General features: G+C 66.1%; 42 protein-coding genes and 1 pseudogene (1 of these 43 running past the window's edge). 19 read left to right on the top strand and 24 right to left on the bottom strand.

The annotated features are described in order from the left end of the window. The coding region (locus AWB81_RS22025; RefSeq protein ID WP_445344336.1) for an ATP-binding protein at positions 1–1,002 on the top strand (1,002 nt) is incomplete at its 5' end. Here the strand turns inward: AWB81_RS22025 and AWB81_RS22030 are convergent. The 5 genes from AWB81_RS22030 to AWB81_RS22050 all read right to left on the bottom strand — a co-directional run bounded on the left by AWB81_RS22030 (position 990) and on the right by AWB81_RS22050 (position 6,150). Further along, positions 990–2,063 (bottom strand): ABC transporter ATP-binding protein, encoded by a 1,074-nt coding sequence (locus AWB81_RS22030; RefSeq protein ID WP_062638678.1) that lies wholly within the window; start codon positions 2,061–2,063, stop codon positions 990–992. The two genes, AWB81_RS22025 and AWB81_RS22030, sit on opposite strands and share 13 nt — an antisense overlap. Positions 2,064–2,099: 36 nt before the next feature. Next, positions 2,100–2,969, bottom strand: coding sequence for an ABC transporter permease (locus tag AWB81_RS22035; protein WP_062638679.1), 870 nt, complete (start codon positions 2,967–2,969; stop codon positions 2,100–2,102). Then, entirely contained in the window at positions 2,966–3,892 is a 927-nt protein-coding gene (locus AWB81_RS22040) for an ABC transporter permease (protein ID WP_062638680.1), read from the bottom strand. Before AWB81_RS22040 ends, AWB81_RS22035 begins: the two co-directional genes overlap by 4 nt. Continuing rightward, the gene (locus AWB81_RS22045; RefSeq protein WP_062638681.1) at positions 3,889–4,983 is read right to left on the bottom strand and encodes an ABC transporter substrate-binding protein; all 1,095 of its coding nucleotides are present in this window, start codon (positions 4,981–4,983) and stop codon (positions 3,889–3,891) included. Before AWB81_RS22045 ends, AWB81_RS22040 begins: the two co-directional genes overlap by 4 nt. A gap of 279 nt (positions 4,984–5,262) precedes the next feature. Then, on the bottom strand, positions 5,263–6,150 hold the full coding sequence (locus tag AWB81_RS22050) for an NmrA family NAD(P)-binding protein (protein ID WP_062638682.1): 888 nt from the start codon (positions 6,148–6,150) through the stop codon (positions 5,263–5,265). A 126-nt stretch (positions 6,151–6,276) separates the two neighbouring features. On the opposite strand from AWB81_RS22050, the pseudogene AWB81_RS22055 reads away from it, so the two are divergent. Then, positions 6,277–7,193, top strand: a pseudogene (locus AWB81_RS22055) (LysR family transcriptional regulator). A 27-nt stretch (positions 7,194–7,220) separates the two neighbouring features. Here the strand turns inward: AWB81_RS22055 and AWB81_RS22060 are convergent. The 3 genes from AWB81_RS22060 to AWB81_RS22070 are packed head-to-tail and all read right to left on the bottom strand — an operon-like array spanning position 7,221 to position 10,262. Beyond that, positions 7,221–7,565, bottom strand: a complete 345-nt coding sequence (locus AWB81_RS22060; RefSeq protein ID WP_062638683.1) for an AtuA-related protein — start codon at positions 7,563–7,565, stop codon at positions 7,221–7,223. A gap of 1 nt (position 7,566) precedes the next feature. Next, a complete protein-coding gene (locus AWB81_RS22065; protein WP_062638717.1) occupies positions 7,567–8,925 on the bottom strand; it encodes an acyclic terpene utilization AtuA family protein in 1,359 nt (452 codons plus the stop codon). 32 nt (positions 8,926–8,957) lie between these two features. Beyond that, positions 8,958–10,262 (bottom strand): CitMHS family transporter, encoded by a 1,305-nt coding sequence (locus AWB81_RS22070; RefSeq protein ID WP_062638684.1) that lies wholly within the window; start codon positions 10,260–10,262, stop codon positions 8,958–8,960. Positions 10,263–10,361: 99 nt separating this feature from the next. Between AWB81_RS22070 and AWB81_RS22075 the strand changes: the two genes are divergently transcribed. After that, the gene (locus AWB81_RS22075; RefSeq protein ID WP_062638685.1) at positions 10,362–11,261 is read left to right on the top strand and encodes a LysR family transcriptional regulator; all 900 of its coding nucleotides are present in this window, start codon (positions 10,362–10,364) and stop codon (positions 11,259–11,261) included. 119 nt (positions 11,262–11,380) lie between these two features. On the opposite strand, the gene metE is transcribed toward AWB81_RS22075, so the two are convergent. Further along, positions 11,381–13,678 (bottom strand): 5-methyltetrahydropteroyltriglutamate--homocysteine S-methyltransferase, encoded by a 2,298-nt coding sequence (gene metE / locus AWB81_RS22080; RefSeq protein ID WP_062638686.1) that lies wholly within the window; start codon positions 13,676–13,678, stop codon positions 11,381–11,383. A gap of 108 nt (positions 13,679–13,786) precedes the next feature. On the opposite strand from metE, the gene AWB81_RS22085 reads away from it, so the two are divergent. Continuing rightward, complete coding sequence (locus AWB81_RS22085; RefSeq protein ID WP_062638687.1) at positions 13,787–14,695, top strand: LysR family transcriptional regulator; 909 nt, start codon at positions 13,787–13,789, stop codon at positions 14,693–14,695. 45 nt (positions 14,696–14,740) lie between these two features. On the opposite strand, the gene AWB81_RS22090 is transcribed toward AWB81_RS22085, so the two are convergent. Next, positions 14,741–16,954, bottom strand: a complete 2,214-nt coding sequence (locus tag AWB81_RS22090) for a hybrid sensor histidine kinase/response regulator family protein (RefSeq protein WP_062638688.1) — start codon at positions 16,952–16,954, stop codon at positions 14,741–14,743. A 348-nt stretch (positions 16,955–17,302) separates the two neighbouring features. Here AWB81_RS22090 and AWB81_RS22095 point away from each other — a divergent pair, with 348 nt between their 5' ends. From AWB81_RS22095 to AWB81_RS22110, 4 genes are all read left to right on the top strand, one after another. Beyond that, the gene (locus AWB81_RS22095; protein ID WP_062638718.1) at positions 17,303–18,562 is read left to right on the top strand and encodes a multidrug effflux MFS transporter; all 1,260 of its coding nucleotides are present in this window, start codon (positions 17,303–17,305) and stop codon (positions 18,560–18,562) included. 194 nt (positions 18,563–18,756) lie between these two features. Then, positions 18,757–19,737, top strand: coding sequence for a ketopantoate/pantoate/pantothenate transporter PanS (panS, locus tag AWB81_RS22100; RefSeq protein ID WP_062638689.1), 981 nt, complete (start codon positions 18,757–18,759; stop codon positions 19,735–19,737). Positions 19,738–19,833: 96 nt separating this feature from the next. Beyond that, on the top strand, positions 19,834–20,892 hold the full coding sequence (locus AWB81_RS22105; RefSeq protein ID WP_062638690.1) for a catalase family peroxidase: 1,059 nt from the start codon (positions 19,834–19,836) through the stop codon (positions 20,890–20,892). Beyond that, positions 20,892–21,425, top strand: a complete 534-nt coding sequence (locus AWB81_RS22110) for a cytochrome b (protein WP_062638691.1) — start codon at positions 20,892–20,894, stop codon at positions 21,423–21,425. The genes AWB81_RS22105 and AWB81_RS22110 overlap by 1 nt, the downstream gene beginning before the upstream one ends. 72 nt (positions 21,426–21,497) lie before the next feature. On the opposite strand, the gene AWB81_RS22115 is transcribed toward AWB81_RS22110, so the two are convergent. Next, positions 21,498–21,761 carry a hypothetical protein gene (locus AWB81_RS22115; protein ID WP_144444162.1) on the bottom strand — a complete coding sequence of 88 codons (264 nt, stop codon included), beginning with the start codon at positions 21,759–21,761 and terminating at the stop codon, positions 21,498–21,500. A gap of 48 nt (positions 21,762–21,809) precedes the next feature. Here AWB81_RS22115 and AWB81_RS22120 point away from each other — a divergent pair, with 48 nt between their 5' ends. Both AWB81_RS22120 and AWB81_RS22125 read left to right on the top strand, forming a co-directional pair. Beyond that, the gene (locus AWB81_RS22120) at positions 21,810–22,454 is read left to right on the top strand and encodes a DsbA family oxidoreductase (RefSeq protein ID WP_062638693.1); all 645 of its coding nucleotides are present in this window, start codon (positions 21,810–21,812) and stop codon (positions 22,452–22,454) included. A 29-nt stretch (positions 22,455–22,483) separates the two neighbouring features. Beyond that, positions 22,484–23,314, top strand: coding sequence for a glycosyltransferase family protein (locus AWB81_RS22125; protein ID WP_062638694.1), 831 nt, complete (start codon positions 22,484–22,486; stop codon positions 23,312–23,314). 24 nt (positions 23,315–23,338) lie between these two features. On the opposite strand, the gene AWB81_RS22130 is transcribed toward AWB81_RS22125, so the two are convergent. Further along, positions 23,339–24,115 carry a hypothetical protein gene (locus AWB81_RS22130; RefSeq protein WP_062638695.1) on the bottom strand — a complete coding sequence of 259 codons (777 nt, stop codon included), beginning with the start codon at positions 24,113–24,115 and terminating at the stop codon, positions 23,339–23,341. A gap of 222 nt (positions 24,116–24,337) precedes the next feature. Between AWB81_RS22130 and AWB81_RS22135 the strand changes: the two genes are divergently transcribed. Beyond that, the gene (locus AWB81_RS22135; RefSeq protein ID WP_062638696.1) at positions 24,338–26,113 is read left to right on the top strand and encodes an ATP-binding response regulator; all 1,776 of its coding nucleotides are present in this window, start codon (positions 24,338–24,340) and stop codon (positions 26,111–26,113) included. 24 nt (positions 26,114–26,137) lie between these two features. On the opposite strand, the gene AWB81_RS22140 is transcribed toward AWB81_RS22135, so the two are convergent. The 9 genes from AWB81_RS22140 to tssJ all read right to left on the bottom strand — a co-directional run bounded on the left by AWB81_RS22140 (position 26,138) and on the right by tssJ (position 39,351). Next, on the bottom strand, positions 26,138–26,893 hold the full coding sequence (locus AWB81_RS22140) for a hypothetical protein (RefSeq protein ID WP_062638697.1): 756 nt from the start codon (positions 26,891–26,893) through the stop codon (positions 26,138–26,140). A 16-nt stretch (positions 26,894–26,909) separates the two neighbouring features. After that, positions 26,910–27,617 carry a response regulator transcription factor gene (locus tag AWB81_RS22145; RefSeq protein ID WP_062638698.1) on the bottom strand — a complete coding sequence of 236 codons (708 nt, stop codon included), beginning with the start codon at positions 27,615–27,617 and terminating at the stop codon, positions 26,910–26,912. Positions 27,618–27,653: 36 nt separating this feature from the next. Continuing rightward, positions 27,654–29,531 carry a murein transglycosylase A gene (gene mltA, locus AWB81_RS22150; protein ID WP_062638699.1) on the bottom strand — a complete coding sequence of 626 codons (1,878 nt, stop codon included), beginning with the start codon at positions 29,529–29,531 and terminating at the stop codon, positions 27,654–27,656. Between the two features lie 81 nt (positions 29,532–29,612). Further along, complete coding sequence (locus AWB81_RS22155) at positions 29,613–31,532, bottom strand: serine/threonine-protein kinase (RefSeq protein ID WP_062638700.1); 1,920 nt, start codon at positions 31,530–31,532, stop codon at positions 29,613–29,615. Beyond that, entirely contained in the window at positions 31,529–32,281 is a 753-nt protein-coding gene (gene tagF, locus AWB81_RS22160; protein ID WP_062638701.1) for a type VI secretion system-associated protein TagF, read from the bottom strand. The genes AWB81_RS22155 and tagF overlap by 4 nt, the downstream gene beginning before the upstream one ends. Next, positions 32,278–35,904: a type VI secretion system membrane subunit TssM gene (gene tssM / locus AWB81_RS22165; RefSeq protein ID WP_062638702.1), complete on the bottom strand. Its 3,627-nt coding sequence runs from the start codon at positions 35,902–35,904 to the stop codon at positions 32,278–32,280. Before tssM ends, tagF begins: the two co-directional genes overlap by 4 nt. 13 nt (positions 35,905–35,917) lie before the next feature. Next, positions 35,918–37,234: a DotU family type VI secretion system protein gene (locus AWB81_RS22170; RefSeq protein ID WP_062638703.1), complete on the bottom strand. Its 1,317-nt coding sequence runs from the start codon at positions 37,232–37,234 to the stop codon at positions 35,918–35,920. A gap of 23 nt (positions 37,235–37,257) precedes the next feature. Further along, positions 37,258–38,631 (bottom strand): type VI secretion system baseplate subunit TssK, encoded by a 1,374-nt coding sequence (gene tssK / locus AWB81_RS22175; RefSeq protein ID WP_062638704.1) that lies wholly within the window; start codon positions 38,629–38,631, stop codon positions 37,258–37,260. Positions 38,632–38,787: 156 nt separating this feature from the next. Next, the gene (tssJ, locus tag AWB81_RS22180) at positions 38,788–39,351 is read right to left on the bottom strand and encodes a type VI secretion system lipoprotein TssJ (RefSeq protein ID WP_087135107.1); all 564 of its coding nucleotides are present in this window, start codon (positions 39,349–39,351) and stop codon (positions 38,788–38,790) included. 150 nt (positions 39,352–39,501) lie between these two features. Here tssJ and AWB81_RS22185 point away from each other — a divergent pair, with 150 nt between their 5' ends. The 8 genes from AWB81_RS22185 (at position 39,502) to tssC (ending at position 53,524) form a co-directional block, all read left to right on the top strand. After that, positions 39,502–41,757: a CHAT domain-containing protein gene (locus tag AWB81_RS22185; RefSeq protein ID WP_235025867.1), complete on the top strand. Its 2,256-nt coding sequence runs from the start codon at positions 39,502–39,504 to the stop codon at positions 41,755–41,757. Between the two features lie 81 nt (positions 41,758–41,838). Continuing rightward, positions 41,839–43,626, top strand: coding sequence for a ShlB/FhaC/HecB family hemolysin secretion/activation protein (locus AWB81_RS22190; protein ID WP_087135110.1), 1,788 nt, complete (start codon positions 41,839–41,841; stop codon positions 43,624–43,626). 31 nt (positions 43,627–43,657) lie between these two features. Beyond that, positions 43,658–49,504, top strand: coding sequence for a two-partner secretion domain-containing protein (locus AWB81_RS22195; protein WP_062638705.1), 5,847 nt, complete (start codon positions 43,658–43,660; stop codon positions 49,502–49,504). A gap of 11 nt (positions 49,505–49,515) precedes the next feature. Then, complete coding sequence (tssA, locus tag AWB81_RS22200) at positions 49,516–50,526, top strand: type VI secretion system protein TssA (RefSeq protein ID WP_062638706.1); 1,011 nt, start codon at positions 49,516–49,518, stop codon at positions 50,524–50,526. Between the two features lie 58 nt (positions 50,527–50,584). Next, on the top strand, positions 50,585–51,052 hold the full coding sequence (locus tag AWB81_RS22205) for a DUF6484 domain-containing protein (protein WP_062638707.1): 468 nt from the start codon (positions 50,585–50,587) through the stop codon (positions 51,050–51,052). A 13-nt stretch (positions 51,053–51,065) separates the two neighbouring features. Further along, positions 51,066–51,371, top strand: coding sequence for a DUF2169 domain-containing protein (locus AWB81_RS22210; protein WP_062638708.1), 306 nt, complete (start codon positions 51,066–51,068; stop codon positions 51,369–51,371). Positions 51,372–51,439: 68 nt separating this feature from the next. Beyond that, positions 51,440–51,961 carry a type VI secretion system contractile sheath small subunit gene (gene tssB, locus AWB81_RS22215; RefSeq protein WP_062638709.1) on the top strand — a complete coding sequence of 174 codons (522 nt, stop codon included), beginning with the start codon at positions 51,440–51,442 and terminating at the stop codon, positions 51,959–51,961. A gap of 57 nt (positions 51,962–52,018) precedes the next feature. Continuing rightward, the gene (tssC, locus tag AWB81_RS22220) at positions 52,019–53,524 is read left to right on the top strand and encodes a type VI secretion system contractile sheath large subunit (protein ID WP_062638710.1); all 1,506 of its coding nucleotides are present in this window, start codon (positions 52,019–52,021) and stop codon (positions 53,522–53,524) included. Positions 53,525–53,554: 30 nt separating this feature from the next. Here the strand turns inward: tssC and AWB81_RS22225 are convergent, their stop codons facing one another. The 3 genes in view from AWB81_RS22225 to tssH are tightly spaced (at most 28 nt apart) and all read right to left on the bottom strand, a layout consistent with a single transcriptional unit that may run on beyond the window. After that, positions 53,555–54,340, bottom strand: coding sequence for a PP2C family protein-serine/threonine phosphatase (locus AWB81_RS22225; RefSeq protein WP_062638711.1), 786 nt, complete (start codon positions 54,338–54,340; stop codon positions 53,555–53,557). A 23-nt stretch (positions 54,341–54,363) separates the two neighbouring features. Next, positions 54,364–55,773 carry a type VI secretion system-associated FHA domain protein TagH gene (gene tagH, locus AWB81_RS22230; RefSeq protein WP_062638712.1) on the bottom strand — a complete coding sequence of 470 codons (1,410 nt, stop codon included), beginning with the start codon at positions 55,771–55,773 and terminating at the stop codon, positions 54,364–54,366. Between the two features lie 28 nt (positions 55,774–55,801). Beyond that, a protein-coding gene (gene tssH, locus AWB81_RS22235; RefSeq protein WP_062638713.1) for a type VI secretion system ATPase TssH crosses the window boundary here: on the bottom strand, positions 55,802–57,671 show its 3' portion. Its footprint extends 818 nt past the window's final position; only the last 1,870 of its 2,688 coding nucleotides appear in the window; the start codon falls outside the window, past its right edge; its stop codon occupies positions 55,802–55,804.

Genomic DNA, 57,671 nt, shown 5'->3' on the forward strand with positions numbered 1-57,671 from the left:
CGCCCACGCGTGGATGATATGGATAACGAACGAGTACCTCATCTGCATGATCATGGGCAGTGTGTCGCTGGTTCGAGAGGCATCGGCAAGACGCAGCTCGGCATCGCAGCGGCGGGCGCGTTCGCTGAGGCCCCGGATATCGAAGTGTGCTTCGTCGCGCTGGCTTCGGTCGATCACGCACAGAGCGTCGTGAGCGCGCTGGCCGAGGCGCTCGGCGTCGAATATGTCGACGAAGACGTCTCGCTGAACGCGCTCGTTGCAGCGGTCGAAGGCCGCAAGCTCCTGGTCATGCTCGACAATTGCGAGCATGTGATCGAGTCGGCGGCGCGCGTCTCCGAGCGGCTCGCGCAGGCGGGCGCGCATATCCGCGTGCTGGCGACGAGCCGCGAGCCGCTGCGCACGCGGCACGAAAAGCTCTATTGGGTTGCGCCGCTCGAAACGCCGGATGTGAATGCCAGTTCGCAATCCATCCTCGCGTGCAGCTCGGTCAGGATGCTGCTCGCGCAGATGGACGCACTCGATGCCGCGGGTGCGGGCGAGCGCGGCAGCATCGAAATGATTGCGACCGTCTGCCGGCGGCTGGACGGCGTGCCGCTCGCGCTGGAACTGGCGGCGGCGCGCGCGAGCGTCTTCGGCATGCGCAGGCTCGTGTCCGAATTGGACGACCGTTTTCGCACGCTGACCGGTGGACACCGTACCGCGCCGCCGCGTCATCAGACACTCGAAGCCGCGCTCGACTGGAGCTATCGGCTGCTGAGCGATGTGGAGAGGCTCGTCCTGCGGCGCTTGAGCGTATTGCCAGCGCGCTTTGCACTTGACGACGCCTGTGCCGTCGCAACCTGCGAGCGGCTATCGGCAGGAGAGGTGACCGAAGCCATCGTCGGGCTGGCGTCGAAGCGCCTCGTCATGTCGACGTCGAACAGCCGGACCAGGGAGTATTTTCTGCTCGAAACCACGCGCGAGTACGCGTTGCAAAAGCAGTCCGAACCTCAATGTGCCTGACGTGCCGCCACGAGCTTGCAGGCCTGGGCGGGTAATTCCGCCAGGACCGGCATGCCGGGCGTCAGCCCCGGTGTTTCGCGCGACGTGGTGGCGACAGTCAGCGTAAAGCCCGCGCAGTCGATCGTCGCTTCGACTGACGCGCCCACATCGCGTATGAACGTCACCGTGCCGCTCAGCCGGTTCGGACCGGCGCCCGTCGAAAGAGGCTTCACGCAGACGTCCTCGGGGCGGATCAGGAGCCGGATGTCCCCGGTCGAATCGGGCGCACGCGTTGGCCGCGTGACGACGATCTGCTGGCCGCCCGGCAGGCTCACGCTGTCTTTTCCGTCGTAAGTCACCGGCAGGATATTGCCGAGGCCGATGAAGTCCGCAACGAACTCGCTGACGGGTTCACGATAGATGTCGAGCGGCTTGCCGACCTGCGCAATGCGGCCCTTTTCCATCACGACGATCTCGTCGGCCATCGTCATGGCTTCGCGCTGGTCGTGCGTGACCATGATCGTCGTGATGCCGAGGCGCTGTTGCAGCAGGCGGATCTCGACCTGCATCGCTTCGCGCAGTTTGGCGTCGAGCGCAGACAGCGGTTCGTCGAGCAGCAGCAGTTTCGGCGAAGACGCAATCGCGCGCGCGATCGCGACACGCTGACGCTGCCCGCCGGACAGTTGCGTCACCGGCCGGTTCGCCATGTGCGGCAGTTGAATCAGTTCGAGCAACTCGGCGATACGGCGTGTCCGCGCGGCCTTGTCGGTCTTGCGCAGCCGCAGCGGGTACGCGATGTTCTCGGCCACCGTCATGTGCGGAAAGAGCGCGAGCGACTGGAACACCATGCCGAAGTCGCGCCGGCTGGCCGGCACGTGCGTGATGTCGCGGCCCGCGAATGTCACGCTGCCCGAAGTCGGCGTCTCCAGCCCGGCGATCATGCGCAGCAGCGTGGTCTTGCCGCAGCCGGACGGACCCAGAAACGAGACGAGCTTGCCGTCAGGGACGCTCAGGTCGACGTGATCGACGGCGTACGCCGCGTTGAAACGCTTGGTGACGGCCTGCAATGTCAGATGAGTCATCGGAATGCCCCTGGAAATACGAATGCGGATGCGAAGTCAGAGTGCCACGCCCGCATCGCCGACGAGCTTTTCGAGCATCCAGATCAGCGCGAAGTCGATGACGACGATGAAGACCGCGAAGGAAAATACGGTCGGGTCCAGCGACGAAACCGTGCGGCTGTAAAGCCATACCGGCAAGGTCATCGTGTCGATGCCGTACAGGAAGAAGGTCACGGTGAATTCGTTGAAGGACACGATGAATGCGAACAGCATGCCCGCGAGAATGCCGGGGCGCATCAGCGGCAGCACCACGTCGATGAGCGCGCGCCCCGGGCTTGCGCCCATCACGCAGGCGGCTTCCTCGAATTCCGGGCCGATCGAAGCCACCGATGCCGCGCAGTTCTTCACGGTGAACGGCAACGCCAGGATCACGTGCGCGATGATCAATCGAAACAGGCCGAGTTCGACCGGCAGCACGTTGAACACCAGCAGCAGCGACAGCCCGAGCATCACGAGCGGATAGACGAGCGGCAGCGCGACCAGTTGCTCGACCGCCGACTTGCCGCGGAACCGGTAACGCGAGAGCGCATAGGCAGCGGGTACCGAGACGAGCGTGGCAATGAACATCGTCGATACCGCGACGATCATGCTGTTCGCGAGCGCATCGCCCATTGAGAGTGCGCCGTTCGCATCGGGCGCGATGAAGGTGTGCCAGGCTGCCCGATACCACTGCAGGCTGTAGCTTGGCGGCGGGAATTCGAGTGTGCCCGCGGCGCTGAACGACATCGTGATCATCGTCAGGATCGGCAGCGCGGCGAGGAACAGTACGATCGCGGCAAGCAATGCCGTGGGCTTGCCGAGCTGGCCGGGCATCGATGCCGGCAGGCGCCACGCGCGCTCGCGCAGGATGGTTGCGGGCGTGCTCATGCGGATGGCTCCTCGATACGGCGCGTGCGGCGAACCAGACGCTGTGAAATCGCCATGACGGCAAGCGTCGCCGCCATCAGCACGACGCCCGATGCCGACGCGGCGGGCCAGTTCAACAGCGGCGCCACCTGATCGTGGACCAGTACGGCAAGCATCGGCACGCGGCGTCCGCCGAGCAGCAGCGGGACCGCGAAGGCGCTGGCGTTGTAGGCGAACACGAGCAGCGCGCCCGAGACGAGACCCGGCATCGCGAGCGGCAGCATCACGTCGCGCAGGATTTGCCAGCGGCTCGCACCGAGCGTCGCGGCGGCTTCCTCATACGAACGCGAGACGGCTCGCATCGCGCTCGACAACGGCAGCACCGCGAGCGGAAAAGCCGTCTGGATCAGGCCGAGCAACACGCCATGCTCGCGATACAGCCACATCACCGGCCGCTCTACGAGGCCGCTCGCGAGCAGGCCGTGATTGAGCAGGCCTGCCGGCCCGAGAATGATGAGCCATCCATATCCCTGCAACAGCAGATTGACGAGGAGCGGCAACAGCACGCCTGCCAGCAACAGCCGCCGCGCGACGCGCGATTCGGTGCGCGCCATCGCGAGCGCGACGGGAATCGCGAGCAACACCGCGCAGATCATGCTCTGGAACGCGAGCCGCAGCGTCAGCCACAGCGACTTCAGGAAATAGCCGTCGCCAAGTTCGACGTAGTTGTGCAGCGTAAAGCCGCGCCATTCGGCGCCCGGTGTGCCGAAGCTCATGCGCAGCACGACCAGCGCGGCTGCGGCGAGTATCAGCAGGAACAGCAGGATCGGGGCGAGCAACAGCCACGGCCGCGCCTTCGCCAGCGCCGCGCCCGGTGGCGCGGACGCAAGTTCGTCGAGCGTGCCGGAAGGGGGCCGCGAAAAGCGCGTCCGCATCGTGGTCATGCCGAGAAGATCTCGGTGTAGCGCTTGATCCATGCCGGCTGCACCGCAGCGAGCGCCTTGTCGTCGTGCAGCACGGCCTTCTCGGCGATCTGTTGCGGGCTCGGCACGAATGCGCGGCTTTCCGCCGGGATCACCGCTTTCGAATTGACCGGCCCGTTCAGCACATCGGCGGCCATGCGGCCCTGCACGCCTGCATCGAGCGAATGATTGATGAAGGCATGGATCAGGTCGCTGTCCCCGGGATGCGACTTCGGGATCACCGTGAACATCAGTTGCGTGGCGAAGCCTTCCTTCATCCCGTAGGTGACGCCCATCTTGTACTCGGGCTTGCGAATCTGGTCCGGGAAGAACGCGGGCGAATAGATGCCGCCGATATCGAGCGAATTGGTCCGGAACAGATCGGCAACCTGGTTCGGATTTTCGCCCAGCGTCATCACGTGGTCTTTCAGTTGCATCAGCTTCTTGAAGCCGGGTTCGATGTTCTGCTGCGAGCCGCCCGCCATTTTCGCGGCGATGATCGCGAGGTCGACCGCTTCGGCCCACTCGGGCGGCGGCAGGAACAGGCGCCCCGCGTATTTCGGATCCCACAATGCTTCGTACGACGAGGGCGGCGTCTTGACGGTCGACGTGTTGTAGATCAGCCCGTCGGACCACAGCAGATAACCCACGCCGAAGCCGTTGGCGCCCGTGCGGTACTGCGGCGCGACTTCCTTGAGGTTCGGCAGCTTGTCGAGATCGGGCTTGACGAGGAGACCCGCGTCGGCGAGGCCTGCAGCGCCGACGCCCGCCAGCGTGATGACATCGTAAGTCGGGCGGTCGCCCGCCGCCTTCAGCTTCGCGACCATGCCGGAGGTGCCGTCGGCGCGGTCGGCGATCACCTTGGCGCCGGTCTTCGCGGAGAAGGTCCCCGCGATATTGCGCAGCGCGGCGGCGCCCGTATCGTCGGACCAGGTCAGAAGGCGCAGCGTCTTGCCCGAGAAGTTCTGTTCCTGTGCCCTCAAGTTGACGAAGGGCATCGGGAGGGCAGAGGCCGCGAGCGCCGTACCGATTGCCTTGATGGCCTGCCTTCTACCTTTCTTGATGTCCTGCATGGCGGTCTCCCGTGTTGATCGAAGGAACTTTGACTGATGCGCGTGAATGAACTGTAGGCGCGTCAAAATACCGTCACCAACGAAATCTCTGCATGGGAGGCATGTGTGGCGCTCATACGAGAGCGCGGCGCCGGCACTCGCTGAACGAAGCCTGCGCCTTCTGTCCGGGAGCGCACGATGCCGCCGTCGGCGACCGGATCGATGCGCGGGCTGCAACTGCTGTCAACGGACGGCGGCGCCGCGCACCGCCGCGATCGCCCATCCGCCTTCGGCCTGCGTTCACGACGCCGGCTGGTCCGCCCACTCGGCCGCCATCGACGCCGCGAACTCACGATACGACCGCAACGGCCGGCCGAGCAGCGCCGCAAGCCGGTCGAGGTCCGCCGCCGTCGCCACCGCGCCGTCCTGCTGGTAGCGGCGCATCATGAGGCGCATGTCGTACGCGAGCCAGGCGGGCGCGGCGTGCCTCAAGCCGTCTTCGAGCGCGTCGAGATCGTTGCCTGCGTAATGAATGGGCCGCTTCAGGGCTTCGCTCCAGATTGCGCTCATGGTCGTGGCGTCGAGCGCGTCGGGTCCGACCAGTTCGTAGTGCTCGACGGGCAGCGGCCCGGCCGCATCCTCGCGGCGCAGCAGTTCCCGTGCGGCCGCATCGCCGATATCGCGCACGTCGACCATCGAAATGCCCTTGTCGCCGATCGGCATCCCGTAGACGCCTTTTGCCAGCAGCGCCTGCTTCTGCCGGACGTCGTTCTGGATGAAGTAGGCGGGGCGCAGGATCGTTGCGGGCAGATTGCACTGTTCGATCATCCGTTCCACCGTGTGCTTGCTGGTGAAATGCGGCACGTCGGCGTACTCCGCACCCTTGAAGACCGACAGGTAGACGATTCCCTTCACGCCCTCGTCGCGCGCGATGTTGAGTGCCTGCAGCGCCTGCGTGAGTTCGTCCGCCGCGTTCGGCGCGAGCAGGAAGAGCGTGCTGACGCCGCGCATCGCTTGCCGCAGCGCGTCGACGTCCGACAGGTCGCCTTGAACGGCCGTCCCACCCGCGGCGAAGCGCGCGCGTTCCGGCGAACGCGTCAGCGCACGGATTTCCGCCTCGCTGCCGTTCAGGTGGTTGAGAACCTGCGTTCCGATGATGCCCGTGCTGCCCGTAACCAGTATGGCCATGACGTTTCTCCCTGGGAAAGCGGATGGTGGAGGGCCGAAGCGGCCCGACAGAATCAACGATAGTCGTTTCATTCATGTGTCGAAAGATACACAATCGGAACACCTCGTCTCGTCAGCGGAACGATCATGGATGTCGACGCACTCGCGGATTTCAACGCAGTCGCGCAGCACCACGGCTTCGGACCAGCAAGCCGCGCGCTCGGTCGGCCCAAGGCGACGCTCTCAAGGCGCGTCGCGCAACTCGAAGAGAGCCTGGGCGTGCGGCTCGTCGAGCGCGGCGCGCGCCGGTTGCGGCTGACGGAGGAAGGTCTCGCGCTGCACGAACGCACGCTCGGACTGCTGGCCGAAATAACGAGGCGGGCGAGGCCGTGGCGTCGCGCGCGCCGGTGCCGGCCGGCAAGCTGCGCATCAGCGCGCCGGTCGTGTTCGCGCATGTAGTGCTGGCGCGCATCGTGGCGCGTTTCGCGCTCGTGCATCCGCGCGTGGAAGTGGAACTGGTTGCAGAGGACCGCGTCGTCGATCCGGTGGAGGACAACTACGATCTCGTGATCCGCATCAATCCGCCGGCCGACGAACTGCTGATCGGCCGTCGCATCGTCGCGGACACGCGGATGCTGGTTGCCCCGCCCGGCCTAGCGATGCCGCCCGCGCCCGGGTCCGAAGCGGAAGAACCGGCGGTGCCGGCCGTCGTGCTGTCGACGGCGCGGCCGGGAGGGACCTGGAGCGTGACGACATCGTCGGGGAACGTGCGCGGGTTTGTTCCGATGCCGGTGTTGCGGCTGTCGTCGCTGCTGATGGTGCGCGAGGCGGTGCTGGAAGGTGCGGGCGCCGCGCTCCTGCCGGGCCTGCTGGTGGAGCGCGATGTGGCGGCGGGGCGGCTCGTTTGCTGGGGAAAGGAGGCGGGTCCGCCCGTCGAGGTCTGGGCGCTTTACAGCTCGCGCCGATTGTTGAGCGCGAAGGTGCGCGCGTTTCTGGACATGCTTCGGGGACTGGACGAGTCGAATCAGGCGTCGCCGGGCGGAGCGGCTTTCACGACAACCTGACCGCCAGACGATGACCGTCGACAGTTCTTACCCCGGATCGCCGACAGCGCAGCCGGAGTCGATCGTCGGCGACTCGATATCCAGATCCATCAACGCCGAGCTGAGCGATTTGCCATGCGCATCGAGTGCGAGCGACCGCGTTACGCCACCCCCGAGCGCCTGTCCGAGCACGAAGTTGAACGCCGCCAGATTGGGCAGTTCGTAGCGCACGACATCGCCGCGCACGACATCGCTCAAATGCGCCTTCACGCGATCCGCCGACAGGACCTGTCGCAGATGTTCGTAATGCCGCGCGTCGTGACAGATGACCGACACATTCAGCGTATTGCCCTTGTCGCCGGTTCGCGAGTGAGCCAGTTCCCGCAGTTTCATTTCACGCCTCCACGAATTCGAATGCGGGCTTCGTCCGCGCCCGCGGCAGCAGGACCGACTGCACCGCGACCACCTCGCGCACCGCCTTGGTCACGCCGCCGCCGCCCGCAGGGCCGTTGGTGTAGAGCGTCTCCACCTCGTTGCCGATGCGGGTCGCCTGCAGAGCCGTCCCAGTTCGTCCCGCCACGCGAATGCGAACCTCGTAGGGTTCGCCGCCGCGCGCGCCGGCTTGCCCGCCATGCAGCGAGTCGACGCCGATCAGGTCGAAACGCAACTCGCTCGTCCCGACGCCCGTCATGTCGAGCCGTTCGCGCACGATGTCGAGCGCAAGCCGCGCCCGCGCGAGCGCGCCCGGGCCGCCGTAGGAAATCTGCCCTTCGCCGATGAATCCGTCCACATACGCCACCGACACCTTGAGCGTGTCAGTGCGCGGCGTGCCGCATCCGCCCGTCACGCGCACGCGGTTGGGCGCCTCAGCGGTCACGCGAACCTGCGAGAAGTCGGCGACGACGTCCGGCTGCAGATAACGGCGCGGGTCGTGGATCTCGTAGAGCAGTTGTTCCTTGCACGTCGCTTCGGTCACCGAGCCGCCCGCGTGCGGCACTTTCGTGATGACGACCGAGCCGTCGCCGCTCACTTCGCCGATCGGAAAGCCGAGCCGCGCGAGGTTCGGCACGTCCTTGTAACCCGGGTCGGCAAAGTAGCCGCCCGTCACCTGGCCCGCGCATTCGAGCAGATGCCCGACGACGGTTGCCTGTCCGAGCGTGTTCCAGTCGTTCATGTCCCAGCCGAATTCGTGGATCAGCGGCGCGGTGAAGAGCGATGGATCGGCGACGCGACCCGTCAGCACGATGTCCGCGCCGGCCGCGAGCGCTTCGACGATCGGCGACGCGCCTAGATACGCATTCGCCGACACGATCCGCTCGTCGTACGAAGCGACACTGTCGCCCGATTCCTCGAACGCGAAATTGCCCTGGCGCACGACATCGAGCACGTCGTCGCCGGTGACCGCCGCGATCTTCAGCCCGCCGAGGCCGAGCGACCGGGCGATCTCCGCCGTCTTCCTGGCCGCCGCGAGCGGATTGGCCGCGCCCATGTTGGAGACGATCCGCACGCCGTTCTTCGCGGCGACCGGCAGCACTGCCGTCATGCGCGCTTCGAGCAGCGGATCGTAGCCGAGTTCCGGATGAGTGCGCCGGGTTTGCTGCGCAATGGCGATCGTGCGCTCGGCGAGACACTCGAACACCAGATAGTCGAGCGCGCCGTGTTCCGCCAGTTCGACCGCGGGTTCGATCCGGTCGCCCGAATAGCCCGCGCCCGCGCCGATACGCACGCGGCGTGCGTTCTGAGTTGCAGTCATCGTGTCAGTGTCCATGGATGGGGCTCGCACTCTCACAAAGGGAAAATGCCCAGCACGACGCACGCGATCGTCATGACGACCGACGCGCCGAACAGGAGCGGAAACGTGAATTTCTGATGATCGGCGAGATCGATGCCGCACAGTCCGACCACGAGGAAGGTCGCGGGAGTGAGCGGGCTGACCGGAAAACCCGTCGTCATTTGCCCGAGCAGCGCCGCCTGCCCGACCTGCACAGCCGGCACGCCAAGTTGCCCGGCCACTTCCGCGATCACGGGCAGCACGCCGAAGTAGAAGGAGTCGGGATCGAACAGCATGCTGAGCGGCATCGATGCGAGCCCGAGCACGGCGGGAATGTGGCTCGCCATCGCGGGCGGCACGAAGCCGACCGCCGCCTGCGCCATCGCCTTCAGCATGCCGCTGCCCTGCAGCACGCCCGTGAAGACGCCCGCCGCGAGCAGGATGCCGGCCATCATCAGTGCGGCGCGTGCGTGCGCGTCGATCCGCTTGCGCTGCATCTCCACGTTCGGGTAGTTCACCATCAGCGCGACGCACAGGCCGACCATGAACATGATCGCCGGCGGAATCTTCTCGCCCATCGCCACCATCGTGCCGAGCACGATCAGCGTGAGGACGATGTTGAACCAGAAGAGCTTCGGGCGGCGCAGCGCCTGTTCCTCGGGCGTGAGCTCGCGTTTCGGCATCGGCACCGAACCGTCCGTGCTTGCGAATCCGAGGCGCTTTTCCTCGCGCCGGCCGAGCAGGTACGCCATCCCGAACACGAACACGAGGCCGATTGCCTGCACCGGGATCAGCGGATTGAAGAGCGACGAGATCGGCAGATGCAGCGACGCCGAAGCGCGGATCATCGGCCCCGTCCACGGCAGGAAGTTGATCCCGGCCGCCATCGATACCGCCGCGGCCAGCACGCGCCGGTCCATGTTCAGGCGGTCGTAGAGCGGGAGCATCGCGGGGATCGTCACGAGGAAGCAGACCGCGCCCGAGCCGTCGAGATGGATCAGGAGCGCAAGCAGCGTCGTGCCCATCACGATGCGCGTCGGCTTCGTGCCGACCGCCTTCAGGATGCGGTCGATGATCGGATCGAGCGTGCCCGCGTCGGTGATGGTGCCGAAGTAGAGAATGGCGAACACGAACATGCCGACGACCGGCGCGAGACTCTTCAGGCCGTCGATCACGAATTTGCTCGTCTGCAAGCCGAAGCCGCCGATCAGCGACGCCGCGATCGGCACGATGATCAGCGCGACGAGCGGCGACATGCGCTTGGAAAGAATCGCCGCGAGCAGGACGACGATGGTGGTGATCCCCAGTAATGGCAGCATGTGCTTGTCTCCGGATTTGTCTTTTAGTGGGGTTCAGCGTAATTTGATGCCAACGATAGATCAATTGAAATGATTTGATCGCAGCATTCACGGAACGTAATGGATCTGAACCTTCGCGACGTACGGGCGTTTGTCGCTGTCGCCCAGACGGGCAGCTTCACGCGTGCGGCGACGCGCCTGCATCTGTCGCAGCCCGCGCTCACCGTGCAGATTCGCCGGCTGGAGGAGATCGTCGGCGTGCGCCTGTTCGACCGCAACAGCCGCAACGTCGCCCTGACACCGGCGGGGCGGGAACTGCTGCCGGTGCTGCAAAAGTCGCTGCACGACATGGAGCAGGTGCTGGTTGACGCACGCGCACTGGCCGACGGATCGAGCGGCACGGTGCGCATCGCGTGCCTGCCGACCTTTGCAGCGAGCCTGTTGCCCGATCTCATCCGGGACTTGCGCAAGACGGTGCCGCGTGCGGGCTTTCACGTTCGCGACGTGGTGGCGAGCATGGTGAATACGCTCGTGCGCAACGAGGAAGTCGATATCGGGCTGACGGGCGGCGAAACGCTCGACAGCGCGTTCGACGTGCTGTACTCGGGCGTCGACCGGCTGGTAGCGGTGTGTCCGAAGGCGCACCGGTTCGCGCGGCGGCGGCGCATCGGACTCGAGGATCTCGCGAGCGTGCCGCTCGTGCTCACGGCGCAGGGCACGAGCGTGCGCGCAGTGGTCGACGCGGCGTTCGCGAATGCGCGCTGCACGCCTGTCATCGCGTGCGAGCCGACCTACATGATGACCGCGGTGGCGATGGTGCGCGGCGGACTCGGCGTGACGATCCTTCCCGCCACCGCGCGCGAGGTGCAGGCGGAGCCGGGACTCGTCGTGCGGCCCATCGACGATCCGCGTTTCGTCCGGCCGATCGCGCTGATCAAGAAGCGCGGACGCACGTTGCCGCCTTTGACTGAACAGTTCGTCGCGGCACTGGCCGGAAGGATCGGCGATCGGGAAGGGTAAGCGGCAATCCGGGCCGATCAGCGCAGGCTCTTCGCGCGGGGCAGGGACGCATGCGCGCACGCGCAAACGGCCACCGGAGGGTGGCCTTTGCGCGCGCGAGACCTGTCGCGATATCGATGTCAGACTGCCCGGCGCAAGGTTTGCGCAGCGGCGACCATATTCCTCAGCGCCGGAATCACTTCCTCCCAGTTGCGCGTTTTCAGGCCGCAATCGGGATTGACCCACAACCGCTCAGACGGAATGCGCTCGGCCGCCTTCTTCATCAGATCGACGATGTGTTCCTGCGAAGGGACATTGGGCGAATGGATATCGTACACGCCCGGTCCGATCTGGTTGGGATAGTTGAAATCGTCGAACGCGTCGAGCAGTTCCATGTCGGAGCGCGACGTCTCGATCGTGATCACGTCGGCATCCATATCCGCGATCGACGCGATGATGTCGTTGAACTCCGAATAGCACATGTGCGTGTGGATTTGCGTTTCGTCCTGCACGCCATTCGCGGTGATGCAAAACGCTTCCACGGCCCATCGCAGATAGTCGTGCCATTCCGAGCGGCGCAGCGGCAACCCTTCGCGAAGCGCCGCTTCATCGATCTGGATGACCCGCACGCCCGCCTTTTCGAGGTCGAGCACCTCTTCGCGAATGGCGAGCGCAAGCTGGCAGCACGATACCGAGCGCGGCTGGTCGTCGCGCACGAAGGACCAGTTGAGTATGGTGACGGGGCCCGTCAGCATGCCTTTCATCGGCTTGTTCGTTTGCGATTGCGCATAGCTGATCCACTCGACGGTCATCGGCTTCGGCCGACTGATGTCGCCAAACAGGATGGGCGGCTTCACGCAACGCGAACCGTACGACTGCACCCAGCCGGACTGGCTGAACGCGTAGCCATCGAGCCGTTCGCCGAAGTACTCGACCATGTCGTTGCGTTCGGCTTCGCCATGCACGAGAACGTCGAGACCCAGCGCCTCCTGTTCTTTCACGGCGCGCGTGATCTCCCTTTCCATTGCCGCGTTGTAGCCCGCCTGATCGAGTTCGCCGCTCCTGAACAGGCTGCGCGCGTGACGAATCTCTACGGTCTGGGGGAACGAGCCGATGGTGGTGGTCGGATAGGCGGGCAGTCGCAGGATGGCAGCCTGTTTCCCGGCACGTTGCGGATATGGGCTGGCGCGTTTGCCAAGCACGGCATCGACGCTTGCAATGGCTGCCTTGACCGCGGGGTTGTGCACGCGCGGCGAGACACGCCGGCTTTCGATCGCCGCAGCGTTCGGTTCGAGCGCTTCGGCAACGGAGGCGCAACCGTGATTCAGCGCGCCGGCAAGTACTGTCAGTTCGTCGAGTTTTTGAAGCGCGAATGCAAGCCACGAACGGATTTCCGGATCCAGCCTGGTTACGCTGTTCAGGTCGACGGGGACATGAAGCAACGAGCACGACGGCGCGATCCAGAGCCGGTCGCCCAGCGAGCGATGCAGTGGTTCGAGCCATTGAAGCGCCGCATTCAGATCGGTTTTCCAGATGTTGCGCCCGTTTATCACGCCAACGGACAGCGCAGACGACGCAGGCAGTCGCGCCGCCACTTCGTCGACTTCATCGCGCGCATTGATCGCATCGATGTGAAGGCCGTCGACGGGAAGCGTGCATGCGAGTTCGAGATTTTCCCGCAACGGGCCGAAGTAAGTCGCAAGCAGCAGCTTGACCCGGCGTGTTTCGAGCGCGCCGTACGCGGTAATGAGCGCTTCGCGCCAGGCCGCGCCGAGTTCGGTGACGAGCACCGGTTCGTCGATTTGCACCCATTCGACGCCTTGAGCCGTGAAGTAGTCGAGCAGCGCGGCATACGCCGGCAGAAGGCGCGGCAGCAGTGCCAGCTTGTCGGAGCCGTCTTTCGCTTTGCCGAGCCACAAGTAAGTCACCGGTCCGATGATGACCGGTTTGACGTTCACGCCGAGCGCGCGAGCTTGCGCAAGCTGTTCGACGAGACGCGACGCATCGAGCGAGAACTGCGTCGCCGCATCGAATTCCGGCACGATGTAGTGATAGTTCGTATCGAACCACTTGGTCATCTCGCCCGCCGCGACGCCGCCGCAGCATGCATCGTGCGCCTCGGCCTCAGCCTCATTCGCCGAGCGGCCCCGTGCCACGCGGAAATAGTTGTCGAGCGGATCGCCATGGAAGCCGTGCACACGCCTCGGCAGATTGCCGAGCGTAAAGCTCATGTCGAGCACCTGATCGTAGAGCGAAAAGTCGCCCGCGGGCGCGAAGTCCAGACGCGCCTGATCCTTCCAGTGGCGCTCGCGAAGCTCCGCGCCCGCGGCTTTCAACTCGTCCCGCGAAGACTGGCCCTTCCAGTAGCGCTCGAGTGCGAACTTCAGTTCGCGCCTTGCACCAATGCGAGGGAAGCCGAGGTTGTGTGTAGTGACCATGTCGTTACGCCGTCCAGATGATTGTCTGGAAGCGATGATAAAATTTCCCATGCATGAAATAAAATTGAATTATTTCATCTATTGATTAGATTTGTTCATGGAGATGCAATGCTTGAGCGTAGTCATCTGCTGGTCGTGAGGGAAGTGGAACGCCTGGGTTCGCTGACGGCTGCGGCCGACGCGCTGAACGTCACGCAGTCGGCGCTCAGCCATACGGTGAAGAAGCTCGAGCAGCAACTGGGCTCGCCGCTCTGGACGCGCGAGGGAAGGTCCATGCGACTCACGCAGGCGGGCCAGTATCTGCTCGGCCTCGCGAACCGGCTGCTGCCTCAGTTCGAACTCGCGGAAGAGCGCATGAAGCAGTACGCGAATGGGGAGCGCGGCACGTTGCGGATCGGAATGGAGTGCCATCCGTGCTATCAGTGGCTGCTGAAGGTCGTCGCGCCGTATCTCGCGCGCTGGCCCGACGTCGATGTCGACGTAAAGCAGCGGTTTCAGTTTGGCGGCATCGGTGCGTTGTTCGGCCATGAGATCGACGTGCTCGTGACGCCCGATCCGTTGAAGAAGCCAGGCCTGCGATTCCGGCCCGTATTCGATTACGAGCAGGTGCTCGTCGTGGCCGATTCACATGTGCTGGCGAACGAGCCATATGTCGTGCCTGAGCATCTTTCGAAGGAAGTGCTGATCACTTATCCCGTCGAAACCGATCGGCTCGACATCTATACGCAATTTCTGACGCCCGCGAATGTCGCCCCGAAGCGGCACAAGGTGATTGAAACGACCGATATCATGCTTCAGATGGTCGCGAGCGGGAGGGGTGTCGCCGCGCTGCCGAGATGGCTGGCCGAAGAATACGCGGACTCGATGCCGATCGTGCCGCTGCGGCTTGGAAAGAAGGGGATAGCCAAGCAGATCTTTCTCGGCACCCGCGAAGCGGACGATGCGCTCGACTACCTCGCGGCTTTCGTCGCGCTCGCAGGCGAGTCGGACGGGAGCAACGCCAGATTCCGTTCGTAAGCGATTTCGCTCGATGAACTGAACGCCGGTCCCAGTCCGTTGGAGTCAGGCGTTGCTCGACCCGGCCACGGCCGAAGTCGCGACATGTACGCTCTGCAGCAACGCCTGCAGGTCATCGATGTTGAACGGCTTGGACAGGATGGCGACGCCCGCGTGCTTCGCTCTTTCGAGTTCATCCGCGTAGCCGGTCATGAGGGCGACGGCTTGCCGGGGCCACCTGCGCCGGACTTTCTCCGCCACGTCGATGCCATTGTTCACGCCTGGCATCTGGATGTCCGAGAGGATGAGGTCGAAGGTCTTCCCGTCGTCCAGCAGCCTGAGAGCGGCATCGCCCGTCAGTTCATGCTGTGCCTTCCAGCCGAATACCTCCAGCACGGCCGCCAGCCCCGCGGCGACTTCCTCATTGTCCTCGACAAGCAGGATCGAGCCTTTTCCCGACATTTTCGCAGGAACCGGCGACGCGATAGGCGAATTCGTTGCGGTTTCAGCCTGTGCGGCCCGTCTTGGAAGACAGAGGCGAATCGTGGTGCCTTCGCCGACGACGCTTTCGATCCGCGCGGTACCGCCTGCCTGTTCGCACATCGCGAAGACCTGTGCAAGACCAAGCCCCGTGCCGGCGCTCGCGGTCTTCGTCGTGAATAGCGGCTCGAAAGCGCGCTGCGCGACGGAACGGGTCATGCCGACGCCCGTATCCGAGCAGGCGATGACGACATATTCACCGGGCTTGAGGCCGCCCGATGCATGCGGGACCTCGATGTTCTCCCCGCGAATGACGAATTCGCCGCCGTCGGGCATGGCGTCCTTGGCATTGACAGCGAGGTTGATCAAGGCCGATTGCAACTCGCTGGCGTCCACGTGGATTGGCCATATTTCCGCGAATGACGAGATGCTCAGGCTGACACGGTCGCCGAGAGACGTCCGGATCAGCGAGGCATCTTCTTCGAGCCAGCGATGCAGGTTGATCTCCTCCTGTCGCAACGGCTGTTTGCGGGCAACGCTCAGCAGCCTACGGGCCAGCACTTCTGCTCCAGCAGACGCTCGCTCGACGGCCATCACTTCCTTTTCCAATCCGTTGAAGCCCTTGCGTCGCGCGAGCTCCATATTGGCCTTGACGACCATGAGGAGATTGTTGAAGTCATGCGCGACGTTCGCAACGAGGTTACCAAGCGCGCTCATTCGCTTCATTTGCCGGCCGGTCGCCTCCGCCGATATTCGCATCCCGAACTCGGCCCTCCATCTTTCCCAGGCGATTCGCTCCGCTTTGAGCCGGCGCAAGCTGAAGAGCACCAGTAGCCAGATACCGCAGCAGGGAAGCAAGGTAGCGACGGCAATGAGCCCGTCATGTTTTATCCATCGATAAGTGACGACCGAGACCGGAATGCCGGAAGTCACGTAGAGAGGGTAAGCGCCGACTTTACGGTAGACCAGAAGCTTTTCGACGCCATCGAGCGTCGAGTTGATCCTTATGCGGCCGTCACGGCTTCTCACGCGAATGGCGTCGACGAGCGGTTGATTGTTCGTCGGCGCTCTGCGGGCCTTGGGGGAAGGCGAGCGGGCCAGAATCGCGCCGTCTTTCCTGAATAGTCCGAGTGTCAGCGCGCGATCGTGCGACGTGAGCTGTTCATAGAAGGACAGAAAGGCATCCCGGCGCAGGGAAATATAGATGACGCCGAGAAAGCGACCGTTCGAGTCGTAGCGTGGCGTGCTCGTGTTGAACACGTCGACACCCGTGTCCGGGGCGCGCTCCGGCAGCGAAACCTCGGTTGCGACGACATCGGGGCCCTGTGCGGACCGAAACTCGGCATGGTCGCCTATCGATAACAGCCCGACCGGGTAGGTGCCGCTGCTCACGAGCAGATCGCCTTTTTTGCCGAATATCGCGATCGACGCCACGGGAGGCAAGCGCTCAGCAGTTTCCTTCAGGAAATGATGAAGCTGTTGTTGCCGCGCACGAATCTGCGCATCGCCGTCCGTCCCCAGGATGGACATGACGCGCAGCGACATCTCCTGATTCACGTCCAGAATCTTGACCGCTTGCTCTTCGGCAACTCTTGCCAGGCGATCTATTACCTCGGACGAATCGGCTACTCGCGTCTGATAACCGAAGTAGCCGTAAGTCACCAGGAAAAGCAGGGGCGTAACAATCGATGCCACCAGCGCAGCCATCAACATTCGACGCGTCGCGCCGAAATCGCGCGGTGGCACTGGGATTTCGAGCGCCGAAACATCTAGAGCGGACGATTCCGGATTTGTAATCATAGGAGACGTGCTTCTGCGAAAGGCGAAGCATATTCAGTTAGCCCCGGAGCGTCAAACGATGTTCAGAATGCAATATGCCGAGATAATCTCTTTCACTTCGTGAAATCAAATCGGATTGATCCTCGGGTTTACATTTATACGTGTTTTTTTTCGTCGTCGTGCATTTTGCCGGATTTTCCCGCTCGAATCCGTGGAAAGGAATCTTCCGCAATCCGGATGGCCGTGCAGTTCCGCTGCGAACGGGTAAACCGCGACGCGCCCGAGCGAGCGAGCCTGACGACAGGCACAATACGCGCCGAAGACGCCGCAGATGCGCAGCGTCGCGGTAATCCGTCCCTCGACCCTTTCATGAACAACGATATTCCCCGCCGCCAGCCCACACCTGCGCGCCCCGCAAATTCGCAGCGTTTCCTGCTGTTTCTGGTCTGCCTTTTCGCCTCCGCCGGGCAACTCGCCATCGACATCTACGTGCCCGCGCTTCCCGCGATGGCGCGTTTCTTCGAGACTTCGCCCCAGGCGATTCAATCGAGCGTGTCGGGTTATATGGCGGCTTATGCGCTCGGCCAGCTCGTCTTCGGGCCTATCGCCGATGCATATGGCAGAAAGCCCGTGCTGGCATTCGGGCTGGTGATCTTCACGATCGGGTGTCTGCTGTCGCTCGCCGCGCCGAACCTGGAGACATTTCTCCTCGCGCGCGGTCTGCAGGGCTTCGGCATCGCTGCGACGAACCTGCTTGCGAAGGCGATCATCACCGATTCGTTCAAGGGGCTGGCGCTCTTGCATGCGTTTACCTACATGTCGATCGCATGGGGACTCGCGCCGATCATCGCGCCCGTGATCGGCGCGCATCTGCAGACGTGGTTCGGCTGGCAGGCGTGCCTCGTCTTCCTGCTCGTCTATTCGCTCGCGATGTGGGCGCTCGTCTGGCGTTATCGAGAAACCTTGCCGCGACCCGTGCATCTCGAACCGCGCACGCTGATCGCCAACGCCGGCAAAGTGCTGTCGAGCCCGGTATTTCAAAGCTGTTTTCTCGCGCAGGGCCTGTGCTACAGCATCTTGCTGGTGTTCAACATCATCGGGCCGTTCATGGTGCAGAACACGCTGCACAAGCCGCCGACCTATTTCGGCTACCTCGCGCTCGGCATCGGGATGATGTATTTCCTCGGCGGACTGTCCAATCGCGTGCAGGGACCGCGTTTGCCGACCGCGGAAGAGCGGCTGCTGATCTGCTCGCGCGTGATGGCGGGCGCTTCCATCGTGATGCTCGTGCTTGCGCTGACGGTCGGCCTGCGCGTCTGGACGCTCGCGACGCCCGTACTCGTGATGGGTTTCTGCGCAGGCGCGATGTATCCGACGCTGATGGCCAAGGGAAATTCGCTGTTTCCGCATATCGCGGGGCTGACGAGCGCGATTCTCGGATGCGCGTTGCTGCTCGTCTCGTCGCTGATGATGGGCCTGGCGGGCTTCGTGTCCGTGCAGGTGCTGACGCCGCTTGCGGGCTTCTTCGTGATTCTTGCGTTCACTGTCGTGTGGATGGTGACGAAGCTGTTGCGGCATCTGGCACAGATGCAGGCAGACGCGGGGCGGCGCAGCGCGGAAGTGGCGTGAGCTCGCTCGCCTGACACTGCGATTTAAGCAAATCCAGAAATCGGCTGTCGGGACCGGTAAAATGCTGCGCCCGCCTGCTTTCCGGCCGCGTCGCGCGTGACCCGTGCGATTGGCGTTGGGAAACGGGCATCCGCCTCACGAAGGCAAGCTCCGGTCTTGAACACGACACGCCACGACATTCGAGGATTGCTTTCATGCTTGCCCGCATCACCCGTCTCACTCGTTTCTTTCCGCTTTGGGCCGTGCTGGTTTCCACGGCTGCCTACTACTCGCCTTCATCCGTAACGGGCATCGCACCGCACGTGACGACGCTCCTCACGATCATCATGCTCTCGATGGGCGTGACGCTCTCCGTCGCCGATTTCCGGCGCGTCTTCACGCGTCCTGCTCCGGTCATTGCGGGAATCGTCCTGCATTACCTCGTGATGCCGCTCGCTGCGTGGGTGATCGCGAAGGCGCTGCGCATGCCGCCCGACCTGACGGCGGGCATGGTGCTGGTCGGCAGCGTCGCGAGCGGCACGGCGTCGAACGTCATGATCTATCTGGCGCGCGGCGATGTGGCGCTCTCGGTCACGATCAGCGCCTTGTCGACGCTGGTCGGCGTGTTCGCGACGCCGCTGCTCACGCGTCTTTACGTCGATGCCTCGATCGCGGTCGATGTGCACGGCATGCTGATGAGCATCCTGCAGATCGTCGCGCTGCCGATCGTGCTGGGGCTCGTCGTGAACCATCTGTTCGGCAAGCTGGTGCGCAAGATCGAGTGGCTGCTGCCGCTCGTGTCGATGGTATCGATTCTGCTGATCATCGCCGCGGTGGTCGGCGGGACGCAGAAGAGCATCGCGTCGGTCGGGCTCGTCGTTGCGTTCGGGGTGGTGCTGCACAACGGCATCGGCTTGCTCGGCGGTTACTGGGGCGGCCGTCTGCTCGGTTTCGACGAAGCCGTCTGCCGTACGCTTGCCATCGAAGTCGGAATGCAGAACTCGGGGCTCGCCGCGACGCTGGGCAAGCTGTATTTCACGCCGATCGCCGCATTGCCCGGTGCGCTGTTTTCCGTGTGGCACAACCTTTCGGGGTCGATGCTTGCGGGCTATTGGGCGGGCCGGCCGGCGAAAGGATCGACGCAGGAAGAAGGGGCGAGGGCAGCCGGGGCGAGCGTGGCGGGACGCTCGGGTTGAGTGCGGTGCGGGCAGTCGCGGCTTCGCGCATCGCTGCACGATTCGCGCCGTGCTGATAGATTAGCCCTCAGCAAAATCGTTGACCGAGAGAGTGCGATGGCCGGCAGACCCGATTCCCCCGCATCCCACGTCCGTTCGCTGATGGTCATCGCCGTGGTCGTAGCCGCGCTGGTCGCGGCCTTCGCGTACACGGCAGGCTGGCTTTCACCGGGACGACTGACACCCGCGAAGATCGTCGACAGCCTGGCGCCGCCCGGCGGGCCGGCGCTGGGCTTTCGCCGGAACCATGCCAAGGGCATCTGCTTCACCGGCGAGTTCGAATCCAACGGAGCGGCCGCGCAACTGTCCAAGGCGCGCATGTTCGCGGCCGGCACCTATCCGGTCACGGGGCGCTTCAACCTCGCCACGCCGGACGCGAAGGCGTCGGACGCCATGGCGCGAGTGCGCGGCCTCAGCTTGCGCATCCTTATGCCGGACGGCAGCGAGTGGCGTTCCGCGATGATCGATGTGCCCTTTTTTCCCGTCGCCACACCGCAGGCGTTCTTCGAGTTGCAGCGCGCGCTTGCCCGCAAGGACGATCCGAACGCGATGAAGAACTTCGCCGCCGCTCACCCGGAGATCGGTGCGTTCGGCAAATGGGCGGGCAGCGCGCCGTGGACTGCGTCCTATGCGGAGGAGCGCTACAACAGCCTGAACAGCTTCATCTTCACCAATGCCGAGGGGAAGGACGAGACCGTGCGCTGGTCGTTCGTGCCCGCGGTCAAGCCCGAGAACCTGTCCGCTGACGACCTGAAGAAGCGGGGCGCCGATTTTCTCGATGCGGACATCGCGCAGCGAGTCGGCAGCGCGCCGCAGCGCTGGTCGATGGTCGTCACGGTCGCGAATCCGGGCGATCCGACTGCCGATCCGAGCAAGGCATGGGGCGACGATCGCCGCACCGTCGAGGCGGGCATGCTGGTGGTGAAAGCCATCGAAGCCGAGCCCGACGGGCCGTGCCGCGATCTCAATTTCGATCCGACTGTCCTGCCGCCGGGCATGCGCGTCTCCGACGACCCGTTTCCCGCCGCGCGCTCAGCCGCCTACTCGGTCTCGTTCAACCGCAGGGCCGCCGAGGACAAGGACTATCCGCACACCGCGGCGCAAGGAGCCAAGTGATGAACCCGATCCACACGCGGTTCTCGCCGCTTCAGCGCGCCTTGCACTGGATCATGGCGATCTGCATCCTGGCGATGCTTTTCATCGGTGTGGGCATGGTGTCCACGGTCAAGCCCGACTATCTGAAGCTGGTGTCGATCCACAAGCCTTTGGGCGTCGTGATACTCGTGCTCGCGCTGATTCGCGTGGTCGTGCGGCTCGTGCGCGGCGCGCCGCCGCTGCCCGCGGACATGCCCGCGCCGATGAAGCTTGCTGCCTATCTGTCGCATCTCGCTTTCTATGCGCTGATGATCGCGCTACCGTTGCTGGGGTACGGCATGCTGTCGGCGGCGGATTATCCGGTGGTGGTGTTCGGCGTGCGACTGCCTTCGGTACTGCCGCACAGCAACGAGCTGCATACGATGCTGTGGAATGCGCACCGGTTCCTCGCGCTGTGTTTCTTCGCGCTGATCGTCGTGCATCTGGCTGCGGCGCTGTTTCACGCGCTCGTCAGGCGGGATGGCGTGTTTCAGGCGATGGCGCCGTGGCGGTGAGGGTCTGGTCAGGAGGTCAGGTCCCAGACCACTGCATCCGCGCAGCTCGCGTTCATCCAGCCTTGGCGAGCGTCAAAAGCACCTCGCTTGTGGCGCACGCGGCGACGCGGGCCTGCGCAGCAACTGCATCTTCGTGATCTGCCGCGCGTGCCGGGCGGCATCCCTGTCTTCGCGCCAGAGCGGCTTGCAACCTAAGTCCGTGCGGCGCGCAAGCTGATCGCCGTAATGGGGCGGACGCGTGCCGTCGGGCGCGATAAAGCCGATTTCTCCCGGTGTCACTAGATCGAACGCCGTGACGTCCACAGGGCAAACGCTCGGCTCGGCAGATCTCGTCATTTCGCGCTAACCTGCGCGACTGATTCATTCCCTTCTCGCAGGACACTCATGACTCAAGCGCTCCATATCGACTTCATCTCCGACATCGCCTGTCCCTGGTGTGCAATCGGGCTGTCGTCGCTTCAGCTGGCATTGTCACGCCTTGCCGATGTGGTCGATGCCGAGATCGTCGTCCATCCGTTCGAACTGAATCCGCAGATGCGTCCCGAGGGCGAAGCCATCACCGACTATCTCGGCAGGAAGTACGGCCGCACGCCCGAGGAGATCGCCGAAACGCAGCGCATGATTCGCGCACGCGGCGCGAGCGTCGGCTTTTCCTTCGGCCCGCGCACGCATGTCTATAACACGTTCGATGCGCATCGCCTGTTGCATTGGGCGGCCATCGAGGGCAAGCAAGTGCCGCTCAAGCTGGCGTTGCTGCGCGCTTATCACGGCGAAGGCCAAGACCCGAGCAATCAGGAAGTCCTCGTCGAGACCGCGCGCTCGGTCGGACTCGATGCAGCCAAAGCGCGCGCCGTACTCCAAAGCGGCGCCTACGCCGAAGAAGTTCGTGCGCAGGAGGGCGAAATTCAGGCGATGGGGATTACTTCGGTTCCCGCAATCATCTTCAACCGGAGCCATCTGGTGAGCGGCGGACAACCGGTCGAGGCATTTGAGCAAGCGATACGTCAGGTCCTCGCCGAAGCGCACTAGCCGCTCGTATTTCCTCGTGCATCAAGCCGATGAACTTCGCCGTCACGGTGGTTTCTCCGCCTGGCTATACGCATTCAGCCGCGTTCCATGAAGTGGCTGAGACGCTTCATCACGCGCTGCTGGCGTTAGGGCTCGACAGTGTGATGACCCGCGAGGGACGGCTCGATTCGCGGCGGCACATCGTGCTCGGATCGAACCTGCTGCCTCACTACGGGCTGCTGCTTGCGCCCGACGCGATTCTCTACAACCTCGAGCAGGTCTACACGGGATCGTCGTGGATCACGCCCGAGCTGCTTCACATCATGCGTCGCCATGTCGTGTGGGACTACAGCGAAGCGAACGCGCGCGCATTCGCCGATCTGGGCGTACGCGTCGAGCGCGTGCTGCCTATCGGCTACGTGCCGGAGTTGACACGCATCCGTTTCGCGACGACGCGCGATATCGACGTGCTGTTCGTCGGCGCGCTTTGCCCCCGGCGTCAGCGCGTCATCGAGGGAATGCGCGCCGCCGGCGTCGGTGTCGTCGCGGCGTTCGGGGTTTATGGACGTGCGCGCGACCTCCTTCTCGCGCGTACCAAGCTTGTGCTCAACGTACACGGCCGCGAAGGCGGCGTGCTGGAGATCGTGCGCCTTTCGTATCTGCTGGCAAATGGTTGCGCGGTCCTGAGCGAGCGCTGCGCGGACGCTGCGGAAGAAGCGCCGCTAGCGCATGCGATCGCCTTTGCCGACTACGACGCATTGCCCGAACGTGCCGCGCAACTCGTCGCATCGCCCGCGGAACGCGAGCGGCTTGCGCGCGACGGCTTTGCGGAGATGCAATCGCGCAGCGCAGCTGACTATCTGCGCGCGGCCTTGACATGAACGCTTGAACCGGACGATCCGGAATCAAGACATGCTCTGGCTTGATTCGACCGCAAGCAGGTTCAGTATGAGCAGGATCGCGGTCTGGTTGTCCAGGCTGATCTCGATGCCGAGCGTGCCTACGATCCAGCGTCCGATCTTGGTGCTTGCGAAATCCTCGCTCCTAGCCGATTTCTTCAGCGTGACGCCGAGCTTCATCGCGCGATAGTGGTACGAAGGAATCTGGTGCTGCGTCGCGAGTCCGAATAGCCCGCCCTTGCCGCCCGAGCACCAGCCGAGCGTGCCCGCCAGAACCAGCTGTTCGTACCTGTCCAGTCCGCTGATGAAGCCGCGCGCAAGGTGCCGCACCCGGGCTTCGTCGAGTCCGTATTGCGACAACACGGATTCGACCGGGTCGTCGACGACATGGGCGCGCTCGTCCACTTGTTGCCCAATACCGTCCAGTTCCATGGACACGTCGCGCTGATAGCTCGCGCTTCGCAGGCAGTCGATCAGGAAGCGCCTGAAGTACGCGCATACCGCATAGCCGGTCGAGGGCGCGCTTTGCTCGCTCGCATGCGATTCGCCATGTCCCGGTTCGAGGCGCAGCACCTTCGAATAGATGAACTGCGCGATCAGTTCCTCCTTGTCTTCGCGAAGCGATTGCAACTCCGGCGGGTGATAGGTGCGCAACGCGCCCTTCACGAGGTTATAGATCGACACCATTTCGTCGTGCGACAGATGCGTGCGGCGGCGCCACAGGTCGGTGAGGTTCGAGGGCGCGCCTGTCGTCGAGGCGGCGTCTATTGTCAGGGTCTCCATGTCGTCAATCCCCCTAAATCGGTGGCAACGTGATGAGTATGGTTTTCTCCTATCAAACGACCAATATGGAATTAGTGATAGCCGTCGTCTAAACTTTTGGGTAAACCAGTCAAGCAGGGGACCAGCCGAATCGCGCCACGGCCACGCCGTCGCCTCGTTCAACACGTCCGCCCATTTCCTGACGTCACCCGAATTTTTCCAACGCAAAAAGGGGATGACAGAATGCATGGCGATCTTGAGCAATGCGAGGTCTCTGACGATCTCGCAAGCGCGCTCTATGCAGGGGACCCCGCCTCATTTTTCGCGCACGGGTGTTCTATTGCGCTCCTGAGCGCCGTCTATCTGGCACGGCCCGAAGCGGGTCGGCTCGTGACCCTTTGTGTGGTTTTCTATGGGATTGCGAATTGTTTCGCCATCGGGCTATGGGCGTGGCGGCGCCGGCGGCCGCTCCTGTTCAGCGCACGCCAATGGATCGGTCTGCATGCGCTGAGAAACGCGGTGCTTCATGGCGCGCCGGGCCTGTCGATCTGGTTCGTTTTCCAAACCGAATCATTCGGTTTCGCTGCAGCGCATACAGTGCTGCTCGTCACGCTGGCTGCGCTCGCTTATGCCTCCAACGGCATGAATCTGCTCAACCTGTGCAGCGCCGTGCCGACGCTGCTCCTGCCCGCGACCGCGCTGTATCTGGTGCAGCCGGTCGATGGCGGGTTCGCGCTGAGCGTGGTGCTTGTGGTGTTCATGGTCGTGATCTACTGGTTCGCGACGCAATATCGCGAGTTCTTTCGCGGCATCGTCGGGGCCCGCGTCGATCAACAGCGACTCGCCGAAACCATCGCCCGGCAGAAGGCAGTGATCGAGGAAGCGAGCCTGGCGAAAACGCGTTTTTTCGCAACCGCGAGTCACGATCTGCGGCAGCCGCTTCATGCGATCGGACTGCTCGCTCACGCGCTGGCCGATCATGGCGCGAGCACGCAAGAGCGCGATGAAACCGCGCAACACATCATCTCCAACGTCGATGCATTGAACCAGCTTTTCAATCAGGTGCTCGATCTGGCGCGGATCGAAAGCGGCGTGACGCAAGTGATTCCGCAGCATTTCCGCGTCTCGGAAGTGCTGGCGCGCATCGAAATGCAGTTCCGGCCCAGCGCCGCCGCAAAAGGACTGGCATTGCGCATCGCGCCGACGGCTTTCGTCGCGTTCACCGACCCGGTGCTGCTCGAACGCGTGCTCGCCAACCTCGTGTCGAACGCGGTGCGTTACACCGAGCGCGGCTCGATCTGGATCGGTGTGCGGCACGGCGGCGACCCCGAGCGCTGTCGTATCGAGGTTCGCGATTCGGGCATCGGTATCGCTCAGCACGAACACGAACTCGTTTTCGAGGACTTCTACCAGGTACAGATGCCGCATCAGACCGCTCGCCAGGGTCACGGTCTCGGTCTGTCGACGGTGCGGCGCCTCACCAGGCTGCTCGGCAAGGAAGCGACGCTGCGCTCGGATCTCGGGCGCGGCACGACCATCCGGGTGCCCGTCGGGTTGGGCGACGCGGGCCTCGTTACGCCGAGCCTCGCCGCGCCTTTTTCGGTGAGCGCGCTCATCGAAGGCCGCCGCGTGCTGTGCATCGACGACGATATCGGCAATCTCGAGGCACTCGGCACCTTGCTTGCGCGCTGGGGTTGCATCGTGCGCGGTTGCCGCGACGAACTCGCCGCTGTCCGCGCGATTTCAGAGGGTTTCGTTCCCGATGCCGTGCTGTGCGACTACCAGATCGACCGTCACCAGACGGGTGTCGAGGCACTGAAGGAAGTGCGCGAAGCGTTGCGTCGGCGCGGACATAACGGGTTTGCGAGCGTGATGATCACCGGCGACATGGTGTCGCCCGAACTGAGGGCGCTCGCGGCAGAGGGCGTGCCGGTGCTGCGCAAGCCTGTGACCCCGGCGCGCCTGCGCCGTACGCTCGACGCGCTGCTTCAGCCGCACGGACAGGACGAAGCCGCCTGAACCGCACGCGGCCGTCGCTCTGGTTCAGGCGATGTTGCCGCGCAGACGCAGTGCGCGCAGATATTGCCCCGCGACTTCGGACGCGCCGTAGTGCACCACGGTCTGATCCACGAGTGCCCAGATCGAAGCGCCGCCGAGCCGCACGCGCCGGCAGAAGGAGAGGTCCTCTGAAAGATAGCGGCCTTGCTCTTCGATGGTGTCGAAAAAGCCATAGAACTCGCCTGCGGGCAGCGCGTCGCGGTATTGCTCGGGCGGCGCGTACCGTTGCGTGAACGGCTTCGCGACTTCGAACGCATCGCGCCGCGCGAGAAAGATGCCGGTCCCCACATGCTCCGCTTCGACAAAGCCGTCCACCACGCGCGCGCGGCCGTCCTCCGAAGTCCGCAGCCGTACCGTGTAATCGGCATGCTTTTCGAGCCACTCGCGCATGGAAAGCCCCCGGTCGGATTCGTCGATGCGCTGATCCAGATCCAGGCGCCGGTACGGATACGCGACGCCCGCGACGCACTTGTCTGCCGCAAGCAGTTTCATGACCGCCTGCGGGGGAAACTGCATGTCGGTGTCGAGAAAGAGCAGATGCGAGAACTCGGGATGCGCGACGAAATAGCTTGCGAAGAAGTTGCGCGCCCGAATGATGTGCGACGAGCCGACGTGCATCGTCTGGAACCCGCAGTTCGCATCGGTCAGCGCGCGTGCGGCTTCCATCAGCGAGAACGCGAAGTTGATGTGCACGTCGTCATGATGTGTCGGCAGGCAGACCAGCACATTGGGCGCGTTCATGAGATGCTCGCTGCGCTCACAGCGCCCGCCCGCCTTGAAGCCAGCCGTTGATGATCGCGATCGCCGACGAACGGTTGTGCACGCCCAGCGCGCGAAAGATCACCGAGAGGTGCACCTTGACCGTACCTTCGGCCACTTGCAGTTCCCGCGCGATCATCTTGTTGGTGCAGCCGCTATGCACGAGCCGCATGATCTGGCGCTGGCGTGGAGACAGGTTCTCCATCAGATGAAGATGATGAGGCGCGAGCGAAGCCGCCGGCATGTTCGTGACGGGGCGCGGGCGCTCGCTGGCGGAAAGTCGCAGCGGGTTCGGGGGGGAAGCGCCGATCAGGCTCAGCGCTTCGATCGGCACGTATGCGCCGCCCGAGAGCACGAGTTCGATGGCCTTGAGCATCACGTTGGCCGGCTCGCGCTTCGGGACGAAGCCGAGCGCGCCCGCGGCCAGCACCGCGCGCATCTCGTCGACCGACTCTTCCGCCGACAGCACGACGAGCGGCAACGCGGGATTTGCCTTCAGAAGCGCCGTCAGCGAGGAAGCGCTCGCCATGCCCGACATGTGCAGGTCGACAATCGCAAGATCGTGATTCGCTTCGGGACGCGCGGCGGCGGCGAGCGTGTCCCAGTTGTCGGCCTCGTCGAACTGGGCTTCGGGATCGATCTTGCGCAACAGCGACTTGACGGCCTGACGTATCAGTTCGTGGTCGTCGGCGACGAGGAACCTCATGATCTCTCCCTCAGAATGAGACTGGCGCTCATGCGGTCATTGGGTGTCGTCGACACACAGGTCCGGGTCGCTCACGACGCAATCGGCGGTCGGCACGGATGGGCCGCCTCGCACGCGCACCGCCGTTTCCTTCGCGGAGATCCTGAGTCCCTTCGGCAGCAGCACCCACATCTGCGTGGGCTGCTTCATACGGCTCGCCTGTTGCTGGGCTTGCGGTCCCGTGCCGAAGAAATAGTCGGCGCGCACGGCGCCGCGAATCGCGCCGCCCGCGTCCTGGGCCATCAGGAGTCGCGTGACGGACGAAGCGCCGGATGCCCCCTCGTTCGCGTTGATGAAGACCGGTGCGCCGAGCGGCGTCGTGCGCGGATCGATGGCGGCCGAACGCCCGGCGGAAAGCGGCACGCCCAGCGCGCCGATGGGACCTGTCGGCGAATCGGGAATGGCGCGGAAGAACACGTAGCTAGGGTCCGACGACGCGAAGGTATAGCTGAGCGGCGGGGCGCTCGCGAGCGCCGGCGCGGTGGCTTTGTCCGTCGCACGAGGGGACGGGATGGCGGCGGGGTTCGTGGTTCCCGCCGTCGACGGCGGGCTCACGCGTGCCGGATGCACGGTGGGAGCGGCGCCCTTTGCGAGATTGAAGCCACGCAAGAGCGGCGAGTCGGGCGGCGAGTCTGCGTTGCCGCTCGCGATGGCCGAGGCGGCATCGGGCTGGTCGGTATCCTGCGCGCTGCGCAACAGCGAAGACTGCGGCGCGTCGTCGGGCGTGGACGTGCTGGCGGTTTCCTGCGTGTTCTGGGTGGTCACGGTGCCTTCTTCCAGATCGATCTCGACGCCCCGCACCAGAATCTTGCGGCCCTTGCTTCCCGCGCTGGCGACGGGTGGATTGAAAGCCAGGCCGTTCTGTTCCGCATAGGCGAGCCGCATGATCGAGCCATCTGGCAAGCGTATCTTTCCGGCGCCCTGCAACTGCATAGAATAGAGCATCGCCGGGTCTTCCACATAGGCCAGCACCGGCGCATTGAGACGCCCGCGCTCGATTTCCGCACGCGCGTAGTACGGCACGATCTCGCTGCCGGAGCGGCGCAGTCGCAGTTTCTTGTCGCGGATGTCCGGCGTGCTGTCGCCGAGCCTGAGCGTATAGGTCTTGCCGCTCATCGGCACGGTCGCGAGGGGGATCACGTTGCGGCCTTCGACGCGCGCCGGAACCGGCGTGCCGCGCGCGTTGGGCGGAAGACGGCGGGAGTCGAGAAACAGCATGTCGTGCGGCACGCCATAGATCGGATAGACATACGGTGCACGTCGTTCGCGGCTGCCCTTGAGGATCGGCTCGTAATAGCCGGTCAGCACGCCGCGGGTCGTCTTGTCGACGTTGCGGATCTGGTAGACCGTGAAGTTGTCTTCGAAAAAGCGGCGTACCGAAGCACTGTTGTTCGGATCGATGCCGCGCGATGCCGCGCACGGCGCCGCCCAGCCGGGCTTGCCGCCGAGCACGCCGCAACCGCGCCGGAACGCTTCCCAGGATTCGACGACGTTGTCGGTCGTCCAGCCCGGCACGCTGGAGAAAGGCACGGGGGTGTAGAGCGCATTCTTCGTGGCGAAAGGCGTCGCGGTGCCGGCCAGCGAGGCCGTCGGGCTCGCGGGCAGCGGATTGGCGATGCCCGCTTCGGGACCCGTCGCGCTGACGATGCGTGCGTCGTCGGACGCATCGACGGACGGTGCGGTTCCGGTGGCCTGGACGGTCGGGGCCGGCGTGCTTGCGCAGCCGGCGAACGCGCCAGCCGCCAGCGCGAACAGCGCCGCAGTCGCGCGCATCTTCACGCCTGAAGGGCAGAGTGTGACCGTGGGGCAGGCTGCAAAGGATACGCCAGGCGTCTTGCCCGACTGCGCGGCGGCGCCGCTCGCTCGTGATGCCATGGTGTCCTCGCCCTGCTGCAGAACCGCTGATTCGCCATCGAGCCCATGCCATGCGCGTCTTCGGGCCCGAATGACCATTCGCTATCTAGACGAACGGACGACCTCGATTTTGAACGTCGCCGCGCCATAGGCGACGGGACACGACGGGGCCTGGCTGCCGCACGCCGGCACGCCTGCAAACGGGGATGCGGTGAGGGTCCGCTGTGCGGTCGCCGCGGCCTGCGCCTCGGGCGAGAGACTCGCGAACACGGCATCGTGCGTCATGCCGAGCGCGGAAAAATCGCGCGGCGCGAGCGATACGATCGCGACGAAATGATTCGCACCGACAGGCTCACCCGCCTGCATCGGCCAGGTGGGGCGCGGCAGCGTAAGCCGCTTCTTCTGGCTGATGCGGTTGTCGCGGTCGAGTTCGTTCGGAAAGAGTTGGAAGTACTGGTTCGCCGGATCGACGACGAACACGTAGACATAGCCGTCGCGATTACTGAGGAGCGAGAAGCGCAGCCGGTCCCGGTCGACCACGGCGCGCGCGACGGGCACCTCTACCTTGACGGCGACCGACGGGTCCGCAAGCGACACGATGCGGGCGAATTCGTCGGCGGGCGTGAAGGGCGGCAGCGCAGCGGGCGGCGGCGGCTCGCGCGGCGCCTCGACGGGCTTCGCCGCCAGTTCCACCGGGGCAGGTGATGCCGGCGCGGGTGACGCCGGAGCGGGTGACGCCAGTGACGCAACCGTGCCAGGCGACGCGGACGCGGACGGCGCGGTGACCGCCGGAGCCGGCATGACCCCGCCGTCCGCGGCTGGCCCGGCCTGAGCCACGGGAGGCCGATGCGAGAGGAATTTCGGCACCAGGAAGCCGAGCGCCGCAACCGCCAGCACGCATCCCGCGCCGAGCGCCCAGCGCGCGCGCAGCCGCCTCGCCGTCGTTTCTTTCGCGCCGCCTGCCGCAGGTTGCACCGGCGCGTCATCGAGCGCGATGCCGAGTTCGGCTGCGAACTGCCGGTCGGTTTGCGGCCGGCTGGCCGGCGCCACCGCGAGCGCGTGATCGATCGCCTTCAGGAAGCGCTCCGAATACCGGCCCGCAGCGAGCTTCGCGAGCGGCTGGTAGCTGTCGCTCACCATGCGGCCGACCGACGGCGGCGGCGTCTTCCCGGTGATCGCGAAATACACGACTGCGGCGAGCGCGTAATGATCGGTCCACGGCCCCTGCCTGAGCGACGGCACTTCGGCGTATTGCTCGATCGGTGCATAGCCCGGCTTGAGGATCACGGTGAGCGCCTGCGTCATGTCACCGATCACGCGCCGCGCCGCGCCGAAGTCGAGCAGCACGGGGCGATGGCTTTCTTCGAGCAGGATGATGTTGTCGGGCGCGATATCGCGGTGAAAGCAGTTCGATGCGTGCAGCACGGCGAGCGCATCGACGAGCGGCGTGAGAAGCGCGCGCAGCCACGCTTCGTCGGGCGGCTTTTTCATCGCCTTGAGCGCATCCTTGAGCGTCACGCCCTTGTAGTACGGCATCACCATGTAGGCGGTGCCGTTCGCTTCCCAGAAGCGATAGACCTTCACGAGCGACTGGTGATCGAAGCGCGCCAGCAGCCGCGCCTCGTCATTGATGAAGCTTTTCAGCCCGGCGCGGAACATGCTCTCGTAGCGCTCGGACTTGACCTTTACTTGCGTGCCGCCCACGCGCGAGGCGAGCGCCGACGGCATGTATTCCTTGAGCGCGACGTGCCGGTCGAGCGACGTGTCGAACGCCAGGTAGACGATTCCGAAGCCGCCTTCGCCGATCAGCCCCACGATCTCGAATTCGCCGAGCCGGGTGCCGGGCGGCAGTATGTTGTGCGAGGGGAGGTCGTTCGGCATGCCGGCCGCGCCCGATGCGCCGGGCGCGCCGGCGGCAGGCACGCGCGCGCCGCTCACGATCACCGTCTTGTCGATTTCGGCGTTGCTTTCGGTCTTGTTGCCGTTCCCGCTTTCGCCCGGTATCTCGCCGGTCGCATTCATGATCCGAAGTCCCGCAGCATGGTGGTGAAAAGCGCCGTGTCCGGCAGACCGTACACGGGCCAGATGGTGAACGGCCGCGGCGACGGGTCTTGCGGATCGTGCGCGTCGTCGGGCGCGGCCTGGGCCGACGTCCACATGCTCATCCCGTAGACCTCGGTCTGCCAGACCGGTGCGAACGTGCGCGCGAGCGCGCTGGCGAGCGTCGCGGGCGACTGCACCACCCACGGTTCCTGCATCACGGCGGCGCGCACGCCGGGGCAAGCCGGCACGGGCAGCGGCACCGGCAGCGCGGCAAGTTGAGCATCGAGGCGCTCGATGCCGTGGTCGAAGTCGAGGGCGGCGAGCGCGACGGCTTCGATGGCGGAAAGCCATTGCCAGAGTTCGGTGATCTCGTTGCCCGTCGCAGGTGCGCACGGCAGCGACGCCGCGATCGTGAGCGGAAAATGCCGCCCGACCCGGTCCACCGAAGCCATCACGACCCCCGTCCAGCATCCCGCGAGCGTCGGCGCAATCGCGCCCGGCATCGCGAAGAAGCGCCACACCGGACACGTGAGATAGAGCGGGAGCCAGTCCGCGCCGAGCGCGAGTTGCGTTTCGGCGACCCGCGCGGCGAGCCACGCGTCCCACGGCGCGACGAACGCGTCCGACAGCCGCCGTGCCGCGAAGTCGCCGAGCGACGGCAGCTTGCCGTACCAGCCGGCGATCGTCTCGCCGTCGTCGGTCAGGGTCTTGCCGAGCGCGTCGTTCATAGACGCTCCGGGCAGGAGAACGCACGCAGATCGGCGAGCCGGAACGGATTCTCGACGCTGTTCGCCGTCACTTCGAAGCGCGCCTTGCGACCTTCGACATCGAAGGTCGCGATAAAGCGCTCCGGCTGGTCGGTGGGCTGGATGTCGAGCCGGTCGAACATGCGGAAGAGCGCCCACGGGCCTTCGAAGACGAGGTTGCTCGCGCCGCTGCTGGGCGGCGGCGAGAGTTGCACGCTCACGCGGCCGGAGCCGCGCGTGCCGGGCCACTGAATGGCCGTGGCGATCTGCGGGCCGTGCGCGTAGGTGAGCACCTGACCGTCGACGTCGAGCGTGAAGGAGAGGATCGTCGGGTCCATTTCGAGCGGCTTGAATTGCAGCGCGAGTGCGGGCGTCTTGCCGCCCGCGCGGAAGAACACGCCGCGGATGGTCGCCGCCCGCTCGAACTGCGCGAGCCCGGCGGGGCTGATCTGCATGGCTGACGAATCGGATTTCCTGAAGGCCCACGGTTTCGCGGATACATCGACGTCTGCCGCGAGGTTCTTCTGGAAGAAATCGTCGAACTTGCCTCCCGGCGCGAAGAGCGTGCCGAAGTCCTCGGGCAGCACGTCGCGCCCGGAGTTCGGATTGAACGGATAGCGCCCTTTGAGCGCGCGATCGCAGAACGAGGAAATCGATTCCTTCAGGTCCGCCGACATATTCACACGCCGCGCCTGCTGGGTCTGCGCTGCGCCCTGGCTGCCGAGATCGAGCAGCGCGGTGCGGATCGGCTCGGGCAGGCGCGCCGCCTGCGCGCGCAGCTTCGCGGGCGCATCCGAAGGCGGCGGCGCGGTCTTCTGCTGCAGCGCCTCGTCGGTGGCGCTCAGGCTGGCGTAGACATCGTTGATGAGCGCAAGCGTCTGCGTGATCGGCGCGGGCTGGCCCGCGCCCGGACTCGTGACGAGCGCGCGCAAGCCGGTGAAGCGGTCGTCGACGATGCTTTCCAGCCGCGTGCCCGGCGCCACCTGCGCGATCTGCGTGGGATCGGGCCCGCCGATGATCTTCAGCAACTGCTCGCGCGCGGCGCTGATCTTGTCGTTGGCCTTGTCCACGACAGTCGTTTCGTTCTCCGGCCGGGTGGCGAGCGTGGTTTCGCGCGACGCCGCCTTCGCGAGCATGGCGAGCGGCGAATCGGGCGCCGACAGGATGCGCGCGATCTGCGCCGACTGGGCAAGGCTGTCCGCGTGGACGATGCGGATGTCGTTCAGGAAGTCGTTCCAGATGCGTGCGTAGTCTTGAAGGTAGAGCAGCCGGACGTCCTCGGTCAGGCGCTGGGTCGCCGCCGGATCGCCGCGCGGCAGGCCGCTCTGGTCGCGGATGCCGAGCACCCAGGGTTCCTCGGCGGCGAGTTGCACTGCAACCTGGTCGACGGCTTTCAGGAATGCCTTGTGATAGCCGTCGAACGAATAGAGCCCCGTCACGCCGCGCGTGAGCGGCATGCCGCTCGCGCGCACGAACACGAGCGAGGCGTTCGGCCCGCCGGCGTGCGCCACGGTGAACTCCGGATAGTCCGCGCCGACGCCTTGTTGCTTCACCCGCCCGTACACGCGCTGCGCGAGCGTGCTGGTGGCGAGCATCGCGCGCAGGTGCGCGACGAGGCGTTCGTCGAACGGCAGATTGGGATGCACGACGCCACGCGCCAGCAGCGCGTCGAGATGACCGGCGAGCGCGGCGCGCTGCTCGTTGCCGACTTCGCGCGGCAGCGAGCGGTCCCAGTCGGTCACGATCCAGGTCTTGAGCGCGTCGGGATCCTGATGATCGGGCTGGTTGAGCATCAAATACGCCTTGAGCGCTTCGTACGCGTAGCCCGGGTTCGCCGGGTTCGCGCTGCGCGCCTGCTCTTCGATACGCGCGGCGAGCTTCGGCAGGAACAGGTCGGTCAGCAGCCGCTCGTAGGCGTCGCCGGCGGCGGCGTCGAGCTTGGCGCCTTGCCACAGGCCCCATTGCATGGAGAGCGGCGGACGCGCGGCGTCGACTTGCGGTGTCGAGGCGAGCTGGCGCACCGCCGACAGCAGTGGCAGCAAGGCGACGAGACTCGTGCTGGCCGCCGACGTGCCGGCCACTGCCTGTTTCGCCGTGTGCGCCGCCTGATCGACGCCCGCCACGTAGGTGCGGTTGCGCAGATAGCTCGTGCCCCAGAGCGCGAGCACGCACGCGGTCACGGCCGCGACGGCCGCGTAGGCCGAGAGCCGCCACAGATGCCGCCGGCGCGCCCACTTGAGATTCGATCCGGCCAGGCCCTGTTCGGCGAACACGACATGAGTCAGGAGCCGCTCGATGAAATAGCTGCGCCCGCTCGAAGGACGCGGCGGCTGCACGCCCCGCTCGATGCCGAACGCACGCGCGAGCGAACCCATCACCCGGTCGATCGGCGTGCCTTCCTGCGTGCCGCTCGTGAAGTAGACGCCCCGTACGAGCGGGATGTCGTCGTGCTTCGACTGCACGAAAGTCGCGCGCAAGGCGTCGGCGAGCGCAGGCTTCAGCGCCGCGAACTGCTGTGGAAAGCCGATCATCGCCGCCCGCTGCGCGAGACCGCTTTCGGCATTCAGCCGTCCCGGCAGACGCGCGACGAGCCGTGCTTCGAGCGCATCCAGTTCAGCATCCACGCGGGCGCCGAATTCACCTTCCGCGAGCGGACGCTTCGGGTCGTACGGAAAGGTGAAGCCGAAGACCTGCGCGCGCTCTTCCTTCGACATGTCCGCGAAAAACTCCGTGAATCCCGCGAGCAGGTCCGTCTTCGTGACGAGCACGTAGACAGGAAAGCGCGTGCCGAACGCCTGCATCAGTTCGCGCATGCGCGCACGCAGCGTCGAGGCCATCTCCTCGACGTTCGCGGGCATCGCGGCGATGAGGTCGGGCACGGCGAGCGTCATCAGCACGCCGTTGATCGGCTGACGCGGACGCGTCTTCTTCAGCAGCGCGAGAAAGGCGTGCCATGCGGTCTGGTCGGCATCGCGGTCGCTTTCGTGGGTCGTGTAGCGGCCGGCGGTGTCGATCAGCACGGCGTCGTCGGTGAACCACCAGTCGCAGTTGCGCGTGCCGCCGACGCCGCGGATCTTGTCGGTGCCGAAGCGCTCGGCGAGCGGAAAGCGCAAGCCCGAGTGAATCAGCGCCGTGGTCTTGCCCGCGCCCGGCGCGCCGATGAACATGTACCACGGCAGTTGATACAGGTATTGCCTGCCCGAGAGCGTGACCCAGTCGCGCCAGCCCGGTTTCTTGCCGGAGGCGGTGATGCGCGCCTCGCGCAGCACGGCGAGCGCTTCGTCGAAACGCTTCGAGAGCGTCGCGACTTCCGCCTCGCCCGCTGTCGGCGCAGCGGCGGCGCGCGGCACGTCGCGATGGGCGGCGAGCCCCGCCGACAGCGCGGCTTGCGTGCGGCGCGCGCGCCACGCCGCCCATAGCCCGCGCAGGATCACCAGCAGCGCGACACAGCCGATCGCGATGAATCGCGCCGTGGGCGATTCGAGCGGATAGGTGCGCGCGAACGACACGAGCGGTCCGGCGATCCAGATCGCGCCCGAGATGAGCACCAGTCCGACGACGAGCAGCAGGATCGGATGAAAAATGATCGAGAAGAGCTTCTTCATGGATGTAGCGGGCCTACGACCCGGGCTTCGCGAACAGCGTCACCTCGACGCGCCGGTTCCGCGCGCGGCCGGCTGGCGAATCGTTGGGGGCGACGGGATCGGCATCGCCCTTGCCCTCGGCTTTCAGGCGCGCGGGCGGGACCGTCGCCGCGAGCAGGTCGCGCACGTTCGCGGCGCGTTCCTGCGACAGTTCCCAGTTCGACGGAAAACGCGCCGAGCGGATCGGCCGGTCATCGGTGTGTCCGGTGACGAGCACGTTGCCCGGCACCGCGTTGAGGGCCGCCGCGATGCGCTCGATGAGCGGCCTGACCGGCGCGGAGACTTCGGCGCTGCCGGGCCTGAAGACGTTGTCGCCGTGCAGCGTGACGACCGAGCGGTCCACGCGATCGTCGACCGCGACGAGGCCGTCGCGGATTTCCTGCGCGAGGAATTCGGCGAGACGTGGCTTCGCCGCCTGCGTGACGACGAGCGGCCGTTGCGCCCCCGCGCGAATCGATGCGAGCGTGTCGAACGCGGGGTCGGACAGGCGGCCGAGCTGGAAGCTCATCGCGAGATAGGCCATTGCGAGCAACAGCAGCGCGAATGCGCCGACGACCCAGACGGGCAGCACGTCGGTCGTGCGCCGCCGCGCGGCGACCACGCCTTCCCAGTGCGGCGACAGCGCGCGTTCCGGCTCGCCGCGCTCCTTGCGGATCAGGTCGTGGAGCCGTGCGCGGATCGCGTCGAGCGTTTGCCTGCCTTGCGCCGCCACGCGATAGCGGCCTTCGAAGCCGAGCGCGAGCACCATGCTTGCCAGCTCCAGCAGGTGCAGATGCTGAGCAGGCTTTTGCGCGAGCCTCGCGAGCAGCTGAAATACCTTTTCGCCGCCCCATGCCTCGTTGTGGAACGTCACGAGCAGGCTTTGCCGCGCCCAGACTCCCGCGCCCCACGGCGTGCCCGAAGCGGCCTCGTCGAGCATCGTGCAGACGATGTAGCGGGCCGCCGTGACCTGCTCGGCCGCGACGCCGCTCACGCGTGCCTCCGACTCGAAGCGGCGCACGCCGGCCGCGAGCGAATCGCGCAGTGCGGCGGGGTCGGCGCAGGCGCTCATCGCGCGGATGCGTGGCGCAAGCTGCAGGAGCGGTGCGCACGCCGCCACCAGCGGATTGACCGTGCCGCCTCGTGTGAATGCGGCATCGAATGCACGTTGATCAGCGCCAGGCGCGGTCCCCGGCGCGAACGGCCCGTCCGTGCCGCCGCTGCTCCCGGCGCGGCGGCGCGCGCCGGGATTGGGCTTGATCATGGTCTGGTCGGATTCGAATCCGGCGAAAGGATCGTCGTCGTTCGTCATGGCACTTCCTGATCCCGATCACCTCAATGACGGATGGCCCAGAACTCCAGTTCGAGCGCGGGGAACTCACCGGCGATGTACATCGCCAGGTTGCCGGTCTGCTCCAGTTCCTTCCACAGCTCGCCCCCGCGGTCCAGCTCGAAATAGGAGAAACCCGCGTGAAACGGAATCTGCCGCGGCGCGACCGGCATCGCGCGCAGACCGATGCCAGGCAGCGCAAGGTTCACGAGATCGCGCAGTTTTTCTGCAGGTGCGACCTTGACCTGCGTCGGGAAGCGCGTGCGCAACGTCTCGCCGGGCATCTGGGCGTTGGCGGCGAGCACGAAGCCCGCCGTGCGCAGGAGTTCGAGGTCGTTGATCATCGCCACGCGCACGCCGGGCTTGCGGCTCTGCAACTCGATGGCGACCGCGTCCGGCTCGCGCACCTGGGCGAGCAGTTGCCGCACGTCGCGCATGAGCGGCTCGAATGAGGTGGCCAGGTCGTCGTGGCGATAGGGCGGATACGCGAGCACGCGGCGGCGCTCGTCGAATGCCGCGAGATCGCCGGCGAGCGCGAGTGTCGTCTGGTACAGGCGCTCGGGATGCAGTAACGGCACGTTCAGCAGATGCGCGAACTGCGGCTCAAACCGGTTGAGCGTCTGCAGCAGCAGAAAGTCGGCGATCTCGGCGACGCCGCCGCGTCCCGGACTGGCGAGATGACTCGCGATCCGGTCCGCATGCTGATGCAGAAGTCCCGCCAGTTCCTGCGCGTAACCCAGTAGGCGCCTGTCTGCCAGCGCGTGGAGCATCGGCGGGATATAGCCCGCGTCGAGCAGCACGCGATTGTCCGCGCGCCGTTCGAGCACCCGCGCAATCCCGATGGTCGCGAACGCGTCGGTGGCGTCGCGCGCGAGCATGAGCCGCACGTTCGGCGCCCCGACCCGAATCTGCGCGACGCGGTCGGTGCTCGTCGTGACATCGACGACGGAGGTGTCGGTGGTGCGATAGCGCAGGCCGCCGGCGTGGCCGCGGCCCTGGCCGTTGAGCGATCCGTCGATCTGATCGCCCGCGCCGTCTGAATCGAACTCCTTCGCGCCGGCGCGCGCGAGCGGCAGCGCGAGCAGCACGATTTCGTCGCGCGTGCCCGCGGGAATGTCGAGCGGCAGCGGCGCGGGCGCGTCGTCGGGAAACGAGAACGCGGTGCCGTCGGGCAGCACGCCGAACGCGGACGCGAGCGCGATCTTGCCGAGCCCGAGCGCGATTTCGTCGAGCATGACGGTGGCGCACCCCCACGGCCACGCTTCGGTCGCGCGCGCATGCGAGCTCACCAGATGCTCGATGAAGCGGTCGTGTTGCTGAAAATGCTGGGGTTCGAGGAACAGCCCCTCGGACCAGATCATGCGTTGGTGCCAGGTCATGGTGGCTCGTATCCGCTCTCTTGGGTTCGACACCGCGCCGCACGCGCTTCGCCGACGCCGGCCGTTCCGTCAGCGCCCGGCGGCTAGTCGACCCGGACGCTGCGCTTCAAAAACGAACGAGCGATACGAATTTGGAACTCGGCGGTGCGCACCCGCTTACTTGGCTGCCTTCGACGCCGGCGCGCTCGCGCGTTGTGCGGCGATCGAGACATCGGCCGCGTCGATGCGCACGTCGAGCACGGTCGTCTGGTTTGGCGGCACAGGCGCGGTTGCGCGCCAGCGGGAGCGCTCGATATCGCGATACGCGGCCACGACCGCGACGAATTTCGTGCCCGGCTGCACGACCTGTTCGACGCTGCGGCTGTCGCCGGGCTTGAGCAGGAACTCGTTCTTCGCGTTGAGATCGCCGCCGAGCGTCGCCTGATCCTTTCCGTAGAGGGTGAAGAAGTCGGCGCTGTCGAAGGCGGCGGTCGTCTTCAGTTCGTACACGCGCACGACGACGGGCGACGGCCGGCCCTTTTGATCGGGATTGGCCTTGTCGAGCGCGCTCACGTTGATCCGCACGACCGTCGGCGGCGGGGGCGGTGGCGCGGACTTGCAGGCCGCGAGCACGAGCGCGCACAGGCAGAGCACGCGCGCCGCGTTGGGCGCGCCCCGGCGCGCAAGCCGCGCGAAGCGCGCAGGACCTGCGCTGCCTGCGATCGAATCGTTGTTTCGCATGATTGGTCTGCGTCTCTCCCGACACAGCAGCAGACGAACGATCCCGGCGCGCTTTTCAAATCCGGCGTGATGTTTCGTCTATTCGTGGCACCGCGGCGCCAGCTTGCCGCTCGCGCTGGTGCGCGGCTACGGTCTTCGAGGAGCGCATTCGTGAAACCGATCGGGCAGATCGCGTCGGTCCGTGTGGTGGCCGACGGCAGCACGGCCAGGCGGGTTGGCCTCACGTTCGTGCTGCTTGTGGTACTCGCGTTCGCGTTCGCCGCACCTCGCGTCGATGCGCAGGGCACGCAAAAGAAGACCCCGCAGGCCGCGAAAACCACTCAGACCACGCCAGCGCCACCGAGCCCGCCACGTGTTTCGGCGCCGCCGGACGCGCCGCTCACCCCTGCCGCCCGGGATGCCGAAGCCCGCGTGCGCGATGCCGAGACCATCGCCACGCTGTCGCAGGAAGGGCGGCTCCTGCTCGCGCGCGACCAGGTCAAGCTCGATGGCTATGCGTACTGCAGCATGTCGGTGGCCGCCGCCGAGCGCGGCGATTTCCGCGACAGTATCGAAGCGGCGTCGCGTGCGCTCGTCGTCGCGCGGCAGACGGACAACGCGAACCTCGCCGCGCTGTCGCGCCGGGATCTGGCGATCGCCTACAGCTATGCCGGCGATCTGGGCGATGCCGAACAGTACGCGAAAGAAGCCATCGCCGCCGGCGCGAAGAATCCCGAGCAGGTGCTCGCCCCCGCGCACAAGGTGCTCGGCGATATCGCGGCCCGGCGCGGCGATCCGGCGGCGGCGCTCACGGAATACCGGATAGCGCTGGAGAGCGCCTCGGCGCGTTATCGCCCGATGGTGCTCCTGTCGATCACCAATGCGCAGATCGCAACCGGCGACGCAGCAGGCGCGCGCGCGACCTTCGAGCAAACGAGCGGCGTCAAGGAAACCTTGCTGGCGCCGCTCAGGAAGCGCATCGAAGGCAATCTTCTGCTCGCGGAACACAAGCCGCAGGAGGCGCTCGCCGCCTTCGCCGCGAGCGCGACGACGGGCGGCTCCGACGCGAGCTACGACAGTCTGTGGGCGCACGAAGGCATGGGGCGCGCGTATCTCGCGCTCGGCCAGCGCCGGCAGGCGCGCGACGCGTGGCTCGCCGCACTCGACGATTCGGAAAAGATCCGCGCGCGCTTTCGCAGCGAAGAGTTCAAGACGGGGCTGTTCTCCGATACGCAGACGGTTTTCGAGGAGACGATTGCGCTCGTCGTCGAAGATGGCGACTATCCGCTCGCGTGGACGCTCTCCGAGAAAAGCCGCAGCCGCGCGCTGCTCGATGTCGTGCGCAACCGGCTCGCGGCCAACGTCGACGAAGCTCAGCTGAACGGCCGCACGCTGTCACTCGATGACGTGCGCGGCACGCTCAGGCCCGGCGAGGCGATCGTCGAATATCACGGCCTTCCGGACAGGATGATCGCGTGGGTCGTGCGCCCGGACGGCATCCAGGGCTTCACGCTGCCGATCGCACGCAAGGACATGACGCTCGCCGTCGGCGATTTTCGCAATGCGATCATCCGGGGGCGTCCGCAAGCGCTCACCTATGGAACAAAGCTCGACGCGCTGCTCATCCAGCCGCTCGGCGTGCGTCCCGGCGAGCGGCTCATCATCGTGCCGAATGGCGCGCTGCACTACATGCCGTTTCAGGCGCTCAGGAATGCGCAGGGCTTCCTGATCCAGCGGCACGCGCTCGCGCTCGCGCCTTCTGCGAGCGTCGCGGTGCAGCTCGTGCGCCGCCAGCAGCGCATTGCGAGCAATCTCGTCGCGTTCGGCAATCCGCGCATCGCGCCGGAATTCGACCTGCCGGGCGCCGAGGCCGAAGTCCGCGCGATCGGGCCGTTGTTCGCACAGCACGAGGCCTTCGTGCAGAGCGATGTCACGCGCAAGACCTTCAGCGACAACGCGCCTGCGGGCCGGATCGTCCACGTGGCGACGCACGCACAGGCGGATACCGTCGATCCGCTGCATTCGCGCGTACTGCTCGCGCCCGCGAAGCAGCCTGCCGATGGCCCGGACCCGATGCTCGCGCAGGACATCTACAACCTCAAGCTGGATTCGGTGGCGCTCGTCACACTGTCCGCGTGCGAGACGGCGCTCGGGCGCATCGAGCGCGGCGACGAGATCATGGGTTTCACTCGCGCGTTCTTCTATGCGGGCGCGTCGGCGTTGCTCGTGTCGATGTGGCCCGTCGCCGACGATTCGACCTCGCTCACCATGCGCACGTTCTACGGCTCGCTCACCAAGGGCGAAGAGGCGATCGACGCCATGCGCGACGCGCAGCTCGCCGTGCTTGCCGACAGCAGGTTCGCCCATCCGTTCTACTGGGCGCCGTTCGACCTGATGGGCAACTGGCGGCTCTCGATCGCCCACTGAACGCCGGACCATCGTGCCCGGTGCCGTCCCGGCGTCACCCTTTGCGCCGGCCCCGATGAGGATGCTGCAGTGAACGACGCCATGAAAACCGAACTCATCGCATCGCGCCCGGACGAACGCCCGGGTACGCGTCCAGGTGCGCGCGCGCGCTCGCACCGCGGGCGAAGTTTCGCGCGCGCGGCGGGCCTGGCCGGAGCGGGCATTGCGTGCGCGAGCGCGCTGACGGCATGGGCGCAGCAAGTGCCGCTTCCGGGCACGCAGCAGTTACCGAGCGCCGGCACGCTGCTCAATGAACAGCAGCGCCCGTCGCCTGCCGCGGCGCCGCCCGGAGGCGCGGCCGTGCTGCCCACGCCGCCCGCCGCGCCACCCGCCGTGCCCGAAGGCAAAAAGTTCACGTTGAAGAGCATCCGTCTTGCGGGTAACGAGACCTTGCCGTCCGACATGCTGCTCGCGCTCGTCTCCGACAGGATCGGTCAGGAGGTGTCGATCGGCGATCTCAATGCGATGGGCACGGTCATCGCACAGGCGTATCGCGATCGCGGCTACCCGCTTGCGCAGGTCGTGATCCCCCCGCAGGACGTGACCAACGGCGATGTCACCTTCACCGTGCTCGAAGGCAAGATCGGCGCGGTGCGGCTGACCATTGTGCCCGGCGCGCCGATCAAGGAATCGCTCGTGCGCGCGCGGCTTGCCGCGATCGAACCCGGCAAGCCGCTCAAGCAAGGCGAACTGGAGCGCACGATGCTGCTCCTGTCCGACCTGCCCGGCATTCGCGTGACCTCGGCGCTGGAACTGGGCAGCGCGCCCGGCACCGTCGACCTGAGCGTGACCGTCGAGCCCACGCGCCGCTGGGATTTCGCCCTCGCCACCGACAACTACGGCGCCGCCTCCGCCGGACGCTGGCGACTGGGCGCGGTGGGGCGGCTCGCGTCGCCGTTCGGTATCGGCGACAACCTCGACGTGAACCTGCTCGCCGCCGAGCGCGCCGATACGCTGTACGGGCGCATCGGCTACGACGCACCGGTCGACGCGAACGGCACGCGCGTGGGGGTTGCGTATTCACATCTGTACTACTACCTCGGGCAGGATTTCTCGTCGCTGCATGCGCACGGCGATGCCGACGTCGTGACCGCCTCGGTCTCGCATCCGCTCATCCGCTCGCGCAGCCAGAACCTGCTCTTGCGCGGCGCGCTGGAATACAGGGCACTGACCGACAAGATCGACAGCGTCAACTTTGACAATCCGCAAAAGCTCTATGTCGCGAGCGTCGGGCTGTCGTACGAGAGCCGCGACGGCTTTCTCGGCGGCGGCTTCAACAGCGCGGACATCCAGCTGGCGTTCGCGCATCTGAACATCGACTCGTCGCTTGCCGAGCAGATCGACCAGAGCCCGTTCGGGCGCAACACGCAAGGCAACAGCGTGCGCCTGACGATGCAGGCGAACCGCCTCAACGCCATCACGCAGAAGGTCAGCGTGTTCGTCGGCGTGTCGGGGCAGTGGGCCAACCAGAACCTCGACAGCTCGTCGCGCATCACGCTCGGCGGCCCGCATGCGGTGCGCGCCTATTCGCCGTCGGAGGCGGTCGTCGACGAAGGGCTCATCGCGACGGCCGCGTTCCGTTATGCGGTGATGCCGACGCTCACGCTGTCCGCGTTCTTCGATATCGGCGTCGGGCGCTACAACGCTCGCCCGATTCCCGAGCAGGGCGCCAACACCGTGACGCGCAGCGGGCCGGGGCTCGGGCTGTTCTGGAACGGGCCGTACGGCATCAGCGTGGATGCGAGCATGGCCTGGCGCACGACCCGCGCCGACACGACCGGCGACGACAAGCTGCCGCGCGTGTATGTGCAGGTGTCGAAGTCGTTCTAGCGGCAGGAAAACGGTAAAACAGGAGTTCGACATGAGCGACATTACCTGCCTTCGGACCCGCAAGCATCGCCGGGCATGGGAGCGTGCGATCAGGCGCCTCGCCAGGCGCGCGGCGCGTCATGCGGGCGTGGCCGTCGTGCCGTCGCTGTTGCCGTTGATCGCACTCCTCGTCGCGCCGCCTGCACTTGCACTGCCGCTCGGCGGGCAGGTCGCGAGCGGCAACGTGACCATCGGCGCGCCCGCCCCGAACACGATGGCGATCACGCAAGGCTCGCCAAAGGGCATCGTCAACTGGAACTCGTTTTCGATCGGCGCGAACGAGACGGTGAACATCGCGCAACCTTCTGCGCAGGCGGTGCTGCTCAACCGCGTCGTGGGCAGCCAGGCAAGCACGATCGCAGGGCGGATGAACGCCAACGGACAGGTGTTTCTCGTCAATCCGGCGGGCGTGCTGTTTGCGCGCGGCGCGTCGATCAACGTGGGGTCGCTCGTCGCATCGACGCTCGGGATCTCGGACAGCGATTTTCTTGCCGGCCGGTATCGCTTCGCGGGCGCGTCGCCGCAGGCGGGCGGGCGGGTGGTCAATCAAGGCTCGATCACGGCCGGCGAGCGCGGCACGGTCGCGCTGCTCGGTGCGCAGGTGGACAACAGCGGCACGGTGAGCGCAAAGCTTGGCACCGTCGCGATGGGCGCGGGCAGTGACATCACGCTCGACTTCGCCGGTGACGGCCTCACCATGCTGAAGGTCAACGGCGCGGCGGCACAGGCGCTCGCGAGCAACTCCGGCATGCTGGCGGCGGACGGCGGGCAGGTGCTGATGTCGGTGCAGACCGCTGACGCGCTCGCCGCTACCGTGCTGAACCAGACGGGCACGGTGCGCGCGCAGAGCGTCGCGGAGCGCAACGGGCGCATCGTGCTCGACGGCGGAGCGGCGGGTGTCACCGAAGTCGCCGGCAGCATCGATGCGACGGGCGGCGCGGGACTTTCGGGCGGGCGCATCGACGTGACGGGATATCACGTCGCGGTGAACGACGGCGCGCGCATCGATACCAGCGGTATGCAGGGCGGCGGGCGCGTGCGCGTGGGCGGCGGAGCGGCGGGCAAGGAGGCCGACATCCATAACGCCGATGCGGTGTGGATGGGGCCGGGCGCGCAGGTGAGCGCGGATGGACTCGTCAGCGGCAACGGCGGGCATATCTTCATCTACGGGACGAACGCGGCGCGCGTGTACGGGATCCTGACGGCGAGAGGCGGTGCGCAAAGCGGTAACGGCGGGTTGATCGAGACGTCGGCGCGGTTTCTGGACGTGGCGGGGGCGGACGTCGATGCGTCGGCGCTGCATGGGGTGGGGGGGACGTGGGTGCTGGATCCGCACGATGTCACCATCACGGCTTCGAATATCGATAACGGGGGCGGCCCGAACTTCATCGCAACCCAGGATAGTTCGATTATCCCGGCAGGCACCATCAGCGCCCGCCTGAGCGAAGGCACGTCGGTCATCGTCAGTACCGGTGCTGATGGAACGCAGCCCGGCGACATCCGGGTACAGGGCCTGATAGACAAGGACGCGGGCGGCGCCGCCACGCTCACGCTGGAAGCCGCGCATTCGATTTTCGTGGACGCAACGGCTCAGGGCAGCGGCGCTGCATCGATCATTTCGGAGTCGATCAACGCCACGCCCGGCGGACCGCTCAACGTCGTGCTGCGAGCGAATACCGCCAATAGCAACGACGGCACGGCGGTCATCCTGTTGCGCGGACCGGTCGCCGGGAGCCTGTCCGTGCTGAGCAATGGCGGCGATGTTTCGATCGGCCAGCCGGCGGTCAACGGCGGTACGCCGCGCGTCGAAATCAGCAACGCAACCATCGACACGCGCACGCGCCACGTAACGGCCGCACCGGACTCGGATCCCGTCCTCACGATCGGCGTGAATGCGCCGAGCGGCGCGATTACGATCAATGGCCAGGCGCCGGTGGATGTGATCGGCGGTGTTGCGGGCCTTGGCAACGGCGTGGACATCAGTAACGGCTCCACGCTTCAGACGACCACCGGCCCGATCACCATCACCGGCGACGGCGTGACGAGCGGCGTGTCGGTGGGGGCCTCCGATATCACGACGACTGCGGGCAACGTCTCGCTCACTGGCACGTCGTCGACGGGCATCGGGGTCGACATGGATTCAGCGACGCTCCTGTCGACTGCCGGCGCGATCACGGTGACGGGCAGCGGCGGCGCGGGCGGCGTGTTAGCCCAGCTTGGCAGCATGACGGCGGACGCGGGCAATATCATGGTCGACGGCACCGCGCTTGCGTCCGGCACAGTCTCGCGCGCCGACGGCGTCAGTCTCTTCGCCGAGCCGATCAGCACGTCGGGTAGCATCTTCTTGCGCGGCTCGGCGGCCTCGCAGGGACCGATGGGCGCTGGCGTGACGATCTCGGCGGCGGGCGAGGGCACCTTCGTCCTGACGTCCGGCCTGCCGGGCATTCGTGTCTACGGCAGCGGCAACGGCTACGAGGGCGTGTCGACCAGCGCCAGCTCTGGTTCGGACACCGGACCCTCTGTCTTCTTCACCTCGCCGAACCCTGTCGCGCCGGGGCCGATCGACATTCGCGGCGTGACCAACGGTGTGCTCATCACCGGCTCGAATAACGACGCGGGCTACCACGCCGGCGTCAGGCTCGCCAATGCGAGCCTCAACGGCTCGAACATCACGCTGGCCGGCTCGATCTCCGGCAGCGCGACGCCAGTGGAGCAGAACGGCCTGCAGATCGTGGACTCCACCGTCGGGACGCCCCAGACGAGCTCGCTCACACTGCGCGCATCGAACACCGGCGAGAGGACATCTTCCATTTCGATCGACGCTGCCTCCGATATGGAGGTTCCGCGCGGCACGCTCGTCCTCGTGCCGGGAAGCGTCTCTCCGACCAGTTTCGCTATTGCCGCGGACGACACCGCGCCGATCAGCATCGGCGTGCCGGGCGCGACGGGTCCAGGCTACGTGCTCGACAGCACGATCGGGGGCCGTTTCACGTCGAGCATCGACAACGTCTATGTCGGCTCGGCTACGCATACGGGGGCGATCACTCTTGGACCGACGTGCGTCGAATCGCCATGCGCGGGTATGCCCGTGTTTCTCAATCTGACCGTTGCAAACGGGGGCGTGGGCAGCAAGGGCATTTCGCTGCCGTACGCGTTTTTTAGCGGCAGCCAGCTCACGCTCGATTCCGCCGGTCCCGTGACGCAGGGTCCGGCGGGCATGTTCGCGATCGATCTGCTCCTCGCAGGGCCGGGCAACTTCGATCTGACCAACCAGGGCAACTTCTTCGGAACCGTATCTCTGGTCGGCACGGGTAACAGTTCGATCACCTCGCAGTCGGCGTCGATCTCGACGCTGCGCGGGAGCGTGTTCGACGCCGGGACGAACGCCTTCACGCCGGTCGAAAGCAACAACAAGGCCACGCTGGCTGGCAATCTGACGCTCACGTCCACGGTCGGGGGCGTGTCCAATAATGTCCCCATCGAAAACGTATCGGGCCGCGACATCACGCTCGACATGCACGCGGCGGATGCGATCGGCATCGGGGCCAGCGTGACCTCCGCGACAGGTGCAATCAACATCAGGGGTGACGCGGCGAACGAGGTGATCGTCGGCGGCGTCGCGAACCAGAGCGGCAATCCGCGCATCGCGCTCTCGACCAACGGCGGCAACCTCGGCCTGAGCGCAGCAGGGCGCGCCGTGCTCGGTTCCGAAGGCCCGACCGGGAACACCGGCGCGGCGATCACAATCAGCGCCGCCGACATCGACACGCGCATGGCCACGCCACCCGGAACTCCGTCGACGCCAGGGGGCGCCGTGACGCTGCACGGTGTCACGCCCGCCGCGGCAAGCGTTTTCGTGTCGAATACGGGAGCGCCGGTCGCGATCGATCTGAACAACGCGACCGTGACCACCGGAAGCGGCAGCATCGAAGTCGTGGGCCAGAGCCTGAGCCCGACCACGAATCCCGGCAGTGGCGTGGTGTTGCGCGGCACGCCGGCGAATGCGTCGCAACTCGCGACCACCACCGGCGCGATCCGCGTCTACGGAACGGGCAGCGGCTCTGGCGCAGTCGGCGTGGCGCTCCTCGACGGTTCGTCGATCACCGCCTCGGGCGGCTCGATCGACCTGCGCGGCGCGATTGCGGGAACAGGCCCGGGCGCACTTTCGCCTACCTACGGCGTGCTCCTGATGAACGGCTCGATCAACGCGAGCGCAGCGTCGGGCACGGTCTCGATCACCGGTTCGACGACCACCGCCGATGCCGGCATCGCATATGGCGCCGTGCCGCTCCCGGCCCAATCGGGGTTCGTCGGCGGGCCGTTCTCGATCAGCACCGGCCCGCAAGGTGTCGTCACGATGCGCTCGTCCAACAACGGCGCCGCCACGAGCTTGATCGGCCGCAGCAGCGTGGGGTCGATCGACGCGCAGGCCGGATCGCTCTTCATCTCGCCCGCATCCGTCGACCCGTCGACCTTCGACGTCACAGCGCAGAACACCGTGCCGATCACCCTGTTCGGCACGAGCGCGACACAGGGCTTGTCCATCGATTCCGCGACTTACCAGACCTTCTCGACGACCCTGCAGACACTCGTGCTCGGCTCATCGACGCAAACGGGGCACATCTCGGTCCAGGGCCCATGCGCGGGTGGTTCGGCCTGCGCGCAACGTCCCGCCGTCGCGACCGGCCTGACGCTCCAGAACACCGGCGCGGGCGGCCAGGGCATCGACCTGCCCTCGGGCGTCTCGATGCCCGGCAAGACGCTCGCGCTCGCTTCGAGCGGCACCGTGACCGATCCGGGCGGTATTCAGGCGCAGTCGCTGCTGCTTGCGGGAGGCGGCGATTTCGCGCTCACCGACGCCGGCAACGACGTGAACACGCTCGCCCTTGCCGGTGCACACGACGTGAGCTTCGAAGAGTCCCACGGCTTCACGATCGGGCCGGTTTCGGCGCCCGGCTTCGACGGGGCAACCGGCAAGGCCACGACGATCGACGGCACGCAATCCACCGTGACGGGCAACCTCGCGGCGATTTCCGACACCGGCCGCGTGTCGCTCGGCTCAGTGGGCTCGCCGACGCATCTGAGCGCGGGCGGCAGCATCGACCTCGTCATGCAGAACGTCGTCTTCGACAATGCGGCGGGCGGCACGCTGAGCGCGGGCAACGCATGGCGCGTGTGGGCCGGGAGTCGCGATCAGCAGGAGAACCGTGGCGGCATCGAGCCCGGCGGCACGCAGCCCAACTTCTACGGCTGCGTCTATGGCGGCATCTGCAGCTGGAACGGCCAGCCGTCGCTCTCGGTCGTGCCCGGTAACAGCAACCACTTCGTGTATGCCGAGCAGCCGACGCTCACCATCACGATCGGCGGTGAGACCCGCATCCGGGGCAGCGCGAACGGCCCGTTCGGTTTCACCGTCAGCGGACTCCTGAGCGGCGATCAGTTGGGCAGCTCGCTCGTTGCTGGCCCGCTGGGATCGCCCGCGACTCCGGCTTCGCCCGGCGGGACGTATCCGATCAGCGGCACGTTCTCCTCGCCGACGGGCTACAACGTGGTCGTCACCTCAGGAACGCTCACAGTGCAGGACCCGCTCGTGAACGGCGGCGTCTTCAACCGTTCCGGCCTGCAACCGCTTTTCACGGCGCAGGAAGACAGCTTCGTCTACGAAAGCAACCTGGGCGGCGTCAACATCTGCGTGGGCACCAATGAGCCGATCCTCGCGCTGCAAGAGGCCGAAGGCGCGGCCGACACGCTCGCCGCCGAATGGAAGCGGGTGCGCTCGCGGCCGAATCTGAACAACTGTCTGGTCGTAAGCGGTCAGCATGGCTGCGGCGAATTCTGAATGGAGTCGCGATGATCGATGTTGAACCGCTGCTCGCGCCGACTCAGACGATGCCGCCCGCCGGCATCGATCTGGAATACGATGCGGCGTTCCTCGAATTCGAGTCGCTTGCGCGCGGCATGCCCGAGCGCCAGTTCGACACGCTCACCGAGCCGCCGCCCTGGGCCGACGTAATGGAGCAGGCAGAGGCGCTGCTGTCGCGATCGAAGGATCTGCGCATTGCCGTGGCTTATACGCGCGCGGCGTCGCACGTGCATGGTCTTGCGGGTTTTCATGCGGGATTGCGCGTGCTGACCGGGCTATTCGAGCGCTATTGGGCGAGCCTCTATCCGCCGCTCGATCCGGACGATGGCAACGACCCCGCGCTGCGCGTCAACGCGCTCGCGCCGCTTGCCGACGCCTATACGCCTTTCGCGGAAGGCGAAACCCTGCTGCACGATCTGCGCGAATGCGAAGTGTGCCGCGTGCATGGCGAGCGGCTCACGGTCCGTGACATCCTGATCGCCCAAGGCAAGCTGGCACCGCCCGACGGTGCGAGTGCCGCGACCTTGCCGCGCGTTGTGGGCATGCTCACCGATGCACTCGATCACGATCCCGACGCCTTCGCCGAGGGCCTCGATTTGCCGCGCGCCGTGCAAGCGCTGTCGGATTGCATGACGGAAAAGCTCGGTGCGGAGCGCGCGCCCTTGCTGACCGCAATGTTGGCCACGGCGCGGTACGTCGCCGCGCAGTTTCGCGCGGTGGCGCCGGACGTGGCGGCCGCTTCGGTGCCAGTGGATCAGGCGCACGCGGAGCATCCCGCGCCCGCGCGCCTCGGCGCGCTCGCGACGCGCGAGGACGCGATCGCCTTGCTGGATGCAGTGTGCGCGTTTCTCGAACGCACCGAGCCGACCAATCCTGCGCCGCTGCTCATCCGTCGCGCGCGCGGGCTGATGGGCAAGGATTTTCTCGCCGTGATGCAGGACCTCGCGCCCGACAGCCTTGCGCAGATTCATCTGATCGCGGGGAAGCGGGAGCCGTGATGCTTTGAAATTGGCGCTGCTTCGTTCGTCTCTTGAGCGTCAAGCATGGGAGAGCGTGATGAGCGGACGGGATTTCATGCAGCCGGCGTCGATACCGGTCATCGACGGCGTGCGCATCGGCGAGTTGATCGGGTTCAGTGGAGAGGGCGCGCGTCCGCTCGTCGTGTATGCCGGGCAGCCCGGCGACGCCGCGCTCGCTGCACGCACGATTCCCGACCTGCGCGGCGCGCATATCGGCCGTGAAGTGCTGCTGATGTTCGAAACCGGCGATCCGATGCGGCCGATCATCATCGGCTGCCTGCAGGCCGATGAAGCCTGGCCGCTCGACGAAGCGCCCGCGCAAGTCGAAGCCGATGCCTACGGACAGCGGCTCGTCGTCACGGCGAAGGAAGAGATCGTGCTGCGCTGCGGGCAGGCGAGCATCACGCTCACGAAGGCGGGCAAGGTGCTGATACGGGGCACGTATGTGTCGAGCCGATCGTCGGGCGTGAACCGCATCAAGGGCGGCTCGGTGCAGCTCAACTGAACGCGGCTGAATCATGGAACTGATCAACGCCACCCGCATGGTCGCTGGCTACACGATGGGCACGGAGCCGAGCGGACGCGAATCGCTCATCGTCGTCGTCAAGGGCACGTTTCGCCTGCCAGCGGCGGGCGAAACGGTGAGGCTCGCGGAAGAACAACTGCCGCTCGTCATGGCCGATACGTTCACCGGCCAGCCCGGCTACTCCGCACCGTACTACGAAGTGGACTACGCGCCGCATAAGCCGCGCTGCGACGTGCTGCTCTTCAACTGCGCCGCGCCCGCATGGCGTCAGCAGCGACTTTTGCACGCAATGACTTAAAGCTTTTCAATTCCCGCAAGCGTCAATCGTCTTCAGAGCGTAGCCCACGCTCACGCGAAGGAGGCGTCATGGCAACCAGCAGTCAGAAATTCATCGGCCGCAATCGCGCGCCGCGCGTGCAGATCGAATACGACGTCGAAACGTACGGCAGCGAGAAGAAGGTCCAGCTTCCGTTCGTGATGGGCGTGCTGGCCGACCTCTCCGGCAAGCCCGCCGAGGCGCTGCCGCCCGTCGATCAGCGCAAGTTCCAGGAAATCGACATCGACAACTTCGACAGCCGCATGAAGGCGATGCATCCGCGCGTCGCGTTCCAGGTGCAGAACAAGCTGACAGGCGAGGGCAATCTCGCCGTCGACATCACCTTCGAGAACATGGACGACTTCTCGCCTGCCGCCGTCGCGCGCAAGGTCGATGCGCTCTCGAAGCTGCTCGAGGCGCGCACGCAACTCGCCAATCTAGTCATCTTCATGGACGGCAAGACCGGCGCAGAGGAACTGATCGCGCGCGTGCTCGACGATCCCGCGCTGCTCAAGACGCTCGCCACGGTCACGCCACCGGCATCTGAAACCGCCGCGCCGGCCGCGGAATGAGTGCCGCGAAACGCCGGGAAAGCCCGCGCGAGTGACATCGCCTGAAAGGAAACGACCATGTCCGACATCCCTCAATCCTCCGAATCGAAGCCCGAACTGCAGGGTGCGACGCTCGAAGGCAACGATCTCGCCGCGCTCCTGAACAAGGAGTTCCGGCCGAAGAGCGACGAGGCGAAAACCGCCGTGCAGACGGCGGTACAGACGCTCGCGCAGCAGGCGCTCTCGCAGACCAGGATCATTTCCGGCGATGCGATCCGCTCGATTCAGGCGATGATCGCCGAGATCGACGCGAAACTCACCGAGCAGGTGAACGAGGTCATGCATCATGCGGACTTTCAGAAGCTGGAGGGCTCGTGGCGCGGGCTGCACTATCTCATCAACAACACCGAAACCGATGAGATGCTGAAGATTCGCGTGATGAACATCTCGAAGAAGGATCTCGGCAAGACCCTGAAGCGCTTCAAGGGTGTCGCATGGGATCAGAGCCCGCTCTTCAAGCAGATCTACGAACACGAATACGGTCAGCTCGGCGGCGAGCCGTTCGGCGCGCTGATCGGCGACTTCTATTTCAACCAGACGCCGCCCGATGTCGAACTGCTCGGCGAGATATCGAAGATCGCGGCGTCCGCGCATGCGCCGTTCATCGCTGCAGCCGACCCGAGTCTCCTGCAGATGGACTCGTGGCAGGAACTCGCCAATCCGCGCGATCTCACGAAGATCTTCGGAACGCCGGAGTATGCGAGCTGGCGCTCGCTGCGGGCGTCGGAAGATGCGCGCTATATCGGGCTCGCGATGCCGCGGTTCCTCGCGCGCGTGCCATACGGCGCGCGCACCGAGCCGGTCGACGAATTCGACTTCGAGGAAGACACCGGTTCCGCCGACCACACCAGGTACACGTGGGCCAATTCCGCGTATGCGATGGCAGTGAACATCAACCGTTCGTTCAAGCTCTACAACTGGTGTTCGCGGATACGCGGCGTGGAGTCGGGGGGCGCGGTCGAAGGCCTGCCCGTGCACAGTTTCCCGACCGACGACGGCGGCATCGACATGAAGTGCCCGACCGAGATCGCCATTTCCGACCGCCGCGAGGCCGAGCTCGCGAAGAACGGATTCATGCCGCTCATCCATCGCAAGAACTCGGACTTCGCGGCGTTCATCGGCGCGCAGTCGCTGCAAAAGCCCTTCGAATACGAAGATCCGGATGCCACCGCCAATGCGGCGCTGGCCGCGCGCCTGCCGTACCTGTTCGCATGCAACCGCTTCGCGCATTACCTGAAGTGCATCGTGCGCGACAAGATCGGTACGTTCAAGGAACGCTCGGACATGGAGACGTGGCTCAACAAGTGGATCACGCAGTACGTGGACGGCGATCCGGCCAACTCGTCCGAGCACACCAAGTCGCAAAAGCCGCTCGCAGCCGCCGAAGTGAAGGTGCAGGAAGTGGCGGGCGCACCGGGCTACTACACCTCGACGTTCTATCTGCGCCCGCACTATCAGCTCGAAGGGCTGACCGTGTCGTTGCGGCTGGTTTCGCGCCTGCCGTCGGCCAAGCAGGCGGCCTGAGCGTTACTGGCACTCAAGCCCGCGCCCGGCTCAGGGCGCGGGCATCCTCAGTACCGTCGTCTGTGACGCATCGCCGACCCACACGGCGCTCGCCGTGAAGTTGTCGTGATTGGGCCGCGCGGCCTCGCGCAGATGCGCCACCATCAGATCGAGCCACGCCACGGGCGTTTCCGCCCGGCCAATTGCGTCGATCATCACGGATTCGTCGAGATACTCCCAGAAGCCATCGGTGCAGAGCAGGAAGGCGTCGCCGTCGGCGATCGGGAACGGCTCTTCCGACGCCGCAATCGACAGGTCGTCCGCGGTGCCGAGCGCCGAGAACAGCACGTTGCGTCGGGGATGGCTGCGCGCGTCGCGCGTGTCGAGCAGGTTCGCGTCGATCATGCTCTGCACGAGGCTGTGATCCTGCGTCTGCACGACCGTCGCGCCGCGCCGGAAGCAATAGAGGCGCGTGTCGCCACAATGCGCCCAAGCCGCAAGGCCGGCCGCCTCGTCGATGCCGAGCACCGCGGCCGTCGAACGCATCTGCGCGAGGTCGCGGTCGTGTTCCTGAGCGTCGACGATGGCGTCGTTCGCGCGCAAAAGCACGCGCAGCAGTGCCGGCCCGGTGAGCGCGACGCCGGCCGTTGCCACGCGCGTCAATTCCTCCAGCACGGCGTCGACGGCGATGCGCGACGCCACATCGCCGCCGCCATGCCCGCCCGCGCCGTCCGCGACCACGCTCGCGAACAGCGCCGCGTGCCGCCATTGCCCGTAGGCGTCCTCGTTGCGCGACCGGCCGCCCCGGTCACTCACGTTTGCGGTTTGCAGTTGCATGTCGTCTCTCTCGAACCCGCTCGTCACTGGCGGCCGCTGCGTTTAAGTTCCACGATCTGCGCCTCGTAGGCGGCGACGAAAGCCCTGCCGAACAGCGTGTCAAAGTCCTCGGCGGCCTCGCGCGAAAGCTGGCCGTACATCTCCATGAAGAGATCCCAGCAGCGGGCGCGCCGGTTCAGTCCGGGCAGGAGGCCGTCGAGCATCGAGCGCCCGGACAGACGCGCCTCGATGCGCTCCGGCTCGAAGCGCTCGAAAACGCCGTCGAGCGCGGCGCGCATGCCCGCGACGACGCCCACCTGATGCGCGCGCAGATCGGCGTAGGCGTCGTCGAGCGCGGCGGCGGGCGGCATGAAGCCGCGCATCGGCGGATTGAGCAGATGCGCGAGCGCGGCCTCGACATTCGGAGAAAACTTGAGCGGATTGTTGTCGGATACCGCGATCATCGTCGCGTCCGTGCGCATCTCGCGCTTGAGCGCGGCGCGGGCGGTGAGCAGTTCGAGCGTGCCGCGCATCGCTTCGCGCAGAAGTTCGGCGACGAGCTGCATCAGCTCGGGCGTCAGCGCGTCGATTCGCACGCCGGGAGCGGACAGGCCGCGCAGGAAAGCGTCGATGAGCGCGCGCTCGCTCGCGGGCAACGCGGCCGGCGCGGCCGGCGCGACGGGCGGTGGCACCGCGCGCGGCTTCGGCGGCGTGAACGCGCTGTGCAGTTCAGAACCCGCATCGGATCGCGTGGCGGGCGGCTCGACGGGACGCCCGCCACCGGTCAGGCTCGCGAACGGGTCGGCGTCGTGCGCGGTGTTGGGCTGGGTGACCGGCTCGATGAGCGGGCCCGCGAGCGGCGAGGCGCCTGGCGTCAGGTCGAACAGTTCGTCGATCGAGCGTTTCGATGCCGGATCGTCGAGGCCGAAGTCGAAGTCCTCGGCGGGCGCCATCGGGTTCGGCGGCACGCGGGCGGACGGCGGGGCCAGGATATCGTCGAAGTCTCCTGCGGCATCGGGCGAACCCGATGCGCGCGGCGCATTGGGCGCATTGGGTGCATTCGGCGCGGCGTCGAACAGGCCCGCGAAGGGATCGTCCAGCGAGTCATTCGACGGCGGGATCTCCGAGACGGTGTCGTCCTCGCCGGAAAGTTCCGCGCGTAGCTGATAGCCGCCGATCTGCACCTCATCGCCATGTGCAAGCGGCACTTCCTGGCCGGGGCCGAGCGGCGCGCCGTTCACGAGCGCCGGATTGCTGCCGCGGTCGATCAGCCGGTAACGTCCGTCGCGCCACACGATCTGTACATGCAGGCGCGAGACGGTGCGCTCGGCATCGTCGAGCACGAGCCGGTTCGTGACCGCGCGCCCGATGGTGCCGCCTTCGGCGTCGAATCTCGCCGACAGCGGCTGACGCTGCGGCTCTCCATTGTGACGTGTCACCGTGAGTGTGAGCATCGCCGTCGGCTCCGCTGTGGCGTCCGGCTCAGTCGAACGAATACACGAAGTCGTCTGCGCTCGCCGACAGACGAATGCGCGCGAGCGCGCCGCCTTCGGTGAGCCGCGTCAGATACTCCGTGGAAATGCGCGGCAGCACGGTATTGGTGAGCAACGCGTCGATCACGCGCCCGCCCGATTCGGCCTCCGTGCAGCGCGAAACGATGAGCCGCACGGCGTCATCGTCATAGTCGAACGGGATGCCATGATTGTCCGCGACCCGACGCCGGATGCGCTCGAGCTGAAGCCGCACGATGTCGGCCATCATCGCGTCGGAGAGCGGGTAGTAGGGCACCGTGACGAGCCGCCCGAGCAGGGCGGCTGGAAACACGTCGAGCAGGGGCTTGCGCAACGCGCGCGCGAGGTCCTCCGGCGCGGGCGCGCTGGCGGGATTGCGGCACATCGACATGATGAGGTCCGAGCCGACATTCGAGGTGAGCAGGATGATCGTGTTCTTGAAGTCGATATAGCGGCCTTCGCCGTCTTCCATCCAGCCCTTGTCGAAGACCTGGAAGAAGATCTCGTGCACGTCCGGATGCGCTTTCTCCACCTCGTCGAGCAGCACGACGCTATAAGGGCGGCGGCGCACGGCCTCGGTGAGGATGCCGCCTTCGCCGTAGCCCACGTAACCGGGAGGCGCGCCCTTTAGCGTGGAGACAGTGTGCGCTTCCTGGAACTCGCTCATGTTGATCGTGATGACGTTCTGCTCGCCGCCGTAGAGCGTTTCGGCGAGCGCGAGCGCGGTTTCGGTCTTGCCGACGCCGGACGTGCCGGCGAGCAGGAACACGCCGATCGGTTTGTCGGGATTGTCGAGCCGCGCGCGCGATGTCTGAATGCGCTTCGCGATCATCTCGAGCGCATGGCGCTGCCCGATCACGCGCTTGTCGAGCGCATCGGCGAGATTCAGCACGGCCGCGAGTTCGTTTTTCAGCATGCGTCCGACGGGAATGCCGGTCCAGTCCGCGACCACGCCGGCAACCACGCCTGCGTCAACGCTCGGCAGGATGAGCGGGGCATCGCCCTGAAGTTCTGCGAGGCGCGCTTTCAGTTCGGCGAGCCGGGCGAGCAGGGCGCCGCGCGACGTTTCGGGAGGCGGCGGCGAAGACGGGATCGAGGACGAGTCATCGGTTGGCGGCGCATCCACTGCTTCGCCCTGTTCGCGCAACGACGCGCGCAGCGAAAGCAGTTCGTCGACGACGCCTTTCTCTTCGTTCCAGCGCGCTTCGAGTCCGCCGAGCGTGTCGCGTTCCCGCGCGAGCGATGCGTCGACGTCCGCCGTGCGCGTGCCCACATTGACGCCGACATTCGCCTCCCGCGCGACGATCTGCGCTTCGACTTCGAGCGCCTCGATGCGGCGGCGGCAATCGTCGACCTGCGGCGGCGTCGCGTGCTGGCTGACCGCCACGCGCGCGCACGCGGTATCGAGCAAGGACACCGCCTTGTCGGGCAACTGCCGCGCGGGAATGTAGCGATGCGACAGCCGCACGGCCGCCTCGATCGCCTCGTCGAGCAGTTGCACGCGATGATGTCCTTCGAGCACGGCCGCTACCCCGCGCAGCATGCGGACCGCTTTTGCCTCGTCCGGCTCGTGGACCTGCACGACCTGAAAGCGTCGCGTGAGCGCGGGGTCCTTCTCGATGTGCTTCTTGTACTCGGCCCAGGTCGTTGCGCCGATGGTGCGCAGATCGCCCCGCGCAAGCGCCGGCTTGAGCAGATTGGCCGCGTCGCCGGTGCCCGCTGCGCCACCCGCGCCGACGAGCGTATGGACCTCGTCGATGAAGAGGATCACGGGCTTAGGACTCGCCTGCACTTCCTCGACGACCTGACGCAGGCGCTGCTCGAATTCGCCTTTCATGCTC

Source organism: Caballeronia arationis (genome assembly GCF_001544975.2).
Classification (GTDB): Bacteria; Pseudomonadota; Gammaproteobacteria; order Burkholderiales; family Burkholderiaceae; genus Caballeronia; species Caballeronia arationis.

Excerpts from the sequence above, each read along its gene's own strand:
- AWB81_RS22030 (WP_062638678.1), bottom strand. The coding sequence starts at position 2,063 with ATGACTCATCTGACATTGCAGGCCGTCACCAAGCGTTTCAACGCGGCG.
- AWB81_RS22035 (WP_062638679.1), bottom strand. The coding sequence starts at position 2,969 with ATGAGCACGCCCGCAACCATCCTGCGCGAGCGCGCGTGGCGCCTGCCG.
- AWB81_RS22040 (WP_062638680.1), bottom strand. The coding sequence starts at position 3,892 with ATGACCACGATGCGGACGCGCTTTTCGCGGCCCCCTTCCGGCACGCTC.
- AWB81_RS22045 (WP_062638681.1), bottom strand. The coding sequence starts at position 4,983 with ATGCAGGACATCAAGAAAGGTAGAAGGCAGGCCATCAAGGCAATCGGT.
- AWB81_RS22050 (WP_062638682.1), bottom strand. The coding sequence starts at position 6,150 with ATGGCCATACTGGTTACGGGCAGCACGGGCATCATCGGAACGCAGGTT.
- AWB81_RS22060 (WP_062638683.1), bottom strand. The coding sequence starts at position 7,565 with ATGAAACTGCGGGAACTGGCTCACTCGCGAACCGGCGACAAGGGCAAT.
- AWB81_RS22065 (WP_062638717.1), bottom strand. The coding sequence starts at position 8,925 with ATGACTGCAACTCAGAACGCACGCCGCGTGCGTATCGGCGCGGGCGCG.
- AWB81_RS22070 (WP_062638684.1), bottom strand. The coding sequence starts at position 10,262 with ATGCTGCCATTACTGGGGATCACCACCATCGTCGTCCTGCTCGCGGCG.
- AWB81_RS22075 (WP_062638685.1), top strand. The coding sequence starts at position 10,362 with ATGGATCTGAACCTTCGCGACGTACGGGCGTTTGTCGCTGTCGCCCAG.
- metE (WP_062638686.1), bottom strand. The coding sequence starts at position 13,678 with ATGGTCACTACACACAACCTCGGCTTCCCTCGCATTGGTGCAAGGCGC.
- AWB81_RS22085 (WP_062638687.1), top strand. The coding sequence starts at position 13,787 with ATGCTTGAGCGTAGTCATCTGCTGGTCGTGAGGGAAGTGGAACGCCTG.
- AWB81_RS22090 (WP_062638688.1), bottom strand. The coding sequence starts at position 16,954 with ATGATTACAAATCCGGAATCGTCCGCTCTAGATGTTTCGGCGCTCGAA.
- AWB81_RS22095 (WP_062638718.1), top strand. The coding sequence starts at position 17,303 with ATGAACAACGATATTCCCCGCCGCCAGCCCACACCTGCGCGCCCCGCA.
- panS (WP_062638689.1), top strand. The coding sequence starts at position 18,757 with ATGCTTGCCCGCATCACCCGTCTCACTCGTTTCTTTCCGCTTTGGGCC.
- AWB81_RS22105 (WP_062638690.1), top strand. The coding sequence starts at position 19,834 with ATGGCCGGCAGACCCGATTCCCCCGCATCCCACGTCCGTTCGCTGATG.
- AWB81_RS22110 (WP_062638691.1), top strand. The coding sequence starts at position 20,892 with ATGAACCCGATCCACACGCGGTTCTCGCCGCTTCAGCGCGCCTTGCAC.
- AWB81_RS22115 (WP_144444162.1), bottom strand. The coding sequence starts at position 21,761 with ATGACGAGATCTGCCGAGCCGAGCGTTTGCCCTGTGGACGTCACGGCG.
- AWB81_RS22120 (WP_062638693.1), top strand. The coding sequence starts at position 21,810 with ATGACTCAAGCGCTCCATATCGACTTCATCTCCGACATCGCCTGTCCC.
- AWB81_RS22125 (WP_062638694.1), top strand. The coding sequence starts at position 22,484 with ATGAACTTCGCCGTCACGGTGGTTTCTCCGCCTGGCTATACGCATTCA.
- AWB81_RS22130 (WP_062638695.1), bottom strand. The coding sequence starts at position 24,115 with ATGGAGACCCTGACAATAGACGCCGCCTCGACGACAGGCGCGCCCTCG.
- AWB81_RS22135 (WP_062638696.1), top strand. The coding sequence starts at position 24,338 with ATGCATGGCGATCTTGAGCAATGCGAGGTCTCTGACGATCTCGCAAGC.
- AWB81_RS22140 (WP_062638697.1), bottom strand. The coding sequence starts at position 26,893 with ATGAACGCGCCCAATGTGCTGGTCTGCCTGCCGACACATCATGACGAC.
- AWB81_RS22145 (WP_062638698.1), bottom strand. The coding sequence starts at position 27,617 with ATGAGGTTCCTCGTCGCCGACGACCACGAACTGATACGTCAGGCCGTC.
- mltA (WP_062638699.1), bottom strand. The coding sequence starts at position 29,531 with ATGGCATCACGAGCGAGCGGCGCCGCCGCGCAGTCGGGCAAGACGCCT.
- AWB81_RS22155 (WP_062638700.1), bottom strand. The coding sequence starts at position 31,532 with ATGAATGCGACCGGCGAGATACCGGGCGAAAGCGGGAACGGCAACAAG.
- tagF (WP_062638701.1), bottom strand. The coding sequence starts at position 32,281 with ATGAACGACGCGCTCGGCAAGACCCTGACCGACGACGGCGAGACGATC.
- tssM (WP_062638702.1), bottom strand. The coding sequence starts at position 35,904 with ATGAAGAAGCTCTTCTCGATCATTTTTCATCCGATCCTGCTGCTCGTC.
- AWB81_RS22170 (WP_062638703.1), bottom strand. The coding sequence starts at position 37,234 with ATGACGAACGACGACGATCCTTTCGCCGGATTCGAATCCGACCAGACC.
- tssK (WP_062638704.1), bottom strand. The coding sequence starts at position 38,631 with ATGACCTGGCACCAACGCATGATCTGGTCCGAGGGGCTGTTCCTCGAA.
- tssJ (WP_087135107.1), bottom strand. The coding sequence starts at position 39,351 with ATGCGAAACAACGATTCGATCGCAGGCAGCGCAGGTCCTGCGCGCTTC.
- AWB81_RS22190 (WP_087135110.1), top strand. The coding sequence starts at position 41,839 with ATGAAAACCGAACTCATCGCATCGCGCCCGGACGAACGCCCGGGTACG.
- AWB81_RS22195 (WP_062638705.1), top strand. The coding sequence starts at position 43,658 with ATGAGCGACATTACCTGCCTTCGGACCCGCAAGCATCGCCGGGCATGG.
- tssA (WP_062638706.1), top strand. The coding sequence starts at position 49,516 with ATGATCGATGTTGAACCGCTGCTCGCGCCGACTCAGACGATGCCGCCC.
- AWB81_RS22205 (WP_062638707.1), top strand. The coding sequence starts at position 50,585 with ATGAGCGGACGGGATTTCATGCAGCCGGCGTCGATACCGGTCATCGAC.
- AWB81_RS22210 (WP_062638708.1), top strand. The coding sequence starts at position 51,066 with ATGGAACTGATCAACGCCACCCGCATGGTCGCTGGCTACACGATGGGC.
- tssB (WP_062638709.1), top strand. The coding sequence starts at position 51,440 with ATGGCAACCAGCAGTCAGAAATTCATCGGCCGCAATCGCGCGCCGCGC.
- tssC (WP_062638710.1), top strand. The coding sequence starts at position 52,019 with ATGTCCGACATCCCTCAATCCTCCGAATCGAAGCCCGAACTGCAGGGT.
- AWB81_RS22225 (WP_062638711.1), bottom strand. The coding sequence starts at position 54,340 with ATGCAACTGCAAACCGCAAACGTGAGTGACCGGGGCGGCCGGTCGCGC.
- tagH (WP_062638712.1), bottom strand. The coding sequence starts at position 55,773 with ATGCTCACACTCACGGTGACACGTCACAATGGAGAGCCGCAGCGTCAG.